At 60.6% G+C, this 56576-nt stretch carries 53 protein-coding genes and 4 pseudogenes (2 of these 57 cut by a window edge); 27 read left to right on the top strand and 30 right to left on the bottom strand.

Annotated elements, in window-relative coordinates; translation table 11 throughout:
- Positions 1–86, top strand: partial view of a 16S rRNA (guanine(966)-N(2))-methyltransferase RsmD gene (rsmD, locus tag WDN46_09095; protein MEJ0093577.1) — the end only. The gene continues 502 nt to the left of window position 1, outside the view; 86 of the gene's 588 nt are visible here — the last part of the coding sequence; the start codon falls outside the window, past its left edge; it ends in the stop codon at positions 84–86.
- A gap of 135 nt (positions 87–221) precedes the next feature.
- Here rsmD and purD read toward each other — a convergent pair whose 3' ends face one another.
- A complete protein-coding gene (purD, locus tag WDN46_09090; protein ID MEJ0093576.1) occupies positions 222–1514 on the bottom strand; it encodes a phosphoribosylamine--glycine ligase in 1293 nt (430 codons plus the stop codon).
- Positions 1515–1674: 160 nt separating this feature from the next.
- Here purD and WDN46_09085 point away from each other — a divergent pair, with 160 nt between their 5' ends.
- Positions 1675–2703 carry a lysozyme inhibitor LprI family protein gene (locus WDN46_09085; GenBank protein MEJ0093575.1) on the top strand — a complete coding sequence of 343 codons (1029 nt, stop codon included), beginning with the start codon at positions 1675–1677 and terminating at the stop codon, positions 2701–2703.
- Here the strand turns inward: WDN46_09085 and mutL are convergent.
- The 11 genes from mutL to yajC form a co-directional block, all read right to left on the bottom strand.
- Positions 2686–4524: a DNA mismatch repair endonuclease MutL gene (gene mutL / locus WDN46_09080; GenBank protein ID MEJ0093574.1), complete on the bottom strand. Its 1839-nt coding sequence runs from the start codon at positions 4522–4524 to the stop codon at positions 2686–2688. The two genes, WDN46_09085 and mutL, sit on opposite strands and share 18 nt — an antisense overlap.
- A gap of 258 nt (positions 4525–4782) precedes the next feature.
- Positions 4783–6063, bottom strand: coding sequence for a pitrilysin family protein (locus tag WDN46_09075; protein ID MEJ0093573.1), 1281 nt, complete (start codon positions 6061–6063; stop codon positions 4783–4785).
- A gap of 107 nt (positions 6064–6170) precedes the next feature.
- Positions 6171–7541, bottom strand: coding sequence for a pitrilysin family protein (locus WDN46_09070; GenBank protein MEJ0093572.1), 1371 nt, complete (start codon positions 7539–7541; stop codon positions 6171–6173).
- A 183-nt stretch (positions 7542–7724) separates the two neighbouring features.
- The gene (locus WDN46_09065; protein MEJ0093571.1) at positions 7725–8441 is read right to left on the bottom strand and encodes a hypothetical protein; all 717 of its coding nucleotides are present in this window, start codon (positions 8439–8441) and stop codon (positions 7725–7727) included.
- Between the two features lie 108 nt (positions 8442–8549).
- Complete coding sequence (gene lspA / locus WDN46_09060) at positions 8550–9047, bottom strand: signal peptidase II (GenBank protein MEJ0093570.1); 498 nt, start codon at positions 9045–9047, stop codon at positions 8550–8552.
- The gene (gene ileS / locus WDN46_09055) at positions 9044–12046 is read right to left on the bottom strand and encodes an isoleucine--tRNA ligase (GenBank protein ID MEJ0093569.1); all 3003 of its coding nucleotides are present in this window, start codon (positions 12044–12046) and stop codon (positions 9044–9046) included. The genes lspA and ileS overlap by 4 nt, the downstream gene beginning before the upstream one ends.
- Before the next feature lie 204 nt (positions 12047–12250).
- Positions 12251–13117 carry a phytoene/squalene synthase family protein gene (locus WDN46_09050; protein MEJ0093568.1) on the bottom strand — a complete coding sequence of 289 codons (867 nt, stop codon included), beginning with the start codon at positions 13115–13117 and terminating at the stop codon, positions 12251–12253.
- On the bottom strand, positions 13117–13503 hold the full coding sequence (locus WDN46_09045) for an Mth938-like domain-containing protein (GenBank protein ID MEJ0093567.1): 387 nt from the start codon (positions 13501–13503) through the stop codon (positions 13117–13119). The genes WDN46_09050 and WDN46_09045 overlap by 1 nt, the downstream gene beginning before the upstream one ends.
- A gap of 26 nt (positions 13504–13529) precedes the next feature.
- Positions 13530–14477 carry a protein translocase subunit SecF gene (secF, locus tag WDN46_09040; protein MEJ0093566.1) on the bottom strand — a complete coding sequence of 316 codons (948 nt, stop codon included), beginning with the start codon at positions 14475–14477 and terminating at the stop codon, positions 13530–13532.
- Positions 14478–14603: 126 nt separating this feature from the next.
- Entirely contained in the window at positions 14604–16202 is a 1599-nt protein-coding gene (secD, locus tag WDN46_09035) for a protein translocase subunit SecD (protein MEJ0093565.1), read from the bottom strand.
- 51 nt (positions 16203–16253) lie between these two features.
- Positions 16254–16592 carry a preprotein translocase subunit YajC gene (yajC, locus tag WDN46_09030; GenBank protein ID MEJ0093564.1) on the bottom strand — a complete coding sequence of 113 codons (339 nt, stop codon included), beginning with the start codon at positions 16590–16592 and terminating at the stop codon, positions 16254–16256.
- A 256-nt stretch (positions 16593–16848) separates the two neighbouring features.
- On the opposite strand from yajC, the gene WDN46_09025 reads away from it, so the two are divergent.
- A complete protein-coding gene (locus WDN46_09025; protein MEJ0093563.1) occupies positions 16849–17085 on the top strand; it encodes a hypothetical protein in 237 nt (78 codons plus the stop codon).
- Between the two features lie 216 nt (positions 17086–17301).
- A complete protein-coding gene (locus WDN46_09020; protein MEJ0093562.1) occupies positions 17302–18207 on the top strand; it encodes an ATP-binding protein in 906 nt (301 codons plus the stop codon).
- Between the two features lie 10 nt (positions 18208–18217).
- Here the strand turns inward: WDN46_09020 and dusA are convergent, their stop codons facing one another.
- Positions 18218–19219: a tRNA dihydrouridine(20/20a) synthase DusA gene (dusA, locus tag WDN46_09015; protein ID MEJ0093561.1), complete on the bottom strand. Its 1002-nt coding sequence runs from the start codon at positions 19217–19219 to the stop codon at positions 18218–18220.
- 526 nt (positions 19220–19745) lie between these two features.
- Between dusA and msuE the strand changes: the two genes are divergently transcribed.
- Together msuE and sfnG are read left to right on the top strand one after the other, a co-directional pair.
- Positions 19746–20321: an FMN reductase gene (msuE, locus tag WDN46_09010; GenBank protein MEJ0093560.1), complete on the top strand. Its 576-nt coding sequence runs from the start codon at positions 19746–19748 to the stop codon at positions 20319–20321.
- Between the two features lie 34 nt (positions 20322–20355).
- Positions 20356–21258: pseudogene (gene sfnG / locus WDN46_09005) on the top strand (dimethyl sulfone monooxygenase SfnG).
- Between the two features lie 10 nt (positions 21259–21268).
- Here the strand turns inward: sfnG and WDN46_09000 are convergent.
- A complete protein-coding gene (locus WDN46_09000) occupies positions 21269–21892 on the bottom strand; it encodes an IS5 family transposase (protein ID MEJ0093559.1) in 624 nt (207 codons plus the stop codon).
- Positions 21859–21996 (bottom strand): annotated as a pseudogene (locus WDN46_08995) (transposase). The gene WDN46_09000 and the pseudogene WDN46_08995 overlap by 34 nt, the downstream one beginning before the upstream one ends.
- A gap of 13 nt (positions 21997–22009) precedes the next feature.
- Between WDN46_08995 and WDN46_08990 the strand changes: the two are divergent.
- The 7 genes and pseudogenes from WDN46_08990 (at position 22010) to WDN46_08960 (ending at position 28768) form a co-directional block, all read left to right on the top strand.
- Positions 22010–22303: pseudogene (locus WDN46_08990) on the top strand (hypothetical protein).
- A gap of 64 nt (positions 22304–22367) precedes the next feature.
- On the top strand, positions 22368–23291 hold the full coding sequence (locus WDN46_08985; GenBank protein ID MEJ0093558.1) for an ABC transporter ATP-binding protein: 924 nt from the start codon (positions 22368–22370) through the stop codon (positions 23289–23291).
- Entirely contained in the window at positions 23291–24187 is an 897-nt protein-coding gene (locus WDN46_08980; GenBank protein ID MEJ0093557.1) for a branched-chain amino acid ABC transporter permease, read from the top strand. Before WDN46_08985 ends, WDN46_08980 begins: the two co-directional genes overlap by 1 nt.
- 3 nt (positions 24188–24190) lie before the next feature.
- Entirely contained in the window at positions 24191–25228 is a 1038-nt protein-coding gene (locus WDN46_08975; GenBank protein ID MEJ0093556.1) for a branched-chain amino acid ABC transporter permease, read from the top strand.
- Positions 25229–25273: 45 nt separating this feature from the next.
- On the top strand, positions 25274–26638 hold the full coding sequence (locus WDN46_08970) for an ABC transporter substrate-binding protein (protein MEJ0093555.1): 1365 nt from the start codon (positions 25274–25276) through the stop codon (positions 26636–26638).
- 61 nt (positions 26639–26699) lie between these two features.
- Positions 26700–27482 (top strand): ABC transporter ATP-binding protein, encoded by a 783-nt coding sequence (locus tag WDN46_08965; protein ID MEJ0093554.1) that lies wholly within the window; start codon positions 26700–26702, stop codon positions 27480–27482.
- 26 nt (positions 27483–27508) lie between these two features.
- Positions 27509–28768, top strand: coding sequence for an SfnB family sulfur acquisition oxidoreductase (locus WDN46_08960; GenBank protein ID MEJ0093553.1), 1260 nt, complete (start codon positions 27509–27511; stop codon positions 28766–28768).
- A gap of 230 nt (positions 28769–28998) precedes the next feature.
- On the opposite strand, the gene WDN46_08955 is transcribed toward WDN46_08960, so the two are convergent.
- From WDN46_08955 to WDN46_08945, 3 genes are all read right to left on the bottom strand, one after another.
- Positions 28999–29898 carry an NAD(P)-dependent oxidoreductase gene (locus WDN46_08955; protein ID MEJ0093552.1) on the bottom strand — a complete coding sequence of 300 codons (900 nt, stop codon included), beginning with the start codon at positions 29896–29898 and terminating at the stop codon, positions 28999–29001.
- Positions 29899–30019: 121 nt separating this feature from the next.
- Positions 30020–30808 carry a 2-oxo-tetronate isomerase gene (gene otnI, locus WDN46_08950; GenBank protein ID MEJ0093551.1) on the bottom strand — a complete coding sequence of 263 codons (789 nt, stop codon included), beginning with the start codon at positions 30806–30808 and terminating at the stop codon, positions 30020–30022.
- 118 nt (positions 30809–30926) lie between these two features.
- Entirely contained in the window at positions 30927–31820 is an 894-nt protein-coding gene (locus WDN46_08945; GenBank protein ID MEJ0093550.1) for an NAD(P)-dependent oxidoreductase, read from the bottom strand.
- A gap of 623 nt (positions 31821–32443) precedes the next feature.
- On the opposite strand from WDN46_08945, the gene WDN46_08940 reads away from it, so the two are divergent.
- Positions 32444–33004, top strand: coding sequence for a LacI family DNA-binding transcriptional regulator (locus WDN46_08940; protein MEJ0093549.1), 561 nt, complete (start codon positions 32444–32446; stop codon positions 33002–33004).
- A gap of 209 nt (positions 33005–33213) precedes the next feature.
- On the opposite strand, the gene WDN46_08935 is transcribed toward WDN46_08940, so the two are convergent.
- Positions 33214–33429, bottom strand: coding sequence for a hypothetical protein (locus WDN46_08935; GenBank protein ID MEJ0093548.1), 216 nt, complete (start codon positions 33427–33429; stop codon positions 33214–33216).
- 214 nt (positions 33430–33643) lie between these two features.
- Here WDN46_08935 and WDN46_08930 point away from each other — a divergent pair, with 214 nt between their 5' ends.
- Complete coding sequence (locus WDN46_08930; protein MEJ0093547.1) at positions 33644–34558, top strand: LysR family transcriptional regulator; 915 nt, start codon at positions 33644–33646, stop codon at positions 34556–34558.
- A gap of 89 nt (positions 34559–34647) precedes the next feature.
- Here WDN46_08930 and fae read toward each other — a convergent pair whose 3' ends face one another.
- The 3 genes from fae to WDN46_08915 all read right to left on the bottom strand — a co-directional run bounded on the left by fae (position 34648) and on the right by WDN46_08915 (position 39976).
- Complete coding sequence (fae, locus tag WDN46_08925; protein ID MEJ0093546.1) at positions 34648–35187, bottom strand: formaldehyde-activating enzyme; 540 nt, start codon at positions 35185–35187, stop codon at positions 34648–34650.
- A 61-nt stretch (positions 35188–35248) separates the two neighbouring features.
- Positions 35249–38734 carry an AAA family ATPase gene (locus WDN46_08920; protein ID MEJ0093545.1) on the bottom strand — a complete coding sequence of 1162 codons (3486 nt, stop codon included), beginning with the start codon at positions 38732–38734 and terminating at the stop codon, positions 35249–35251.
- A 3-nt stretch (positions 38735–38737) separates the two neighbouring features.
- Entirely contained in the window at positions 38738–39976 is a 1239-nt protein-coding gene (locus tag WDN46_08915; GenBank protein ID MEJ0093544.1) for a DNA repair exonuclease, read from the bottom strand.
- A gap of 226 nt (positions 39977–40202) precedes the next feature.
- Here WDN46_08915 and WDN46_08910 point away from each other — a divergent pair.
- The 5 genes and pseudogenes from WDN46_08910 to WDN46_08890 all read left to right on the top strand — a co-directional run bounded on the left by WDN46_08910 (position 40203) and on the right by WDN46_08890 (position 44346).
- A pseudogene (locus WDN46_08910) lies at positions 40203–40522 on the top strand (plasmid stabilization protein).
- A gap of 100 nt (positions 40523–40622) precedes the next feature.
- Entirely contained in the window at positions 40623–42428 is a 1806-nt protein-coding gene (locus WDN46_08905) for a PQQ-dependent dehydrogenase, methanol/ethanol family (protein MEJ0093543.1), read from the top strand.
- Between the two features lie 154 nt (positions 42429–42582).
- Positions 42583–42792 (top strand): DUF1192 domain-containing protein, encoded by a 210-nt coding sequence (locus WDN46_08900; GenBank protein MEJ0093542.1) that lies wholly within the window; start codon positions 42583–42585, stop codon positions 42790–42792.
- Between the two features lie 56 nt (positions 42793–42848).
- On the top strand, positions 42849–43838 hold the full coding sequence (locus tag WDN46_08895; GenBank protein MEJ0093541.1) for a zinc-dependent alcohol dehydrogenase family protein: 990 nt from the start codon (positions 42849–42851) through the stop codon (positions 43836–43838).
- Positions 43839–44133: 295 nt separating this feature from the next.
- Complete coding sequence (locus tag WDN46_08890; protein ID MEJ0093540.1) at positions 44134–44346, top strand: hypothetical protein; 213 nt, start codon at positions 44134–44136, stop codon at positions 44344–44346.
- A 144-nt stretch (positions 44347–44490) separates the two neighbouring features.
- On the opposite strand, the gene WDN46_08885 is transcribed toward WDN46_08890, so the two are convergent.
- The 3 genes from WDN46_08885 to WDN46_08875 all read right to left on the bottom strand — a co-directional run bounded on the left by WDN46_08885 (position 44491) and on the right by WDN46_08875 (position 47173).
- Positions 44491–44637: a DUF2474 domain-containing protein gene (locus WDN46_08885; GenBank protein MEJ0093539.1), complete on the bottom strand. Its 147-nt coding sequence runs from the start codon at positions 44635–44637 to the stop codon at positions 44491–44493.
- Positions 44634–45641: a cytochrome d ubiquinol oxidase subunit II gene (gene cydB, locus WDN46_08880; GenBank protein ID MEJ0093538.1), complete on the bottom strand. Its 1008-nt coding sequence runs from the start codon at positions 45639–45641 to the stop codon at positions 44634–44636. The genes WDN46_08885 and cydB overlap by 4 nt, the downstream gene beginning before the upstream one ends.
- A gap of 119 nt (positions 45642–45760) precedes the next feature.
- Entirely contained in the window at positions 45761–47173 is a 1413-nt protein-coding gene (locus WDN46_08875) for a cytochrome ubiquinol oxidase subunit I (GenBank protein ID MEJ0093537.1), read from the bottom strand.
- 365 nt (positions 47174–47538) lie between these two features.
- Here WDN46_08875 and rpmI point away from each other — a divergent pair, with 365 nt between their 5' ends.
- Positions 47539–47739 carry a 50S ribosomal protein L35 gene (rpmI, locus tag WDN46_08870; protein MEJ0093536.1) on the top strand — a complete coding sequence of 67 codons (201 nt, stop codon included), beginning with the start codon at positions 47539–47541 and terminating at the stop codon, positions 47737–47739.
- 67 nt (positions 47740–47806) lie between these two features.
- Positions 47807–48172: a 50S ribosomal protein L20 gene (rplT, locus tag WDN46_08865; GenBank protein ID MEJ0093535.1), complete on the top strand. Its 366-nt coding sequence runs from the start codon at positions 47807–47809 to the stop codon at positions 48170–48172.
- Positions 48173–48307: 135 nt separating this feature from the next.
- Here rplT and WDN46_08860 read toward each other — a convergent pair whose 3' ends face one another.
- Both WDN46_08860 and pheT read right to left on the bottom strand, forming a co-directional pair.
- Entirely contained in the window at positions 48308–48733 is a 426-nt protein-coding gene (locus tag WDN46_08860) for a hypothetical protein (GenBank protein ID MEJ0093534.1), read from the bottom strand.
- A 4-nt stretch (positions 48734–48737) separates the two neighbouring features.
- A complete protein-coding gene (pheT, locus tag WDN46_08855) occupies positions 48738–51170 on the bottom strand; it encodes a phenylalanine--tRNA ligase subunit beta (protein MEJ0093533.1) in 2433 nt (810 codons plus the stop codon).
- 283 nt (positions 51171–51453) lie between these two features.
- On the opposite strand from pheT, the gene WDN46_08850 reads away from it, so the two are divergent.
- The 4 genes from WDN46_08850 (at position 51454) to WDN46_08835 (ending at position 54006) form a co-directional block, all read left to right on the top strand.
- Complete coding sequence (locus WDN46_08850) at positions 51454–51864, top strand: hypothetical protein (protein ID MEJ0093532.1); 411 nt, start codon at positions 51454–51456, stop codon at positions 51862–51864.
- 136 nt (positions 51865–52000) lie between these two features.
- Positions 52001–52423: a TerB family tellurite resistance protein gene (locus tag WDN46_08845; GenBank protein ID MEJ0093531.1), complete on the top strand. Its 423-nt coding sequence runs from the start codon at positions 52001–52003 to the stop codon at positions 52421–52423.
- Positions 52420–53235, top strand: coding sequence for an SDR family oxidoreductase (locus WDN46_08840; protein MEJ0093530.1), 816 nt, complete (start codon positions 52420–52422; stop codon positions 53233–53235). The genes WDN46_08845 and WDN46_08840 overlap by 4 nt, the downstream gene beginning before the upstream one ends.
- A gap of 45 nt (positions 53236–53280) precedes the next feature.
- On the top strand, positions 53281–54006 hold the full coding sequence (locus WDN46_08835) for a glutamine amidotransferase (GenBank protein MEJ0093529.1): 726 nt from the start codon (positions 53281–53283) through the stop codon (positions 54004–54006).
- A 7-nt stretch (positions 54007–54013) separates the two neighbouring features.
- Here WDN46_08835 and WDN46_08830 read toward each other — a convergent pair whose 3' ends face one another.
- From WDN46_08830 to dapF, 3 genes are all read right to left on the bottom strand, one after another.
- Positions 54014–54976, bottom strand: coding sequence for a site-specific tyrosine recombinase XerD (locus tag WDN46_08830; GenBank protein ID MEJ0093528.1), 963 nt, complete (start codon positions 54974–54976; stop codon positions 54014–54016).
- 8 nt (positions 54977–54984) lie between these two features.
- Positions 54985–55128 (bottom strand): histidine kinase, encoded by a 144-nt coding sequence (locus WDN46_08825; GenBank protein ID MEJ0093527.1) that lies wholly within the window; start codon positions 55126–55128, stop codon positions 54985–54987.
- A 165-nt stretch (positions 55129–55293) separates the two neighbouring features.
- A complete protein-coding gene (dapF, locus tag WDN46_08820) occupies positions 55294–56166 on the bottom strand; it encodes a diaminopimelate epimerase (protein MEJ0093526.1) in 873 nt (290 codons plus the stop codon).
- A 179-nt stretch (positions 56167–56345) separates the two neighbouring features.
- Between dapF and WDN46_08815 the strand changes: the two genes are divergently transcribed.
- Positions 56346–56576 carry the 5' portion of a GyrI-like domain-containing protein gene (locus WDN46_08815; GenBank protein MEJ0093525.1) on the top strand. Its footprint extends 453 nt past the window's final position, so the window shows 231 of its 684 coding nt (coding positions 1–231); its start codon is at positions 56346–56348; its stop codon lies off the right edge, out of view.

Genomic DNA, 56576 nt, shown 5'->3' with positions numbered 1-56576 from the left:
GCGAGACGCGTCGCTTCGGCGATACGCAGATCTTGTTCGTCGACGCGACGGGCTCGGATTCAATCGGGGCGGCGGCGCCTTGTTGATCACATGGATCACGCCGTTGGATTGCATGCGTCGGCGATCGTCGATTATTGTCCGGTTGTTTCGCAGCATGATTCTCCCTGAGAAGCCAAAGCTTTTGTGATCATGCTCTGACGCGCCGGCGTCCTGCCGGCATGTCAGTCTTTACGAGAGCCCTCGGAGAATAGTTTCAAAGCCCGCCAACCAATATCGCGGCGGCAAAATCCACCCGGCCAATCGATGGCGTCGACCGCCGCATAAGCGCGGGCCTGCGCCTCGGCTATGTTCTCGCCGAGCGCCGTCACATTAAGCACTCGGCCACCATCCGCGATGAGGCGCGCTCCGTCGATTTTTGTCCCCGCGTGAGTGATGATCACGAAAGGCATCCCTTCGGCCCGCCCGAGGCCTTTGATTTCGCTGCCCTTGATCGGCGCCTCGGGATAGCCTTTGGCGGCGAGCACGACGCTGAGCGCTGCTTGCCGCGAGAGGCGCGCGGCGCGTTGCGGCAGGCGGCCTTCAACGGCGGCGAGCATCAGCGCCAGCAAGTCCTCATCAAGACGCGGCAGCATGACTTGCGCCTCGGGGTCGCCAAAGCGCACATTATATTCAATGAGCTTTGGGCCATCTTTTCCGATCATCAGCCCGGCGAACAGCACGCCCTTGAACGGCGTCCCCATCGCCGCCATGCCTTTCAAGGTTGGCTCGACGATCTCGCGCATGACCCGGGCGCTCATCGCTTCATCCATGATCGGCGCCGGCGAATACGCGCCCATCCCTCCCGTATTGGGTCCCTGCTCGCCGTCGCCGACGCGCTTATGATCCTGAGCCGAAGCAAAGAGCAGCGCATGTTCGCCATCGCAAAGGGCGAAGAACGATGCCTCTTCCCCATCGAGAAACTCTTCGATGACGATGGTCTCTCCAGCTGCGCCAAAGGCGCCGGAGAACATCGTATCGATCGCGGCCTCAGCCTCAGCGACGCTCATCGCCACGATGACGCCTTTGCCGGACGCCAATCCATCCGCCTTGACGACGATCGGCGCGCCTTTTTCGCGCACATAGGCTTTCGCTGATGCGGCGTCTTCAAACCGCGCATAGGCGGCCGTCGGAATATTAAAGCGAGCGCAAAAATCCTTGGAGAATCCCTTCGATCCCTCGAGCTGCGCCGCCGCTTTGCTCGGCCCAAAGGATTTGATTCCTGAAACGGCGAGATCATCGACAAGCCCGGCGACAAGCGGCGCCTCGGGGCCGACCACAACAAGATCGATTTTCTCCGCCGCGCAAAAATCCGCGATCGCCGAATGATCGGCAAGATCAAGCGCCGCGAGGCGCGCGAGGCCGATCATGCCGGGATTGCCCGGCGCGACGAAAAGCTGATTCAGCTGCGGGCTTTTGACGAGCGCCAGAGCAATGGCGTGTTCGCGCCCGCCCGAACCCAGAAGAAGAACATTCATGCCGCGCCGCAATTCCTTATCCGCGCCAGCGCCGGAATGAGCCGGACGCAGCCTCCTTATCATTTCAAGCGCCGCCAATTTCAAGTTTTGTCAGCGCTGGCCAAGATTTCGGGTCTATTCCACGCTATCTTCATGCGATTCGTCGAGCGAGGCCGCCCCAATGCACATAAGGTTTGAGTTTGCCGCCGCCTTCATAGCAGGCGCGCTCGCCACGTTTCCGGCCGTGGCGCTCGATTGCGCAGCAGCCAAAACAGCCGAAGAGAAAGCAATCTGCGCCGATCCGGCGGCGAGCGCCGCAGATGAGGCCATGACCAAAGCCTATAATGCGCTGGCGCTTTCGTTTTCGCCGACCGAGAAAGCCACGCTTGTGACGTCGCAGAGACGATGGCTGAAACGCCGCGGCTATATTTGCGGGAGCCGAGAGGGAGATGGCGCCATCGCCTCATGCATCGCCAAGGAGGCGCAGGAGAGGCGCGCCTTTCTGCAAGGCGAACCGCAGAGCGGGCCGGGAACGGGGCAAAGGCTCGTTCCCGTGCTGGTCCAGCATGTCGGCAAGCCGAACGAATATGACATCGACGTCAATGCGGTCAAATTCGCAGATCCGAATCTTCCCGGCGAAAAGCTATTCAACGCCAAGGTCGACGATCTTTTGAAGGAGGTTCCCGCCAGCAAGCAAAGCGACATCCAGCGGAACATGGTCTATTCCTACCAACTCGATGTGACGGCGCCATTCGTCTCGCCGAAATTCGCCTCGGCCCACGTCGAACTTTATGATTTTTCCGGCGGCGCGCACGGCAATTCGAGCACGTCGAACTTTGCGATCGACATGGAGACCGGAAAAGAGCTGCATTTTTCAGATCTGTTCGAGCCGGGCGCGCAAGAAAAATTCGTCGCTTCGTGCCTCGATCAAATCAAGCAGCAGAAGCATGAGAAAATACCGGATGCGCCGTTCGACGTCATAAGCGCCGAGGACCAGAAGAAGAAGATCGAAAACAGCGTTAGCGATCTGACGCGATGGACGATCTCGGCAAACGCCGCGGAAGTGACGTTCGACCCCTATGCGCTCGGCGCCTATGTCGAAGGATCTTATCAATGCGATTTCCCGGCGGAGATGCTGCGGCCTTTGTTGAAGTTCGACTATCTGCCGGGCGCGCCTGAAGCGGGGCCAGCCTCACCTGCGGCCAAATAGCCTTTCGACGTCGGAGAGCTTTAATTCGACATAGGTCGGACGGCCGTGATTGCACTGGCCGGAGCCGGGCGTTCGCTCCATTTCGCGGAGCAGCGCATTCATTTCCTCCGTGCGCAGATGACGGCCGGCGCGCACCGAATGATGGCAGGCCATTGTCGCGAGCACATGGTCAAGCCGCTTTTCCAGCGAGGCGACGCTGGAGTCATCCTCGCTGAGCGCGGCGGCGAGATCGCGCACAAGGCGCGTCGCATCGGCGCTTTTGAGCAAAGCCGGCATTTCGCTGACTGCGATCGCTCCAGGCCCGAAAGGCTCGATGACGAGGCCAAATTCGGCGAGCAGCGAGGCCGCGTCCTTGACGCGCTCAACCTCGCTCTGCGCCATTTCGACAATCACCGGGACAAGCAGCGCCTGACGCTCGATGGCTTTATCGGCGCGCGCAGCCTTCAGGCGCTCGTAAACGAGACGTTCATGCGCGGCATGCTGATCGACGATGACGATGCCATCGACAGTCTGCGCGACAATATAGGTTTCGTGAATTTGCGCCCGTGCAGCCCCAAGCGGCGCTTCGCTGTTTTCTCGCGAGGGCGGTTCTTCATGCGCGCGCGCATCGAAGGAGACGCCGCCGGCGAGCGTATCGAACGCCGGCGGCGCTGACTCGGCGAAACCGCTGTGAGACATCGATGGAGCGGCGGGCGATTGACGCCAATCCCAGTTCGCCTGCGGCGGAGCGCGATATGTCGGATAGGAGGCGGAGGCGGAGAAAGGCGCGACGCGACGCGCCAGCGCATCAAGCGTCGCCGCGCCATTGGCGGGGGTAGCGCGGTGCATCGCCGCCTGCAAAGTCTGTTTCAACGCGCCGATGATGAGGCCGCGGACGAGGCCGCCATCGCGAAACCGCACTTCGGCTTTGGCCGGATGGACATTAACGTCAACCTGATGCGGGTCGCAGGTCAGAAACAGCGCCAGCGCCGGATGACGGCCGGAAGGCACAAAATCCATATAAGCGGCGCGGACCGCGCCAACCAGAAGCTTGTCGCGCACGGGGCGCCCATTGACGAAGAGATATTGCGCGGAGGCGTTGGCGCGATGCCAGGTCGGCAGTCCGGCGAAGCCTTCGAGCCCGAAACCTTCGCGCTCGGCTTCGACCTGCAGCGCATTGGGGCGAAACTCGGGGCCGACAATGGCCGACAGGCGCGTCAACAGGCCATCCTCCCCATTGCCGCAAGCCGCAAGGTCGAAGCCTGCGGCATCCGCGCCGGCAAAGCTGAAGCGCACGCCCGGATGGGCCATGGCCAGCCTCTCGACGACATCGGCGGCGGCGCGCGCCTCGGCGCGATCGCTTTTCAGAAATTTGAGCCGCGCCGGCGTCGCCGCGAAGAGATCGCGCACTTCTATGCGCGTGCCTTGCGGCTGGGCGGCCGGCGCGACGGGCCTCTTCAGCCCCTGATCCACGCGAATTCTGGCGCCTTCTCGCGCGCCCGCCGGCCGCGAAAAAATCTCGAGCGTGGCGATCGAGCCAATCGAAGGCAGCGCTTCGCCGCGAAAGCCCAAGGTCGCGATGGCCGAGAGATCGCCATCGGGAAGTTTCGATGTCGCATGGCGCTCGACGGCGAGATCGAGATCTTCCGCCGACATGCCGGAGCCATTATCGATGACGCGGATCAATTTCCGGCCGCCCGCCTCGATCGCGATATCGATGCGCGTCGCCCCGGCGTCGAGCGCATTTTCGACCAGCTCCTTCAAAGCGGAAGCCGGCCGCTCGACAACCTCGCCGGCCGCAATGCGATCGACAAGCACAGGATCAAGACGGCGAATCGGCATGGCGCTCTTGCTTTCACTACCCCTCATCTCGAGCAGGCTTTGAGGCGGCCGTCTCGAGGCATGAGTGACTATTCTGCTGCGGGATACGCACCTAGCGATGAATTGTGGAGTACAGCGCGCAGCTTGCGTCAATCGCCAAACCGCACAACTCACTTGTTTCGTCGCAGAGTCTAACCCGCGCCAGCCGGAATTAGGTTGCGCGCCAGCGAGAGCGCTCGCGGATCTGCGGAGGAGATTTCGCGCCCGAAGGCGTCCGCCTCACATCCCTTCCGGACGGCCGGCGACCGCGACCAGCAGCTTGGCGTCCCCGAACACGCGCTTGGCGGCGCGTTTGGCGTCCTCCAAGGTCACCGCCGCGATCAATCTATTGCGCTCGTCAAGATAGTCGACGCCGAATCCTTCGAGTTGCAGATGGGCGAGCTGGCTCGCGATCTTCGTCGAGGTGTCAAAGCGCAGCGCATAAGAGCCGATCAGATAGTTCTTGGCCTTGCTCAGCTCCTCCTCGGTCGGCCCGAGGTTTGCGAGGCTCGCGATTTCGGCCTCGATCACCCCCATCGATTCGGCGGCGCGTTCGTTTTTGGTCGAGGTGCCTCCCATCAGCACGGCGGCGTGATCGTAAGTCACGAGCTGCGAATAGACCGAATAGGCAAGGCCCCGTTTCTCCCGCACTTCGCGGAAGAGTCGTGCCGAGAACACCCCGCCGCCGAGAATATGATTGACGACGGTTCCCGCGATGAAATCGGGGTCCTTGCGCGGTAGCCCCTGCCGCCCGAAACGGATCGTCGATTGCGGCACGTCGATGTCGACGACAAAGCGCTCTCCCTCGCCGGAAAACGCAACATCGGCGACTACAGCGAGACTGGATTTTTCGGGCAGAGCGCCGAATGCGTCATCAAGATGCTGCGCGAGCGTCGCGGCGTCGATGGCGCCGACGACGGCGATCCTCAGCGCATCGCGCGCGAAGACGGCTCTGCGCATCTCGATGAGATCGGCTCTCGTCAATGCGGGCAGGCTCGAAAGATCGCCGCGCACGGGCCGGCCATAGGGGTGATCCGGGAATGACTTGGCGCGAAAGGTGCGGCTCGCGACGTAATCTGGTTCGTTCGCCTCGCGCTTGAGGCTTGCCACGATCTGGCTCACCACCCGCTCGAACGGCTCGGCGTCGAGCCGCGCCTCCTGCACCGCGAACCGGAGCAGGGAGAACGCCCGGGCGGTATTGCGCGACAGCGTCTGCAGCCGGCCGCTCAAAACATCGCGATCGGCGGAAAAAGACAGTTCGATTGCGTCTTCATCGAGCGCCCGATGAAAACCCTCGGAATCATAGGACCCGGCCCCTTCGTCGAGCAGACCGGCGAGGAGGGTCGCAACCCCCGGCTTGCCGACAGGGTCCTGCGAGGCACCGCCCTTGAAAGCGAATTCGACGGCGACGAGAGGCACCGCGTAATCCTCGACGAGCCAGGCCTCGATGCCGCCTTTCGTGAGGACTTTTTGCACGGACGCGGCGCGGGATAGGCTTTCTGTGCTTGCAAGTGCGGTCATTTTTTTCGCATCCAAAAGGCCGCGTCGCGGAAATCTCCGTGACGGAATAAAACGCTAGCTTTCAATCGACGCATCATCGATGCGAGAAGTCAGGGACTTTTCGGAAATCATGCGGTCGTCTCGACAATCTCGCTCTCGCCGTTCGCGGCGGGCAGAAGGAAGCCGGTCACGCTGCGTCTTTTGTCGAGCCAGAGCGCCGCCTTCTTCACATCCTCAAGGGTCACCGCCTCGATTCGCGCCGGCCACTCCGCAACATCCGCGAGTTTCAACCCCGTGGCGAGCGAGGCGCCATACCAACGCGCCAAGGTCGCCTGATTATCCTGCGCATAAATCGCATCGGCGACGAGCCGCGTTTTGGCCCGCAGAAAATCAGCTTCATCGACGCCATTGGCGACGACGCCGGCGATGACCGCGTCGATCGCGGCGTCGAGACGCTCAAGCGAGACGCCAGGGGCCGGCACCGCAAAGACATAAAAGCGCGTGTCATCGACCGCCGTGCCTTGATAATGCGCGCCCGCCGCAACTGCGATTTTGTCGTTCATGACGAGAGACTTGAACAACAGGCTCGTCTGTCCTCCGCCCAAAAGATGGCCGAGCACGTCGAGGGCCTCGCCCTCGCCCGGAGCGGCGGTGCGATAGGACGGCACAAGGAAGACGCTCTGATGCGAGGGCTGCTCGACCTTCTCGTCCGCCAGCGTCACCAAGCGATGCGCACGAGGCTGCGGTTCGCGCGGACGCACCCTCTTCGGCGGCTCGCCGCGCGCTGCTATCGGGCCGTAGGTCTTTTGCGCCAAAGCTATGACATCGGTCGCCTCGACATCGCCGGCAACGACCAGGATCGCGTTTTCAGGCGTATAGAAGCGATCATAATAGGCGAGCGCGTCCGCCCGATCGAGGCCCTCGATCTCGTGGCTCCAGCCGATGATCGGTTTGCCGTAAGGATGCTGCGTGTAGAGCGCCGCCTGAACAGCCTCATTCAATAAATCCGAGGGGTCGGAATCGGTGCGCATCCGCCGCTCTTCGAGAACGACATCGCGTTCGGGGGCTACAATCTCGTCCGTCAAGACCAGATTCTTCATCCGGTCGGCCTCATATTCCATGCAGACGGCGAGGTGATCCTTGGCGGCGCGCTGGAAATAAGCGGTGTAATCGTTCGAGGTGAAGGCATTCTCCTGGCCGCCGAAATCGGCGACCAGTTCGGAGAATTGTCCTTGCGGGTGCGTTTTGGTGCCCTTGAACATCAAATGCTCAAGAAAATGCGCGATGCCGGACTTGCCCAATGGATCATCGGCCGACCCGTTGCGATACCATACCATATGGGTCACCACCGGAGCGCGATGGTCGGGGATCACGACTATGTCGAGGCCATTGTCCAGTTTGGCTTCGGTGATGGCTGGACCGCCCGGCTTGGCGGGCGCGAGTGCGGAAGGGGTCAGGGATGCGGCGATAGGCGCCGCCACGGGTTGACCAAAAGACATCCAATCCACCGCTTTCCATAAGGATTCGTCCGAATACAGGACAGAACGTAGAAAGGGTGCGAGTTTTTCGCAAGGTCAAGCCGAGGTTTTGGCGCGTCGCGCTCCGCCTGCACGGCTTCCCGCGCGAGCGCGGCTGCTCCCGCCGCGCTCACGGTAAAATTAATTATCGGCTGATGTTTTATGCTACTGCGACCGCACAGAGGCTCCCGCATCCGCGGCGGCAGGCTGTTCCTTAGGCGGATCTATTTTAGGCGGATCTATTTTCGCGGTGGTTGCGGCCGTTGGCTTCCGATACCCGCCCGGCGGCTCGGTCAAATAAGTGCGGCGCGGCTCCTCGGTCGGCAAAGGCGCGTCGGCCTCCTTCTTGCCGACGAAAGGAATCCCATCGACCGCCTTTTGGAACATTTTCACAGGCGCAGAAAGACAAATCGGGGTCCCAACGCCGCCTTGACAATCGTCGGGGGTCTCGGATGGAAGATCGGTGCGGCTGCTGGCCTGCAACTCCGCCGGAGAAAGTTCGGCGCGAGCTTGCGGCGTCAACTGCGGCGCGGGGGTCAGTTTGGCGGCGGCGGCGTGGCGGCGTTCGGAGGCGTCCGGGTCATTCGGCCACGACGCGTCATGCGTCACTTCTTTCGGCTTTGGAAGTTCAAGATGCGGCGGTACGACAATCGGCGCCCTGGCGCGATAATCGATCTGGTCCTTGTCCTTGTCGAATTGCACGCCGACGAAGCCGAGGACCGAATTCAGCGGATTGCCGTCTTCCTGCGAGGCCTGAGCCCTCGCCGGCGAAGCGCCGATCATGCCGGAAATAAGCAAGACCGCGAGGAAATGGAAAGCGCCAACGGCCATAATTGCGTTGCGGGCGCGGAGCTTAACCCAGTCGAAGATCATCACGTTCATCCTCAAACCATCCTCTGTGCGCCGCCGCAGGGCGGACGCGGCATTCCGTCGAACGCCATTCTTAGGCGCGTTAAGGGCATTTTAGCGGCAAAGGTGGAAAAAAAGTCTTTATTGTCCACGAACGCTGCCCCGCTCGGCCTTCCCGCTCAAAAAGACGGAATCGTAAAGCAGCAGCCCGACACCGGCGACAATCGCGACATCGGCCAGATTGAAGACATACCAGGAGAATGAGCCGACGTGGAAATGATAAAAATCAGCGACAAAGCCATATGACATGCGGTCATAGGCATTGCCGAGCGCGCCCCCGACGATAAGGCCGAGAGCCATGGCGACGAACCTCGTTCTCGCGCGCCATAGCCAGACGCCAAGGAAAATCGTCGCAGCGAGGGTTATAGCCAACAAGCCGAACCGCTCCAGACCGCTTTGCGCCCTGAAAAGCGAATAGGAAATGCCGGGGTTCTTAGCGTAAATCACATCGAAAAAGGGCGTCAGCGCGACCGGCTGCCGCGCTTCGATGCCATAATTGAAAATCAGCCAAAGCTTGTTCGCCTGATCCGCGGCAAGCGTGATGACCGCGGCAAGGGCGCCGATAGCGCGCGGCGTCACTGCCACAGGCCTAAAGCTTTCAGTTCGCGCAAGGCGTTTGCGTCGCGCGGCGTAACGTCGGGAAACTCAGGATCGCTGCCAACCAGCGTCGAAATCTTCCACGACCGCGCGCATTTTCGTCCCTCCGCAAGGCGCGGGACCACGGCGACGCCTGGAACATCGTCGAGCCGGAACGCCTCCGCCGGTCCCTCGCCCGCGCGGATCGCGATGTCCGATGTTATGCAGATTTCGGCGAAATCGACGTCATCGAGCAGCGCGCGCAAAGGTTCATCGGCGATGAAGACTTCCGGCGCCGCCTCGAGCGAAGAGCCGATCCCCTTCTGCGCCCGCTCGATCTCTAGCGCACCCGTGACGACGGCGCGGATGCGGCGGATTTTCTCCCATTTGGCGGCCAGCTCGCCATCCCGCCAGCAAGCCGAAACCTTGGGAAAGCTTTCAAGATGAACCGAGATAGCGCCCGGATAATGCGACAGCCAAGCTTCCTCGGAGGTGAAGACCAGGATTGGCGAAAGCCAGAGCGTGACGCAACGGAAAATCCATTCGATCGCCTCCAGCGCGGCGCGGCGTTTCTCGCTCGATGGCGGCTCGCAATAGAGCGTATCCTTGCGGATATCGAAATAGAACGCCGAAAGATCCGTGTTGAGGAAGCCGGATAGGCGCGCGACGATGCGCTTATAGTCGAAGTCCGCGTAGGCTTGCTCGATTTCGACATGCAATTCCGCGAGGCGATGAAGCATCAGCTTCTCGAGTTCGCCCATGCCCAAGTGCCCGACGTTCTGGTTCGGATCGTAATGGGCGAGCGAACCCAGCATCCAACGGATCGTATTGCGCAGCTTCCGGTAGGTTTCGACGAAGGTTTTCAGAATTTCGGGGCCGATGCGCAGATCATCGGAATAATCCGAAGCGGCGACCCAAAGGCGGAGAATATCGGCGCCGGCGTCCTTGATGATGGTCTGCGGCGCGGTGACGTTGCCGAGGGATTTCGACATTTTCTGGCCCTTCTCGTCGAGAACGAAGCCATGAGTCAGAACGAGGTCGAAGGGCGCCCGGCCGCGCGTGCCGCAGGATTCGAGCAGCGAGGAATGGAACCAGCCGCGATGCTGATCCGAGCCTTCAAGATACATGATCTCGTCATTGCCGCCGTCCCGTTTGCGATGGATGCCGGAAAGGCCCGGGAAACGCTTGGAATCATCCAGCGTGAAGGCGTGGGTCGAGCCTGAATCGAACCAGACATCCAGAACGTCGTCGACTTTTTCGTAATTTTCCGGCTGGTAGTCCGGCCCCAGAAAGCGCGCCGCGGCGCCCTCCATAAACCAGGCGTCGGCGCCCTCCAGCTCAAAGGCGTCGGCGATGCGCTGGTTGACCCTGGCGTCCTTGAGGATCTGCCCGCTGTCCTTGTCGACGAAGATGGCGATCGGCACGCCCCAGGCGCGCTGGCGCGAGACCACCCAATCGGGCCGGTTGGCGATCATGCCGGTGATGCGGTTTTCCCCCGTCGCCGGATGCCATTTGGTAACAGCGATCTCGCGCAGGGCGATCTCGCGTAGGCTGGCGTTGCCCGCCCCGCCCTGCCGAATCGGCTTGTCGAGCGCGATGAACCATTGCGGCGTGTTGCGGAAGATGAGGGGCTTTTTCGAGCGCCAGGAATGCGGATATTGGTGTTTCAGCCTTCCGCGCGCGACGAGATTGCCGGCCTCGATCAGCGCCTTGATGACCGCCTCATTGGCGTCGCCTTTGTTGCCTTTGTCGTCGATGACGCGGCGGCCTTCGAAACCAGGGGCGTCTTTCGTCAGGAAACCATCGGCGTCGACGGTATAAGGAATGCGCGTCTCGATTCCGCGCGCCGCAAGTTCGCGGCCATGCGCCATCCAGATGTCGAAGTCATCGCGGCCATGTCCGGGGGCGGTATGGACGAAGCCCGTGCCGGTGTCGGCGGTGACATGATCGCCATTGAAAAGCGGAATATCGAATTCATAACCAGCGACGACTCCCGCTAATGGATGGCGCGCGGTGATTCCGCGCAATTCTTCCGCAGGCGCTTCCCGAAGCCGCTCGAACGCCTCCGCCCTGGCGGCCTTGAAGACGCTCTCGGCGAGGGCGTCGGCCAACAGATAGGTCGCGCCGACCTTGGCCCAATTATCCTCCGGGGCGGCGGTTACGCGATAGAGGCCATAGGCGATCTTTGACGAATAGCTGATCGCGCGATTTGCCGGGATGGTCCAAGGCGTCGTCGTCCAGATGACGATGCGGGCGGCCGCCAGTTTGTCATCGTCCGAGACCACCGGAAACGCCACATAAACCGTGTCGCTGACGTGGTCTTCGTATTCGACCTCCGCCTCAGCGAGCGCGGTCTTTTCGACGACGCTCCACATCACCGGTTTCGAGCCGCGATAGAGCGTCCCGTTCTCGGCGAATTTCATGATCTCGCGGGCGATCTGGGCTTCGGCGGGATAGGTCATCGTCAGATAAGGATGATCCCAATCGCCGCCGACGCCGAGGCGCTTGAATTCCTCGCGCTGGATATCGACCCAATGCGCGGCAAAGGCGCGGCACTCGCGGCGAAACTCGACGACCGGCACCTCGTCCTTGTTCCGACCCTTGGCACGATAATTTTCCTCGATCTTCCATTCGATCGGCAGGCCGTGGCAATCCCAGCCCGGCACATAATTCGAGTCTTTCCCGAGCATCTGCTGCGAGCGGGTGACGAGATCCTTCAAAATCTTGTTCAGCGCATGGCCGATGTGAATATTGCCATTGGCGTAGGGCGGACCATCATGCAGAATGAACTTTGGCCTGCCCCGCGCCGCGCCGCGCAGGAGGTCGTAGAGCCCGATCTCGCGCCAATAGGCAAGCAGCTCCGGCTCCTTCTTCGGCAACCCCCCGCGCATCGGAAACTCCGTCTGCGGCAGATAAAGGCTTTTGGAATAGTCGGGGCGATGGCCCTCTTCGCCCGCGGGCGGCTTTTGCGCCGCATCAGCCTTCGATTTCTGGTCTTGCATGATTGGATTGGCCTGTTCGATCGTGGCGCGGCTCTGCCGCGAAAATGGGCGAAACATCCCGGCTCTGGCGCCAGAACCATTGCTCAGGCGCGAGCCGGGCCCATAATTCGAAGCGGGCGAAGTTGAGAGATCGGCGACATGCAGGCGTTCTAGCAACGAAATTGCTGCGGATAAAGGATTTCCGCTCCCGCTGAGCCAGTCTTGCTAAGCCCACCGCTTGGCGGCGCGCCAAAGGATCCATTGCCGGCGCCATTGCGGCAGGGCGACAGCCGTCTCGAATGGATTATAGCCCGGCTTCTCCATTTCGCGCAGATAAGGCTCGCAAAGGCTGACCGGCAGGAAAGCGCCCCGGCATCGCTCGGGCAGGCCCTCAATTCGCGTGAGGAACGCCTCAAGATGACGCCGGGCAAGATTGCGCAGATCGGCCAGCGCTGCGGAGATTGCCGGCGAGGGACGCCCGGCCGTAATATCGCCAGGCTCAAGCCCGTGCCTTCGCAGGATCCCAAGTGGAACATAGACCTGCCCGCGCGCGCTATGCCAGGGGAAGGCGCGAAGCAGCCCCGTCAGCGCATAGGCTATTCCGGCGTGTTCGGCGGCCCCTGCGACAGCGGCTGTTTCCTCTCCCATAAGGATCAGCGGACTAAGCCGGAACAGGCTGGAGGAGGTCGCTTTGGCATAGGCATCGAGCGCCTCAATGCTCTCCATGACGTCGTCGTAGAGATCGAACTGCCGCGCGTCGATCAATTCGATCAGCGGCGATTTCGGCAGGCTAAAGCGCCGGATCGCATCGAGCAGCGCGCCCGCGACCGGATTGGCCCCGACATCGCCGGCGTCCAGGCCCTGAAGCGCATCTCGCCACCATTGAAACCGGATTTCTCCGAGCATGGGCTCGGAGACGATCTCGCGCACGCGGGCGATTTCCAAGCTGAAAGCGTAGAGAGCCTGAACATGCGGCCGCTTTGCTTCGGGAAGAAAAAGGCTGGCCAGCCAGCGATCAGGATCGTCCCGCCGCAGCAGCGTTTCACAATAGGCGTAATCCGGCTGCTTGCCGTCGCGGCGCGGCTCGCTCATCAAGGCACGGCCAGAAGCGCAGCCGCGACGCGCCGCTTCTCGCCGAGCAGGATGGAATAAGTTCGCGCCGCAGCGCCCGTTTGCATCGGCTCGGCTCTGATTCCAGCGGCGCGCAGGCGCTGACGCAGCGCGGCCTCGAGCGGAACAAGCTCCAATCCGGTGCCGACCAAGAGATGTTCAATGAGGCCGCGCGGTTCAGCGAAAACCGCGGCGAGGGAGGCTATGTCGATATCGGCGGGAGTGAGCGCGCCCCAGGCGTGGATGCCGGACGGCAGAGCCAGGATCGAGCCCCGATGCGACATGCCTCCGAACCGGAAGCCGCCAGCTCCATAGCCCTCGATCGCGTGCGCGCCGGGCAAGAATCCGGCATATTTTTGTTGGCTCATGCTGATCCCGCGGGAATGAGGATCGTCTAGGCCGAAGTTTTGGCCAGCTTGCCTGCGGGAGTTGGCTCCGATCCGACGGTGTCGCTGCGCAGCCCCAGATAGATCAGCATTGGCGAGCAGATGAAGATGGAGGAATAGGTGGCGACGAAAATTCCCCAGATCATCGCGATCGAGAATGAGCGAATCACTTGGCCGCCAAAAATCACCAGCGCGAACAACGCCAGGAACACCGTGGTCGCAGTCATGATCGTGCGCGGCAAGACGGCGTTGACGGAGACGTCGATCAATTCATCCGTCGGCATTTTGCGGTATTTCCGCATCATTTCGCGGATGCGGTCGAGCACCACGACTGTCTCATTCAACGAATAACCGACGATGGTCAGAATGGCCGCGATCGACGTGGTGTTGAATTCGAGCCGGGTTACGGCAAAAAAGCCGACGGTCAACAAAAGATCATGCATCGTCGCGATGATGGCGCCCACCGCGAACTGCCATTCGAAGCGGAACCAGAGGTAGCACAACACGGCGATGATGGAGGTGACGACGCCGAGCGTGCCGGATTGCACAAGCTCGCCCGAAACGCGCGGACCGACGACTTCGGTGCGCCGGATCTCATAGCCATCGCCGATCGCAGCCTTGACGCGGGCGACCGCCGCCTCCTGCGCCCCGGCGTCGCCTTTCTGGACGCCAAAGCGCAAAGTGACGTCAGATGGCGCGCCAAACCCCTGCACCTCGACATCGCCGACATTCATTTGTTCCGCGGTGGCGCGCAATTTTGCGATATCGGCGGCGCCGGCCTTGGCGCGCAGTTCAATCAAAGTGCCGCCGGAAAAATCGATGCCGAAATTCATTCCGAGGGTGAGAAACAGCACGACCGAAATGATCGAGAGCGCCGCCGAGAACGGATAGCTCACGCGCCGGAAGCGCATGAACGGAAATTTGGTGTTCTCTGGCGCAAGGCGCAGCAGTTTCATCGCACAGACCCTATGCCAATGCCGGAGCGGCTCCAGCCATTTTATTTAGAGCATGATCCGAGAGGACCATGCGTTGCAACAATGTCATGAGCAGCATCGTCAGATTCAATCTGAAACGATTATGCTCTAGATCGGCAGCCTCACCGGCCGCCGGTAGCGATACCAGAGCGTGATCATCATGCGCGTCATTGTCACCGCTGTCACGATGGTCGTCAAAATGCCGAGCGCCAGCGAGACCGCGAAGCCGCGCACCGGACCGGAGCCAAGGAAATACAGGATCGCTGCGGCGACGAACATGGTGACGTTGGAATCGACGATGGTTGCGAAGGCGCGGTTGAATCCGGCGTCAAGCGCCGAGACGATCGAGCGCCCCATATGCGCTTCCTCGCGGATGCGCTCATAGATCAGCACATTCGAGTCCACCGCCATGCCTATGGTGAGGACAATGCCGGCGATGCCCGGCAAGGTCAGCGTCGCGCCGAGCAGCACGAGGCCGGCGAAGATAAAGGCGATATGGACCAAAAGCGCGATATTCGCGAAAACGCCGAACACGCCGTAAGTGATGAGCATATAACAGGCGACCAGCCCCGCGCCGACATAGGCCGCGCGTTTGCCGGCATCGATCGAATCCTGCCCAAGACCCGGCCCGACCGTGCGCTCCTCGACGATCGTGAGCTTGGCCGGCAGCGCGCCAGCGCGCAGCAAAATGGCGAGATTATTGGCGGATTCGACGGTAAAATGGCCGGAAATTTGGCCTGAGCCGCCAGTGATCGGCCCGAGGATGCGTGGGGCCGAAATCACTTTTCCGTCGAGCACGATGGCGAAGGGCCGTCCGACGTTCTCCGAAGTGACCTCGCCGAACCTTTGGCCGCCGCGAATATTGAAGCGGAAATTGACGATCGGCTCCTGCGTGCGGCTGTCAAAGCCCGGCTGCGCATCGGTCAAATCCTCGCCCTGCACCATGACGCGCTTCTCGACCGGCAATTTGCTGCCAGGTCTGTCGACCTCTTCGAGAGATTCGGTGTCGGATGTATCCGCGGCGGAATCGGCGACGAGGCGAAATTCGAGCTTGGCCGTCGTGCCTAGAATATCCTTGAGCTTGCCGGTATCCTGCAGCCCCGGCATCTCGACGAGAATGCGATCGTCGCCTTGACGCTGAATATTGGGCTCGGTCGTGCCGAGCGCGTCGACGCGGCGGCGCAAAACCTCGATTGATTGCTCGACGGCCCGGCGAACCTTGGCTTTGATTCCCGCCTCCGTCACCGTGAACTGAACGAGGCCGCTGTCGTTTTCGCTGACGTCAAAGACGGGCGGTCCGGAATTGCTGGAGAGGCCGGCGCTCGCCGGCAGAGCCAGTTGCCTGAGTTGCGGCATGACCCGCGCGCGCTCCGCCGGATCCGGAATGCGCAATTGCACTCCGCGCGGCAAGACGCCGATGCCGCCGGTGATCGAGACTTTTTCGTCGCGGAGAACGCGTCGAACGCTGTCGCGCAGATTTTCGATGAGGGTTTTCACCACCGACGAACCGTCGACCTCAAGCAAGACATGCGAGCCGCCTTGCAAATCGAGACCGAGCACGATGGCGCGCGCGGGAACCCACTTCGGCAAATGCGAAATCAACGCCTCGCGGCTATTGGGGCCAAGCAGGCTTGGCACGATGACGAGGACGGCGAAAACCGTCATGGCCAGGATGGAAACGATCTTCCAAGTCGCGAACCGCAGCATGGCGTTGCTAATTATCCGAAGTTGGGGCCAGCCGGCCGGCTCGCGATGGGGTTAGGCTTGGTCCTTGACCGGCTCGCCCTTGGCGCGCACGTCGGAGACCATTGAGCGGATCACGCGCACCCTGACGTTGGGCGCAATTTCGAGTTCGAGTTCAGCATCATCGACCACTTTGGTCACCTTGCCGATCAGGCCGCCGGTGGTGACCACAGTGTCGCCGCGGCGCAAGTTCTTGATGAGATCGGCATGTTCCTTGGCCCGTTTTTGCTGTGGCCTCATGATCAGAAAATACATGATGACGAGGATCAGCGCGAAAGGCGCCAGTTGCACGATCAAGTCGGTCGGTCCACCCCCGGCGCCACCGACGGCTTGGGCGAAAGCAGGTGTGAACAAATTCCCTTCTCCTCAAATTGCGCCGTGCAAGCGCCTGTAAGCGCGGGCGGAATATAACGAGTGGCCGCCTGAAAGCAATGGCGCTGGTTCGCGCTAAAAATGCGGCATGAGGCGGCGCCTATAGAATGTGCAATCAATAGCCCATTAAGCTGCGTTTTGACGCACCTTCCCCCCTGGCGCAACGGATTATATTGCCTAATTAGTAACCGAACGAGCTGGGTAAACCCAGCCGTCATTGGGACCAGGAGTTATTAAAATGAAGATTCTCACATTGTCATTTGCGGCGGCGGTCGTCGCAGCATCCGTAGGCATCGCTGAAGCGCAGCAGGTTCGGTCAAACCATTTCGACGGAAGCGCCGCATCGCAGTTTGATGTCACAACGGGTCGTTCGATTGGCGTTCAAAACCAGAACGATCGTAACGGCGCAACCGGAGCCGAGACCTCAGGCTACCAGCCGCTCCCGCCCGCGCGTGGGCCGTTCCAGGTCTATTGAGATCGTCTCTATTGGAGATTGCCGAATTTAGGGGCTTGAACAAGCGCCGAAGATAGCAGCAGCGAGAGAAGCGAATTCTCGAATCGGAAGGGGTGGGACGATGGTCCCGCCCCTTTCTGCATCTTGGGGCGGTGGACAGAGCATTCCCCCCGCGCGAAAAATGCTCTAAAGCGGCGCAGTTTCCGGATCTGAAGCGCCTCCTGGAGCGAACCACCGATGAGCAGCAGCATTGAAAAAACTACAGCTTACGCTGCGGTTCCCCGCTCCGCCGAGGCGTTGGAGCGAATTGCGGCGGCGCTCGAAAAGCTGATTCCGGCAGAGCCTGCGCCGCTTGATTTCGACGCCGCCGACGCTTTCATTTTCTCGGCGACCGCGCCGCAGCTGCAACCGGTCGAGCGCGTCAATCGCGTCGAGATGGGATTGCTGCGCGGCATTGACCGGTTGCGCGACATACTGACCGACAATACCGAGCGCTTCGCCAAAGGGTTCCCCGCTAATAACGCACTGCTCTGGGGCGCTCGCGGCATGGGCAAATCATCGCTGGTCAAGGCGGCGCATGCCGACATCAATGCGCGGTTCGCCGCCAAGGACGGATTCAAGCGGCTGAAACTGGTCGAAATCCATCGCGAGGACATCGACAGTCTGCCCGATCTAATGGCGCTCGTGCGCGACGCTCCCTACCGCTTTCTCGTCTTCTGCGACGATCTGTCCTTCGATGCGGCGGACACCAATTACAAATCGCTGAAAGCCGCGCTTGAAGGCGGCATCGAAGGCCGCCCCGCCAACGTTCTATTCTACGCAACCTCCAACCGCCGCCACATCCTTTCGCGCGAAATGGTCGAGAACGAGCGCGGCACCGCGATCAACCCTGGCGATTCCGTCGAAGAAAAAGTCTCCTTGTCGGACCGATTCGGGCTTTGGCTCGGCTTCCACGCCTGCTCGCAGGATGATTATCTCGCGATGGTGTTTGGCTATGCCGAGCATTTCGGTTTGGGGCAGGACCGCGCCGCGATCGAGCGCGAGGCGCTGGAATGGTCAATAACGCGCGGCGCGCGGTCTGGCCGCACAGCGTGGCAATATATCCAGGATCTCGCCGGCAGACTCGGCAAAACAACGGGCTAAAGCGTAAGTTTCAGGCCGCCTCTTCCATGCTGTCCCGCGCCGGATCGACATGCGCCAAGGCCGCGCGAAGAACGCCGACATGCGCGCCCGGCTTGACCCCTTCCGTTGAGAGGTTGCGGCGCCACGCCCGCGCCCCGCGCCGTCCATTGAACAGTCCGAGCAGATGGCGCGTCATGGCGTGCAGCGGGATTCCTTCGGCGAGCCGCGCCTCGACATAGGGAATAAAGGCCTCGATCGCCTGCGCCGGATCGGCCACAGGCGCGTCCTCGTCGAAGAAAACCGGGTCGACGTCCAAAAGAAGCGCCGGATTCTGATAGGCCGCGCGGCCTATCATCACCCCGTCCACATAGGCGAGTTGGGCGCGCATCTGATCGAGCGTCTCGAGGCCGCCGTTGATCGCGATGGGGATGTCGGGAAAGCGCTGCTTCAGGGCGTGGACCAGCCCGTAATCCAGCGGCGGAATGTGGCGATTGTCCTTGGCCGAAAGACCTTTCAGCCACGCCTTGCGCGCATGGACAAAAAGCGCATCGGCCCCGGCCGCGATTATGGTTTCGGCAAGCTGTCCAAGCGCCAGAACGGGGTCCTGATCATCGACGCCGATGCGGCACTTCACCGTGACCGGAATGGCGACCTGCGCCTTCATGGCGGCGACGCATTCGCCGACGAGTTCCGGTTCGCGCATCAGGCAGGCGCCAAAAGCGCCATTTTGCACCCGCTCGGACGGGCATCCGACATTGAGATTGATTTCATCATAGCCAAATTCCGCGCAGATTTTTGCCGCCGCGCCTAAATGCGACGGATCGGAGCCGCCAAGCTGGACCGCAACGGGATGTTCGGCCACGTCGAAGCCAAGCAGGCGATCGCGGTCTCCGTGCAGCACCGCCCCCGTCGTCAGCATCTCGGTATAAAGCCGAGCGCGGCGCGACAGAAGGCGATGGAAGAACCGGCAATGCCGATCGGTCCAATCCATCATCGGCGCCACGCTAAATCTATGTGCCTGGTATTTATTCATTGTCTGCAACATCAAATTCTTAGATTGTTGAGGCGGCCGATTTTATGCCTCATATCGGTCCTTCTCGACCCGATTTCAGTTCCGCGTGCGCAGAGATGCACACGAAGCTTCCCTCTGGCTCCTGGCGCGTCCAAATTCGGCGCGAGGGGCGTCGTCAGCGAGACATTCCAGCGCCGCGAAACGCTCGGCGCGCGGCTTTCGGCGCTGACGTCAACCGGGCCGATCGCGGCGCGGCTCCGACCAGTCCCGCATCGCCAAGATCAAGACCTTCGACGCCACTCCGGCCCAAGGCCGCAACGCTTGATCTTCTGAAGCGAGAACTCGGAAAATGCAAGATTTTCGCTTTCACCCACGATCGATTGGTCAAATTCGGCCGTGATCGCTCCGATCAGGGCCTGGCTCCGTCACTGGCTTTGTGACCCTTTCGCGTGACCGGCGGGGAGATAAAACAACGCGACGGAATGCCGAATCTTTAGTTGACAAATTCTATCGATTATAGATGCTACACCCGACGAAAGGAGCAACCATGTCCGCGCTCAAAATTGTCGGAATATCAGGAAGTGTGAGACGGCCATCTCGCACCACCGCCCTGGTCAAGAACATCTTGGACGGCCTGGACGACGATGGCGCTGTGCATCTGCTCGAGCTTGTAGATGAAGCCCCGCATCTGTTCTCCGCATTGACGGGCGCGACGCTGTCAGGCCGCGCCGCCGCGGTTGTCGAGCTGGTGCAGAGCGCGGATCTTCTCGTCGTCGGCTCTCCTGTCTACCGCGCTTCCTATACCGGCGCCCTGAAGCACTTGTTCGATCTCGTTGATTACCGCGCCCTACAGGGCGCGCCGGTGGTTCTCGCAGCAACCGGCGGCACGCCTTTACATGGCCTCATGATCGAACACCAACTTCGCCCGCTGTTCGGGTTCTTCGGCGCGCGCACGATTCCAACCGCCGTCTACGCACTCGATACGGATTTCGACGACTACGAGCTCACCAACGAGCAGGTTCGGGCTCGAGTCGATCGCGCCGTCGCCGAAGCCCGACAACAACTTGAGCTTCCAAATCTTGTCGCGCGATCGGTCCCCGTCGGCTTCCCTGTTAACGCCTGAGCGCCCTCGACGTTCTCAAATCCAGGAAAACCCAATGCCGCCTCTCCAGCAATCTCCCCAGCGTGAGCCGTTGAAGTTTGCTTACTGGGTGCCCAACGTCTCCGGTGGCCTCGTTATCAGCAACATCGAGCAGCGCACGAGTTGGGACATCGACTACAATCGCAAACTTGCCCAGATCGCCGAGCGGAACGGCTTCGACTATGCGCTGAGCCAGATCCGCTTCACGGCTGGGTACGGGGCGGATAACCAGCACGAGCCCGTCACGTTCAGCCAAGCCCTGATCGCTTCGACCGAGCGTTTGAAGTTGATCGTCGCCCTCTTGCCTGGCCCCTGGAATCCGGCTGTCGCCGCCAAGCAGATTGCGACGATCAACAATATCTATGGCGGACGCGTCGCGGTCAACGTGGTTAGCGGTTGGTTCCGCAGCGAGTTTACCGCGATCGGCGAACACTGGCTGGACCATGATGAACGCTATCGCCGCTCCGAGGAGTTCATCCGCGCCTTGCGCGGGATCTGGACGCAGGAAAATTTCACGTTCCGCGGCGATTTCTATCGCTTCACCGATTACATTCTCAAGCCTAAGCCCATCGATCCCCAGCCGGAAATCTTCCAAGGCGGATCATCACGCGCGGCGCGCGACATGGCGGCGCGTGTTTCCGACTGGTATTTTACCAACGGCAATACTCCCGCCGAAATTAGAAAGCAGGTTGATGACCTGCGCGCCAAGGCAGCTGCAAACGGTCATTCCGTGCGCGTAGGCGTCAATGCATTCGCCATCGCAAGGAAGACGGAAGAGGAAGCCAAGGCAGTTCTGACCGAGATCATCGCCAAGGCCAATCCCGACGCGGTCCATGGCTTTGCTCACGAGGTGAAGAACGCCGGGAAGGCATCGCCGGAGGGCGAGGGAAACTGGGCGAAATCCTCCTTCGAGGACCTAGGCTCAGGACTCATTGATTGAGATAGAAGAGGACGGCGGCTGCGATGCAGATGGCGGAGAAGAAGGTGTGGGCGCATCGATCATAGCGGGTTGCGATGCGCCGCCAGTCCTTGAGCTTGGCGAACATGTTCTCGATTTTGTGACGCTGGCGGTAGAGCGTCTTGTCATAGGCAATGGGAAGCTTGCGGCTTCTGGTTGGCGGGATGCAGGGCTCGACGCCCCTGGCCTTCAGCGCGGCGCGGAACCAGTTGCTGTCGTAGCCCCTGTCGGCGATCAACATTGAAGCGGGCGGTAAAGCCTTGAGCATCAGCCGCGCGCCCTTGTGGTCGCTCATCTGGCCCTCCGAGAGCAACATGACGAGGGGCTTGCCGGCGCCGTCGCAAACGACGTGGAGCTTCGAGTTCAGTCCGCCTTTCGTGCGCCCGATACGGCGGGGAAGAGCCCCTTTTTGAGCAGGCTCGCCGCTGTGCGATGCGCCTTCAGATGCGTGGCGTCGATCATGATGCGCTCGGGCTTTGGACCTTCGCCAGCGAGCGCGGCGAATATGCGGTCGAAGACGCCGAGCCGGCTCCAGCGGATGAAGCGATTGTAAAGCGTCTTGTGCGGCCCGTAATCCTTGGGCGCATCTTTCCATTGCAGGCCGTTGCGGATCACATAGACGATTCCGCTGACCACCCGACGGTCGTCAACCCGCGGAACGCCATGCGACAGAGGAAAATGCGGCGCAAGCCGCGCCATCTGCCGCTCGCCCAACAAAAACAAATCACTCATCCCAGCCTCCCCATGCGGAGACCAGGAATCACATCTCAGGCAAATTTAATAGGTCCTGAGCCTAGTCCAATATAATGACGGCTTCCGCTCAAACCTAATCGGGACGCCTGATCAAATCGCCGAGCGGGTTATCGCTCTCAAGGATGCAGGCGCCGACCTAATTCTTCTGGGCTTTCTGCATTTCCAGGAAGAGGTCGAATATTTCGGCCAGCGCATCATCCCGCTTATCCGCGCCTTGGAAACCGAACGATCGCTATCGGTGGCGGCGGAATAGTTCATAGGCCTGCAACGGCCGGCCAGGTTTTCTGCCTCCTCCCTGCAAGCAAGCGGAACAATCAATGGGTGCAATGTCGCGCGCGGCCTTGCCGGCTTCGGTCGAGTTCGAGCCGGAATATGTGATCCCCGACGATGAGCCGCATACTGCTGCCTCGCCGACGCTCGCCCGGCCGTCCCCGCCTGCTCTGGCCGTTGAGCGGATCGGGTTAGCATTCGGAGGCGTCACGGCTTTGTCCCAGGTGGATCTGGCCGTTCATCCGGGTGAGATTTTCGCCATCATAGGCCCCAATGGCGCAGGAAAGAGCTCGCTGATCAATGTCATCAGCGGCATCTACCGACCGGACACCGGCCTCATTCGCCTGGGGGATCAAGTTTTCGCGGCTGTGCCGACAGACCGGCTGGCGCGCCTAGGCGTCGCGAGAACGTTCCAAAATCTTGCTCTGTTCAAGGGACTTAGCGCGATCGACAACATCGTGGCGGGTCGCGTCGCCGCCGGCCGAGCCGGGCTGCTGGAGCAGATTTTAGGTCTGAGCCGGGCCCGGCGCGAACGAGATGACGGCCGCCATCGCGCAGAAAGCCTGCTCGATTTTCTCGATCTGGGCAGCATCCGCGATCGCCTCGTCGGCACGCTGCCTTATGGCGTGCAGAAGCGCGTCGAATTGGCTCGGGCTCTGGTGGCGCAGCCCAGCCTTCTGTTGCTGGACGAACCCATGGCCGGCATGACCGCCGGCGAAAAGAGTGAAATGGCGCATTTCGTGCGAGCGGCTCGCAATGAGTTCGGCACCACGGTCGTACTGATCGAGCACGATATCGGCATTGTCATGGCCTTGTCGGACCGCATCGCGGTCCTGGACTATGGCCGCGTAATCGCCGAGGGCGCGCCCTCGGAGATCCAGAGCAATCAGTCTGTCATCGACGCCTATCTTGGCGTCGCCCACGAGGATGATGGCGGCGATTTTCGCGACGATGTCGGGGAGCGCAGCTGATGGACGGGTTCGACTACCAATTCTTTATCGAAGTCCTCGTCGGCGGATTGCTATCTGGCGTGATGTATTCGCTGGTCGCGATTGGCTTCGTGCTGATCTACAAGACGTCGGGCGTGCTCAACTTCGCACAGGGCGCAATGCTGCTCTTCGCAGCGCTTACATTTGTAAGTCTCGTCGAGCGAGGCCTTCCAAGCGTCCTGGCGTTTGCTGTGACCTTTGGCATTATGGTCATACTCGCGATTACCATTGAGCGGACCGTTCTGCGCCCGCTGGTAAACAAGCCGCCAATGACGTTGTTCATGGCGACGCTCGGTCTTTCCTACATGATCGAGGGCGCTGCGCAGCTGATATGGGGAACGCAAGTTCACGGTCTCGATCTTGGCATAGACGACACCCCCTTTGAGGTTTACGGCGTCCTGATCTCGACATTCGACCTCTTCGCCGCGGGCGTCGCCGGCATCATGGTCGTGCTGTTGACGGCTTTTTTCCGCTTTACGCATGTCGGCCTCACCTTTCGCGCAGTTGCCGATGACCAGTTCGCTGCTTATGCAACCGGCCTTCGCCTGCCGCGCATATGGGCGATCGTCTGGAGCGCCGCCGGTCTCGTTGCGCTTGTTGCAGGCTTGTTATGGGGCGCGCGTCTGGGCGTGCAATTCTCCCTGTCCCTTATCGTGCTCAAAGCATTGCCGGTCTTAGTGCTCGGAGGATTTGACTCGATCCTGGGCGCGATCGTGGCGGGATTATTAATCGGCTCTCTCGAAAAACTCGCCGAGGTCTATATCGGTCCATACTTCGGCGGCGGCATCGAGGGGTGGTTCGCCTACGTCATCGCCCTCGCGTTCCTGCTGGTTCGGCCAGCCGGGCTGTTCGGGCAGAAGATCGTGGAAAGGGCCTGACCCATGTCCACGCTCGCCGTTCAATCTCCACTCGACCAGACCCGCAAGCTGCCGGGTTGGCTTGCGCCTTTGTTCTTGCTCATTATCGCCTATGTCGTATTGCCGCTGCTGGGAACAGATTATCTGTTCGACGCGCTATTGACGCCGTTCCTCGCTCTTTCGCTGGCTGCGCTCGGCCTGAACTTACTTACGGGATATGCCGGCCAATTGTCGCTCGGCTCCGCGGCCTTCATGGCGGTGGGAGCGTTCGCCGCCTATAATTTTAACCTCCGCGTTCCAGGCATGCCGCTACTCGGCAGCATTGTGCTTGCCGGGGCGACCGCCGCAGCGATCGGAATCATGTTCGGTTTGCCGAGCCTGCGATTGCGCGGCTTCTACCTCGCCGTCGCGACGCTTGCGGCGCAGTTCTTCGTCGAATGGGCGCTGAACAAATTCAGCTGGTTCTCCAACTACAACCCGTCTGGCGTCATCGACGCGCCGCCCCTCGCCATGATGGGATTGACCTTCAACGGTCCCATAGGGCGCTACCTCTTCGCACTGACCGTCGTCGTGAGCCTTACCACGTTCGTCTACCGGCTCGTGAACACGCAGACGGGCCATAATTTCATCGCGGTCCGCGACAACGAGATGGCGGCCCGGACGATTGGCGTGCCGGTACTTCGCACCAAACTCATCGCCTTTGGCCTATCGTCCTTCATCATAGGGGTCGCCGGCGTACTCTGGGCCTTTGCCTATCTGCGGACCGTCGAGCCGGCTGGCTTCAACCTCGATCGGTCGTTCCAGATCCTCTTCATCATCATCATTGGCGGGCTCGCCACCATCCAGGGCGCGTTCTTCGGCGCCGCCCTGATCGTTGTGTTCCCTCTGGTTCTGTCGCGGCTTGGCGGCTTCGTCTTTGGCGGCAGCTTCGACACGGGCGTCCTCGACATGAGCCAGCACGTCGCCCTAGGCGCGCTCATCATTGCCTTCCTCATCGCCGAACCCGATGGGCTCGCGGCTCTCTGTCGACGCTTGGTGAAACGGCCCTTTTCCAGAATCTAACTGAAAAAGGCGACTTAGTTTTTAATCAACCCCCGGAGTGCATCCATGCGATCCCTAGTTTCCTCTCTTATGCCGCGCCTGAGGCGCACAGCGCTCGCGGTCGGTCTTGCGTCGGCCATTGGGGCCCCGTTCGCTTTGTCCTCCGCTCAGGCGGGCGAGCAATATTTTCCGCTGCAGAGTTATCGCGTCGGTCCGTATGCCGCAGGCGGCACTGGCTTCTTCGGCGGTTTCATCGACTACCTCAACCTCATCAATATCCGCGACGGCGGCGTGGGCGGTGTAAAACTGACTTGGGACGAGTGCGAAACTCAATATGAGGTGGAGCGCGGCGTCGAGTGCTATGAACGCCAGAAGAGCCATCCGGCAACTGCTGCTTGGAATCCGCTCTCAGTAGGCATCGCCTATGCCATGATCGACCGCATCACGGCCGACCGGACGCCGTTGATCACCATCAACCACGGCCGGACAGACTCTACGGACGGGCGGGTCTTTCCCTACGTCTTCCCTCTTTTGCTCAATCCCTACAGCGAGACTTCGGGGATCATTAATTATATCGGCGGCAAGCTCGGCGGTGTGGAGAACCTGAAGGGAAAGAAGATCGTGGTGCTCTACCATGGCTCGCCCTATGGTAAAGAGACCATTCCGATCTACGAACTCCTGGCCAAGAAATACGGCTTTGATCTGCAGCAGATCGAAGTGCCCCATCCAGGCAACGAGCAGCAGTCGCAATGGCTAACGATTCGCCGCTACAAGCCTGACTACGTCGTGCTGCGTGGTTGGGGCGTGATGAACCCGGTAGCCCTTAAAACGGCGCAGAAAGTCGGCTTCCCGGCGGACCATATTATCGGCAATGTCTGGTCGAATTCCGAGGAAGACGTGATTCCGGCCGGCGATGCCGCCAAGGGCTACACCGCCATTACCACGCAGGCCTCGGGCAGCACCTATCCTGTGGTCCAAGAGATTGTGAAGACGGTCTACGAGGCCGGCAAGGGCAATCTCGATGACAAGAAGCGCATCGGCAGCGTCTACCACAACCTTGGCATCGTAAACGGCATCCTCAACGTTGAGGCGATCCGCATCGCCCAGGAAAAGTTCGGTCACCGCACCTTGACCGGCGATGAGGTGCGCTGGGGCTTCGAGCATCTCCAGCTCGATCCGGCCCGCGTCGAGGCGCTGGGCGCCAAGGACCTGTTCCATTCCATTAACGTGACTTGGCAGAACCATGAGGGAGAGGGCTACGTGACCTTCCAGCAATGGGATGGCGCCAAGTGGAATGTCGTATCCGACTGGATCGCGCCAGATTGGGCCCTTCTTCGCCCGATCATTGAGAAGTCGGCCGCCGCCTACGCGGCCGAGCACAAAATCGCGCCCCGGTCAGCCGCCGATGCTGACAAGCTAGGCTCGAAGTGACGCAGGTAGCCCCCCTCTTTTCGTATTCGGGAAGTTGGGGGCAACCCAGGAGTAGACTTGCATGACCAGCGCACAAGCCCTTCTCGCTATCAATGATATTGCCGCGGTCTACAGCCATGCGATCGTGGCCCTACGCGGCGTCACGCTGGACCTGCGCAACGGCGAGATCCTTGCGCTGCTCGGCGCCAACGGCGCCGGGAAGTCGACCACCCTGAAGGCGGTGTCGAATCTGCTTCCGGCGGAGCGCGGCAAGATTACGAACGGGTCGATCCTCTTCGACGGACAGGATGTCTCGAGCCTCAGTCCCCCTAAACTCGTCCGGCTCGGTCTGGTCCAGGTTCTCGAAGGCAGGCACTGCTTCCGCGCCCTGAGCATCGAGGAAAATCTCGTCACCGGCGGGTTGGGCCGCGGGTCGACCCGCTCGGAGATCGCGCAGGATCTTGAGCGGGTCTATGCGATCTTTCCTCATCTGAAGCGGAAACGCCGGACGGCCGCCGGTCTGACCTCCGGCGGCGAGCAGCAGATGGCCGCGATTGGAAGAGCGCTAATGGCGCGGCCTCGACTATTGATCCTCGATGAGCCGTCGATGGGGCTCGCGCCCCTGGTCGTGCAGGATATTTTCCGTCGGTTGAAAGCACTGAATCGTACGGAGGGGCTCTCAATTCTGCTGGCTGAGCAGAACTCGACTATCGCGCTGCGCTACGCCGATCGCGCCGTCGTCATCGAGGCGGGCGTCAGCGTGCTCGCCGGCGCCGCTACAGACCTTCGCGCCCGCGATGACATCAAAGCGTTCTATCTCGGTCAAGCCATAACGCCGGACGGATCTCCGGCGCGCGCCGCCTAAGTTACTTCTTTCAACAGGAGCAATCCATGACAACTGCCTTCAAACACGCCGATATCGATCGGGCTTCGCAACCTGTCGCCGTTTCCGCCGTTCCGCGGCCTAAGGAGCCGGCTCACGTCATCACCAGCGACGCGGAGGCAATCGCTACCGCGCAGGATCTCGCAGGGCGCTTCGCCGAAGGCGCCTCGGAGCGCGACCGCCAACGCATCTGGCCCGTGGCGGAGCTCGATGCCTATTCGCAAAGCGGCCTGTGGTCGCTCAACGTGCCCAAGGCGTTTGGCGGACCCGAATTATCATACGTAACGATAGACAAGGTGATCCAAATCATTTCAGCGGCGGACCCCTCGATCGGCCAAATCACACAGAACCATATTGGCATCGTCGCCGCCATCCGCACCAACTCCGATGAGGCGCAGCAGCGGCTGTTCTTCGCCGAGGCCCTTAAGGGCACGCGTTTTGGAAACGCCTTCTCCGAATTCGGTTCGAAGCGTGCCGCCGATTTCGAGACCAAACTCACTGATGCCGGCGACCATGTGTTGGTCAATGGCAAGAAATTCTATTCCAGCGGGGCGCTGCTGGCTCACCTGGTGACTATCGTCGCGCTCGATGACGAGGGACGCGCTTGGTATGCCATTGCCGATCGCAATGCGCCGGGACTGAGCGTGATCGACGACTGGTCCAGCTTCGGCCAGCGGACGACGCTGAGCGGCACGGTTTTGATCGACAATGTCAAGGTGCCCAAGACCCATCTCGTGCCCGGCTATAAGGGCTTTGAGCGCCCGACCGCCGATGGCGCCATTTTTCAGATCATCCAGGCAGCGATCGATACCGGCATCGCCGAAGCCGCGATCAAGGATACGGTCGCCTTCGTTCGAGGCGGCGCTCGCGCCTGGATCGACAGCGGCCTGGACCACGCCTGGCAGGATCCGTACACGATCCAGGCTATTGGCGACCTGACCCTGCGCCTGCATGCGGCTGAAGCGCTCCTCGAAAAGGCTGGCGTCGCTGTCGACCGCGCAGTTGAGAACGCAACTGCCGAAACCGTCGCCAAGGCGCAGATCGCTGTCGCCGAGGCCAAGGTCCTTTCGACTGATATAGCTATTACGGCTACCAACAAGTTATTCGAACTCGCCGGCACCCGCTCGACGCTCGGCGTGCACAACCTGGACCGACACTGGCGCAACGCCCGAACCCATACGCTTCACGATCCGGTGCGCTGGAAATATGCGATCCTGGGCAATTACGCGCTCAACGGCGTAAATCCGCCGCTCCACGCATGGAGTTGATTGGATCTCTAACGAAATCTTGAGATCGGCAGGGGCTCTAGATTCGCGTCAGTCATTGCACCGCTGTCGATACGACCCGAGGACGCTCACGGCGAAAGCGCGTGCGCGGCCTCGTTGGGGCCCGGATTTAGAGCAAGCTTCGATAAGATTGCATCATATTCAGCGGCCTTCGAACAGGGCGACAACGCCATCCTAGACTGTCACTCCGACGAGCCGCGCCCCTGCGCAAGTTATTTATCCGTGAGCTTCACGCCATTTTGAGCGGCGACGATGTCGGACAACACGGGCACGTAATCATCGCCATGGCCGCTCGCGACCGCGGCCGCAAAGCTGTTGCGCACCGCAGCGCCGACCGGATTTACGACATTGGCCGCCTGGGCGAAGGACGCAAGGTAATTCGTATCTTTCAGCGCATTCTGTAGCGTGAACTTGTGGGCGTCGCGGTCGCGCTTGAGCACATAGGTGAAAAACGTGTCGTAGAATGGGCAGTGCATGCGTCCGCCCCGGATGACCTTATCGAAGACCTGCGGCGTCAGGCCGGGTTTGGCGCCCAGCGCCAAGGCCTCGGAATAAAGCGCCGCATAGCCGAGCGATATGAAGTTGTTCAATAGCTTCATCGTGTGGCCGGTCCCCGTTGGCCCCGTGTGGACGATCTTGCCAGCGAAACAATCGATGACGGGGCGAACCCGTTCGACCACCGCGTCCTCGCCGCCGACCATGACGTCGAGGGTTCCCTCCCAGGCGTCCTTGGGCGTGCGGCTGAGCGGTGCGTCGATCAAGGTGATGTTCTTTGACGCGAGTTCCGCCGCCAGCCTTATCGTGACGGCAGGTTCGGATGTCGAGCAGTCGACGATCACGAGCGCTTTGCCCGCGGAGGAGAGACCATTTGGTCCATTGATGGCGGCCTCCACCTCGCGCGATCCGGTCACGCAGAGGAACACAATATCGCTGCGCTCGGCCAGATCGCGGCCCGAGATCGCCTCGGCGGCGCCCCGCCGCTTCAGATCCTCTACGCTCTCGCGTTTGCGATGGCCGAGCACGGTGAGGGGGAAGCCTTTTTCCACGATGTTCTTGGCCATCCCGTGACCCATGAGGCCGACGCCGATGAAGCCAATTCTTGCCTTGCTCACGATGATGTTTACTCCACAAAAGGACGTCAGCGCGCCTCGATTGCGCGCGCGAAGAAATCGGGGGCGCCGAAGTTGCCCGATTTCAAAACGATCCGAAGGCCAAGATGATGCATGATGCTCATCACAGATCCCCGCCTACCCTGCGGCGATAGGGAGCAAACCATCCAAACCCATCTTCGGTGCGTCCGCGCGGCCTGTATTCGCAGCCGACATAACCGCCGTAACCGAGACGATCCAGCTCCGCCCAAAGAAACGGGTAATTCAGCTCCTCGTCATCCGGCTCGTGGCGGGATGGCACGCTCGCAATCTGCACATGGCCGATGAGCGGCATCAATGCTTGCATGCGCTTCGTCACATCGCCGTGAATGATTTGGCAATGATAGAGATCGAACTGCAGTTTTACGTTTCGCAGGGCAAGATCGCGGATCAGATCCGCCGCGAGATCGAAACTGGATAAATAATAGCCTGGATTGTCGCGAAGGTTCAGCGGCTCCAGCAAGAGATCGACCCCGCGATCGACCAGGCGATCCGCGCACCAGCAAATCGCATCGCGATAGGCCGCATCCGCCGCTGCGCTCGCCGGCGCGATCCCAGCCATCAGATGCACGCGCCTTGCGCCCGTCGCCTCGACGTAAGGCAAGGCGCGCTCAAGACCCTCGCGAAGTTCTTTGACCCGCTCGGGAAAGACCGCAAGCCCGCGCTCGCCAGCCGACCAATCGCCTGCGGGCAAGTTGAACAAGGCTTGCGTGAGCCCGTTTCGGCGCAACCGCTCCCCGACATGCTCGGGTGGGTGATCGTAAGGGAACAAAAACTCGACATGCTCGAACCCTGCTTCTGCGGCGGCGTCGAAACGGTCGAGAAATGGATGTTCGGTGAACATCATTGTGAGGTTGGCCGCAAACTGTGGCATGATCGGCCGCTATTCCTCCGCGCTTTTCGCCAACCACGGCATGCATGAATGCACCTAGCCAGCCATTGAAAAGCCCGTCGTTGTGACGGACTTCCTTCTTTGACGACGGCGGCGATTGTTACTTGGCGGGAACGTAGCTCCGCCAATTGTGCTCCTCGCGGAAGCCCAGCACCTCTTTGGCCTTCTTGTTCGACATCAGGCTTTCGAACTCGCCAAGATTCCCGCGCACCGGCACCTTCGGGTAGTAGCGCTTCAGCAGTTCGGCCGTGGGCAGATTGGACGAAGTATGGTCGTTGATCGCGTTGAAGATCTGGAACCCCAAACCATCCTTTTCGATGCCGAGACGGATGATCTGCCCGAGATCGCGAGCGTCAATATAGGTCCAGGCGATGCGCTTGCGGAAATCCGGCTTGGCGAAGAAGCTCGGGAACAGGGCATATTCGCTCGGCTCCACCACATTGCCGATGCGGATCGCATAAATGTCGGCGCCCGTGCGGCCAGCAAAGGCTTGCGCGGTCTTCTCATTGCAAATCTTTGAAAGCGCATAGCTGTCGCGCGGATCTACGGGATAGCCTTCGTCGAGAGGAAAATATTCCGGATCGCGGTGGCCATAGTTGAACACGATCCCGTAGGTCGTCTCCGACGACGCGATGATGATCTTGCGGATGCCGAGTTTGGTCGCCGCTTCAATGACGTTGTAGGTCCCCATCGTATTGACGCGGAAAACTTCGCTGTCGGCCGTGAGCATTATACGCGGAACCGCAGCGAAGTGCACCACGGCGTCGAGCGGCTGCGGGCTCAAGTCCTGATCGAATTCGTGCAGACCCATATAACTCGACAGGGCGTTGAACACCTGTCCTTCATCGGTGATGTCGGTGATCAGCGTACGGACCTTCGGATTATCGAGCGGCTTGGTATCGACGTTGAGCACCTGGTAGCCATGCTCAACCAGATGCTGAACCACATGGCGGCCAGCCTTGCCGCTGCCGCCGGTGAACATTACGCGCTTCATATATAGACCTCATACAGGAACGGCATCCGCTTAAAATCCAGGTTGCCCCAGGACGCGTCAAGCGGATCAAAACGGTAGCTTCTCAAAGTCTTGAGCAATCGGCTGATGGCGGCGATGTCTTGGCAAGGCGGACCGCGGGCATGAAGCGCGCGATCCGGTCATCGTCGAACCCAATCAGAACTTGTATTGATCGATGTTGTCGGCGCCGACCATCTCGGCGACGATCGCGCCCTCGTAAACCGAAAGGATGCGGTCGCAAAGCGGCAGCGCCATTCTCGCCGAGGAGCGTCATGACGCGAGAAGGCCAAAGCGTCAGACCGACTCCGCGCAGCGCCTCGACAGGGCCAAAATTCTTCATGATATGAGAGGCCTGATAGAGCCCCGGCTCATCAGCGCGGCAGACGTGTTAGGTGCTGCAGACAATAATGTACCCTCCGGCGCGGCTCTCTTGAGGAAGCCTGTCACGCGCTACGCTACTGCAATTTAAATGGTAGCGCAATCATGATTTAGCCTGATGCTGCCATCAATGCGTTGCGTCTCGAAATCGCTCTTGGCTGCGCGTTGCGACTGATATGAACCACACTCTTGTGGCGTCCAACGCGCCGCCGCATTAGGCTCGCTCCATGAAGCACGCTCCCCGCTCCGCGAGATCCGTCGGACAAGTCGCCATCGCCGTGACCCTGAAGCACGTCGCCGAGCGAGCTGCCGTTTCTCCAATCACGGTTTCCCGCGCGCTCAATAAACCCGACACAGTGTCGAAGGCCTTGCGGGCGCGGATCGAACAGGCGGTAGAAGATCTAGGTTATGTGCAAAACCGCGTCGCCGGAGCGCTCGCCTCGGCCGAATCTCGGGTTATTCCCGTGATCGTCCCGTCGCTCTCCAACGCGGTTTTTGTCGAGACCATCCAAGGCATTCAGGATGTGATTCAACCCGCAGGATATCAATTGCTGCTGGGCAATACCGAATATGACTTAAACCAGGAATACTCCTGGATCTCCACGTTTCTCGGCTGGTCGCCGCCGGGATTGATCGTCGCCGGCACGCGTCATCTCGCGCGGACCTCCGACTTGCTCAAACGTTGGGGCAAGCCCGTGGCCGAGATCATGGAATATGACTCGCATTCGATCGATATCAATGTCGGTCTGTCTCACTCCGATGCCGGAGAGGCCATGGCGATCATCTGATCGAGCGGGGCTACAAGGAGATCGGTTTCGTCGGCTGCCGCATCAAGTCCGACTATCGCGCTTGGCAACGCTTCAAAGGGCTCGATCGAAGCCTCGCCGCGGCGGGCTTAACCCGACGGCCGCCGTTCATTCTGGATGCGCCGACAAGCGCCGCGCTCGGAGGCGAGACCCTCGTCCATCTCCTGGCGGAGAAACCCGAGCTTGACGCATTATTCTTCGCCAATGATGACCTCGCGGTCGGCGCCCTGCTGCGGGCTCAACGCGATGGCGTCAAGATTCCCGAGCGCGTGGCGATCGCCGGCTTTAATGGCCTCGGGCTTGCCGAATTGGTCACGCCGGGATTGACCACCATCGCTTCGCCTCGCCGCGAAATCGGCCAGATCGCCGCAGAGAAGCTTTAGCGCGCATTCGCGGCGAGACGTCATCCCTGAAGCGCGTCAATGTCGGTTTCAAGCTCATCGCGCGAGAAAGCACCTGAGCGTCGACCCTCGCGATCGCTCGCCGGCTGATCCAACACTCGCGGACGCGCGGATGCCCGGCGCGATCATTTGCTGTGAAAGTTGCAAACTTGAAGAATTTGGGCAAATAGAGCAAATCTGCGCGTCATTTTCCCGACGGACGCAACACTAGAGGACCGAAATGGATCGATGGACTGAGGTTGAGCTGTTTGTTCAGGCTGCGGAATTAGGCAGCTTGACGCGAGCTGCGGAAGCCCTTGGAATATCGAACTCTGCGGCCAGCCGGTATCTTCTGGCGCTTGAATCACGCTTGAACGTAAGGCTCGTGCAACGGACGACCCGTCGACTCTGCCTGACAGAGCTGGGCGAGCAATTCTATGCGCGCAGCAAGGATATTCTCTCAGAGATGAAGGAGGCGGAGGCGGCTGTCAGCGAGCATGCGCTCAATCCGACGGGCACGCTTCGCATAAGCGCCTCCCTATCGTTCTGCCTCAAATATCTTTTGCCGCTGATCCCGGAATTCACCCGACGCTACCCCGATGTCACGGTCGATGTCGCAGCGTCCAACCGCTCCTATGATTTGATCGAGAACGGCGTTGATATGGCGATCCGCACGCGGCGCATCGAAACGGACTCCTCGACCACAATCCGCCGCTTGGCGGAGACGCGTCGATTGCTCGCCGCCTCGCCTCAATATCTTGCGAAGCACGGGACGCCGATGACGCCGGACGATCTCAGGCGTCATAAGCTCCTGCTCTATACCTTGGCGGACAAACCGAACGAATTCCATTTCCGCAAAGGAGATGAAAGCATCATCGTCCCCGTGCAGGGTCTTCTTTACGCCAATGACGGGCAGATCATTCAGGCCGCAGGCCGGGATGGCCTTGGGATCTTGGCGCAGCCCGCGTATATCATCCACGACGATCTCGCCGCCGGCCGACTCGTGCGGGTTCTGGATGATTGGGATCTTCCCAGATTGACGATGAACATCGTCTTTCCGACACGGACGCACATGCCTATTAAGGTACGGCTCTTCATCGCATTTCTCGTCGAGCAATTTCGCAAGCACGACTATGAGACGCTGTGGATGTCGTAATCTTTGATGCGGCGTGCGGCCTCAGAACAGCAGCCGACGCGCCTGAGGGAGTTCGTCGCCGACCCGACAGGGTCGACAACGACTAATGGTTAGGCGTCAATCACGCCTTCAAGAGCGTAGTGCTTGACGGCCTTCCGATTGGCGATCAATTGGTCGACCGTCGGCTCGCCCTTCATCGCACGTGAGATGGCGAGTTTCGTCGCCTCATAATTGGTGCGATAGAGATCGCGCTTGTCGAGGTTTTTATTGTTCGCGCAACGCCGATCCAGCCAGACCATGATGATCATGCAAAGCTCATCCGCGTCCTTCTTCGGCAGAATGCCTTCTTTGAGGCAATCGACGATTGCGTCGCCTGTGGCCGCCTGGACGACGCCGCCGAGCAATTCGACATAATCGCTGGAGTTTACGGTCACTTTGGTGGTCATCATGGTCGCCGGACGCACCATCTGATTGAGGTCGCGGATGACGAACATGCGCGGATGACCGGCGACCTGCCCCGCCATCGCGGCGAAGGCGTGGCCCACGGGACCCTTGACGTTACCAATCATTACCTCCGGCATGGCGTCAGTGAATTGCCCTTCGGCGGCAAGGACCGTCGCCTCGCCAGTGCACAGCCAAATCTCGCTCATGTTTCGTTCCTATAGTTTGAGGGTGTGGTCGAATAGCATTGTCGCGGGAAAGGCGGAAGGGCTAACCAGCCGAGAGATCGATTATGGCGGCGCGCTGCGCCGCAACCAACGGCGTCGCGGCGTCGATGACGTGGCGGTGGTGGGTGAAGACCAGCACCTGCGTCGTCCGCCCAAGTTCGGCCAGCAAGCCAAGGGCGGCGAGGCCCCGGTCGTCATCGAAATGGACCAGAAGATCATCGGCGATAAATGGGAGGGGCTCCGCCGCTTGGCAATATTGTTCGATGCTGGCGATGCGGAAAGAAAGATACAATTGGTCGCGGACGCCGTCGCTCATCATGGCGACGGGAACCTGTTCTCCATCCGTTCGGCGCCCGACGACGACAGGCAGCCCTTTGCCATCGATGTCCGTTTCAACGCCCGCGAAGGCGCCGGCCGTCGAAGCCGCAAAGAGCGCTCCAGCGCGTAGGATCAAAGGGTCCTTTCGCCGCTCGCGAAGCCTGTCCATCGCGGCTCTCAGCAAGTCCTCGGCAAGAGCGATCTCGACATAACGCTCCAGCACGCCGTGGATCTCAGCAATCGCGCGCTCTCTCTCGGCCGCGAGGGCATTGAGGCCCTCGTAGGCGGATAAGGCATCAAGCTCTCGTTTGCGATCCTGTTGCGCGACGAGCGCAGCCTCGAACTCTTTGGCGAGTTCCGCTGACTCGCTTTCAAGCCGCAGCGCGGCAGCTTTGATTTCATCGAGATCACGCCCCCCCCATTCCGCGCGCAACGCTTCAATGGAAAGGTCGTCGCCGCCTGTGACGATCGCCTCGGCGAGTGTTTTGAGCCGGTTCGCCATGGCGTTCCGCTGCTCACATCGCTCCGCAAATTGGGCAAGCATCCTGGGCTCGCAGGAGGCCTCGCGGCAAAGCGCATCTACTTCCGCGCGGATGCTCTCAGCGAGGCGCTTCTTTTCGCCTCGCTCGGCAATGAGTTCATTCAGCTGCGGCATCAAGCTGCCGCGTGCGATCTCGATCTTGCGCGCGGCGTCAAGACGCTCGACCAGCATCTTCGCCGCAGCGACTGCATCCAGCGGCAAAGGGAATTCCAGCGATGGCGCGATGCCCCGCACCGCAGCAAGGAGCGCGGCCTCGTCATCGTCCATACGCCTCAAGCGGTGACGCACGATCCGAACGGCGCTGAGAAGCCCAGCTGCGGCGGCCCATTGCGTGGCGACCTCATTGACGCGCTCGGGCGGGAGCGGCGGATTAAGGCCAAGCGCGCGAACCGCCGGATCCCATATCGCCCGCCACTTCGCCTCGACTTTTTGGAGGGCGACCTGAGAGTCCTCGATGGCGCTCAGTTTGAGCTGGACGCCGCGCAACGCGTTTTCATCCTGCCTGAAATCCGCATAGGCATCGTCATGGGCCTTGATGCTCTTACTCGCGGCGGCCGTGCGCGCGCTCAAAGGCGACGTCGCAGGCAGTTTCAGTTTTGCCTCCGCCTGCGACAAAGCTTCGAGCCGCGGCGCGATATCGGCCTTCTGCGCTTCGACGCCTTCAACCTGCGCTCGCCAATCAGCATATCGCGCGAGAGCAGCGACGCACTCGTCTGACAAGAGCTTCAGCCGGCCGAGATTCTCCGCGCGTTTTACGGCCTCAGGCCAAGCCGCGCTCCAAGCTGCGCTAGCCGCCGCCAGTTGCCCATCGAGCGCCAGCCCCTGTTGAGCCAGCGCCGCAAGCGTGGAAACGGCGCTTGTGTGTTCGCGCTGCGCCAGATCAAGCGCGGCGATCCGATCAGCCTCGTCCGATTTCCTATCGGCGAGAGCGTCGGCCAATTTTCCGCGCTCCTCTTGCAGCCCCACATCGGACAGCCGACCTTGCTCGGAACGTGCGGCCACCGCTGCGCCGCCAGAACTCAGATAGCGCGCCTTGATCTCATTCCATATGCGGTCGCGTTCTTCGCGCGCGGCTTCTATCATAGCTGTCGAAGGCACATCGCGGCCGGCTAGGAGGCGTTGTATATCTGAAGCGGCTTTGTCGCGCTTTTCTGTCGCCGTCGCGATCTTGTCGAGCACCGCCGCCTTTTCGACTTCGATCACCTCTTGTCGGCGAATCTGAGATTGAATCACGTCGGCGTCAGGACAGCGCCACGCCATCAATTCGTCGATCGCGCTGAAACCATTCCGAGCAAGCCTGGCGTCGATCTCCGCTTTGAGCTGGGCTGCCTGACGCTCTTTGGATTCCGCCAAAGCGGTCAACGCGGCAAGATTAGCGAAGTCCGCCGCACTGACGCCGAAGGGTTCATGCTCGCCCGCCGCCCGGCGTGCATTCTGGCGTTCGGCGATCGCCTCAAGCGTCTTGGTTTCCCGCGCGCACTCCGCGATGAGGCTGGCGATCTTGCCGCGATGCTCAAGGGCTTGCGCAGCTAGTCGCTGCGCCGTCTCGATCGCCTCCGGCGCAGGCGCGGCCGCTTCCAATTCCGCATCGCTCGCGAGGCCCACGGTATGGCGCACGGTTTTGAGTTCATCGCTCAATTTGGCGAGCTCGACCTCGCGGTTCGAGCGGTCATCGCGGGCTTTGCCGACGTGAATGGCTTTTTCGCCAACATCGCGAATGGCGGTTTCCGCGTCAAGCAGAGTCATCGGCAGCGCGAGCGCAGCGATCTTGGCCTGCAAGATATTGCATCGCGCTTCAGCCTCGCGCAGATCGTTTTCTCCCCGCTTCAAAGCCTCAAGGGCTGTCTTACAGGAAATTGGAAAATCGCCACGCAAGACCGGCAGGTCTGCGAAGACGGAGAGTTCCTCTTTGACGCGGTCAAATTCACGGATCGTGGGAACGACGCGGGCAAGACGGCCGTAACGCAGTGTCTCTTGGGTCAACCCTGAAAGCCGAGTTCTATGCTCGGTCACAGCATCTTCCGCAGCATTGAGAGTCTGCCGGGCTTTGACATATTCCTCCCGCGTCATCACGCCTTTCTTGAAAGCTGCATCGGCCGCCGCAAACGTGTCGAGCCCGATGTAAAACAGGCGATCGGCTTTGCGCCGCGTGTCAAACAGACTCGATGCCTTGTCTTTGAGCTCATCGACCATTTCGACGAGCGACCGCAGGCCGCCGCCTGCCTCGAGAATCAATCGGCCAATGTTGCCGTCGGCGGCCAAGAGATGCTGGCCGCCGGTGCGGAGCGTTTCATGATTGAGACCGAACAACGATGCGAACCTCTCGCGCCCGGTGGATCCGAGGAAGCGCGTGAACACAGCCTCGTCGACGGCCTGACCGACCTCATCCGTCAGCGTGCGCGTGCGGCCTTTGCGCCTCGTCGTCGAAAGGCGCGTTCCATCCGCGAGAACGAGCGTCGCCGACAGCCGGATGCTGGCATAGCCAAAGACGTGACCGCGGGTGGTCTGGTCTGGAATGCCGTAGAGAAAATCGGAAATGGCCTCGAGGCTGGTGCTCTTTCCGGCCTCATTGGGACCGTAGATGAGCACAAGCCCTGGCGTCGCGGCAAAATTTAGCGTGCGGCTATCGCTTCGGCCGTATTTTTCGAGCGTGAGCGATTCGAAGCGCATCGGCTAACGCTGCCCCTTGCGCAACAACGCCAGCGCGAAGTTCCGCGCCCGCTCTGCCCCTTCGGCCTCGAGCTGCGCCAGGAGCGCATCGACCTGGGCATTCATCGGCAATTTCGCGCGGATCTCGCCGAGCCGATCCGCCAGCCGATCCTGCAGCCAGCGGCTATCAGCGAGCTCATTGATGGTGCGATGCAGATCGCCTGCGATTGTTGGATCGAGGCTGGCGCTTTCGCCCGGCGGCGAGGTTTTGACCGCCAATTTCTCCAACCAGATATCGCTCGCTGCACCGGCCAGCAGGGTTTCGGTCTCCTCGCGAAGCTCGGCCGCCCCCGTCACGAGATCGGCATGAAGCGCGGTCGCTCCCGTCAGCGTCAGGCGGAGCGCCAGCGCGCGGCCGTCAGCGGCGGCATAGGCGCCATCAATCAGCGATCTGATCGCGGCGAGAAGCTCGTGACGATCGTTGAAGGCGGAACAATCCAGCTCCTCCGCGGCCCAGCGAATCACATCGAGCGCGCGATGTTCGAGCGCAACGATGGCTCCCTCCTCGACGGTGACGAGCGTCGCTCCTTTTGCGCCGGTCTCGCGGATGCTCCGCCCCTGGAGATTGCCGGAAAAAACAATATAGGGCGAAGTCGAGAGTTCTTCGCGGGCGTGGATGTGGCCCAGCGCCCAATATTGATAGCCGTGGTTCGTCAGTTGCTCGACAGTGCAAGGCGCATAATTTGCGTGGCCGTCGCGGCCAGCGCCGGCGGTATGCAGCAGTCCGATATTGAAGCGGCCGGCAACGGGCCTTGGGTACGCAAGGGCGATATTGTCGAGCACATCGCGTTGCGGAAAGCTTTGTCCGTGGACGGCGGTTTCGATTTCGTCGACCAGCACGGTGTCCGGCCGTTTCGACGAAAGCAGGGTTACGTTATCGGAGAGTTCGAGGCGTGCGGCGAAGCGATTTTCGGCGTCGTGATTGCCGGCGATCATGATCACGCGAACGCCGCGCTCCCGTAAACGCCGCATGCGATCGACGAAGAATTGGCCGGTGCGATAATCGCGCCACTGGCCATCGAACACATCGCCGGCGATGACAATGAGGCGGCATTCCTCTTCAATGGCGAGCGCGATGAGATTGTCGAACGCGCGCCGGGAGGCGTCATCGACGCGCGCGGCGAAATTTTCCGATTGCTTGGCAAGGCCAAGCAATGGACTGTCCAGATGGAGATCGGCTGCATGAATGAAACGGAAGCGCAAACGAGATCACCCGAGAAATCATATCCGCGCCTGTCCCCTATGCGAACCGCCAAGCTCAGGGCGCCGCGCTTTGGATCAAAGCTGCTGAAGCGCCACCATATACGGCTTGAGGTTGATTCGGAAACCTTCGCGCGCCCGGAACGGAAAGCGCGACGTAGCGTTTGCGCCAATTTACGATGGCGCGAAAACCTTCGCCGCACCATGCATTGAGCTGTGGAGAACTGATATGCCACAAGGCGACAAGTCGAAATACACCGACAAACAGGAACGCAAGGCGGAGCACATCGCCGGGAGCTACGAGGAGAAGGGCGTCTCGACCAAACAGGCCGAACGCCGGGCCTGGGCCAGGTGAACAAGGACGATGGCGGCGGCAAGAGAGTCGGTGGCTCGGGACGAGGCAAGGAAACCGGTCACCCGGCGGCGCATAAGGGCGGAGAAATAGGGGGCAGAGCGTCCGCCAATCGGCCTGCTGCGGAGCGGTCGGCCTCGGCCAAAAAAGCCGCCGCCACGCGAAAGCAAAAGGCCGAACATCGGCCGCATTCTTGAGAGCCAAAGTCCCGGCCTTCGAATGGCCGGTTTATCCCGAAGCGGCCATTTTCTTACGCGAGAACTTCCAAATCCTCGCAATTGAAATGGTTCGCCCTGAATGAATAAGAAATGGACCGCCCGCGCGGTCGACTTTGTTTGCGCGTGCCTGGTCGGCGTTTCGGGCGGGCATGCCCAAACCGCGACGGCGCGGATCGGCGCGGATAAAAACTGGACGCAACCCGCGGGCGATTACGCCAATGCGCGTTACTCGACGCTGAAGCAGATCAATTCGGAAAACGTCAAAAATCTCACGCCCGTCTGGACGTTTTCAACTGGCGTTCTGCGCGGCCACGAGGGCGCGCCGCTGGTCGTCGGCGACATCATGTATATGCACACGCCTTTCCCCAATATCGTCTATGCGCTCGATCTCAGTCACGACGGCGAAATTCTGTGGAAATACGAGCCTCGCCAGGATGAGAACGTCATCGCCGTGATGTGCTGCGATACAGTCAGCCGCGGCGTCGCCTATGGCGAGGGCAAGATCTTCTTGTATCAGGCCGATGCGACCTTGGTCGCGCTCGACGCTATAACCGGAGCAAAAATTTGGTCGGTGAGGAACGGCGACCCGGCGGCGGGCGCGACTGGGACATCAGCGCCTTTTGTCGTCAAGGATAAAGTGCTCGTCGGCATATCCGGCGGCGAATTCGGCGTGCGCGGTTATCTCACCGCTTATGACATCAAGACCGGGGGGCAAGTCTGGCGCGCCTATTCGATCGGGCCTGATTCCGATGCGCTCATCGATCCGGTCAAGACGACCGCGCTTGGCGAGCCGGTCGGCGCGGAGTCGAGCCTTGCGAGCTGGCAGGGCGATCAGTGGAAGATCGGCGGCGGCGCGCCCTGGGGTTCGATTTCCTACGACCCCGAACTGAATCTCATCTATTACGGGTCCGGCAATCCGTCGACATGGAACCCCAGGCAGCGGCCGGGCGACAACAAATGGGCGATGACGATTTTTGCGCGCGACGTCGATACCGGCATGGCGCGCTGGGTCTATCAGATGATACCGCACGATGAATGGGACTATGACGGCGTCAACGAGATGATCCTGGTCGATGAGACGATCGATGGCGGCATGCGGAAAACGCTGACGCACTTCGATCGCAACGGCTTTGCCTACAAGCTCGATCGCGCCGACGGCGAGTTGCTCTCCGCGGAGAAATACGAGCCCTCGGTCAATTGGGCGACTAATATCGATATGAACAAAAGCTCAAAGACCTATGGCCGGCCTCTGGTCGTTGACGCCTATTCGCCCGATCACAATGGCGAAGAGGCGACGACGCAAGGCATTTGCCCAAGCACCGTCGGGGCCAAGAATGCAAATCCTGCCGCCTATTCTCCGCTTACCGCGCTTTTCTATGCGCCTGTGACTCATATCTGCATGGATTACGAACCGTTCAAAATAACCTATGCCGCGGGCCAGCCTTATACCGGGGCGGACACGTCGGTCTATCCGCCAAAGGGCGAGACCGCGATGGGCGGCCTGATCGCGTGGGATGCAAAGGCTGGCAAGATCGTCTGGTCGGACGCCGAACCTTTCGCCGTCGCTTCGGGCGTTCTCGCAACCGCGGGCGGAGTCGTCTTTTACGGGACGTTAGAGGGTTATCTGAAAGCCGTGGATGCGAGGTCCGGCAAGGAGCTCTACAAATTCAAAACGCCGTCCAGCATTATCGGCAACATCATGACCTATGAGTACGATGGCAGGCAATTTGTAGCGGTGCTTTCCGGCGTCGGAGGCTGGTCCGGCGTCGGCTTGACCGCCGGCCTCAGCCATTCCGGAGAGGGCGCCAATTCGCCGGAAGTCTATGCGGCCCTCGCCAACTACACAGCGCTCGGCGGACAGCTCACGGTCTTCGCATTGCGATAAGGATGCTAAAGCAGGCTCTCCGCCGCGCGCGCCGTCTTCGAATGACATAGTTTCGCCAGCCGCCGGAAAAGGGCTGGACGATTTCGGACTGGCCCTGCGAACGGGGAACGCTGGGTGGAGCGTTCGGGCTTTTTCAGGCAGACGAGGTGAAGCCATGGCTATCGACGATGGAAATATCTTTGGCGCGGCGCCACGCCGCCGGGCCGCATCTTTTCATGAGATCGGACAGGCCCTGGACGATCTTTCCGTTGATCAGCTCGATGAGCGCATTGCCCTCTTGCAAGCCGAAATCGGCCGCTTGGAAGAGGCGCGAAAGGCCAAGCGCGCCTCTTTGGAGGCCGCCGCAGCCTTCTTCAAAAAGTGACCTGCCGCTAATCGAAACATCCGATATTTCTAGACCCCAACAATGAGGAATTCATTATGTCCCGCGTCGTCCGTTTCCACGCAACAGGCTCCCCCGACGTGCTTCGAATCGAGGATGTCGCCATTGCGCCTCCAAGAAAAGACGAAGTGCGCATCCGCGAGAAGGCGATAGGATTAAACCGCGCTGAGTCCATGTTCCGTTCGGGGCAATATATTGAGGATCCAAAGCTTCCTGCCGGCCTTGGCTATGAGGCCGCAGGCGAAATCGAATCCATTGGCGAGGGCGTCGAGGGCTTCGCGATTGGCGATGCCGTGAGCGTCGCGCCGGCGTTTTCGCTGAACGCCTATGGCCTCTATGGCGAGCTCGTCCTCGCGCCGGCTTTTGCCGTGATAAAACATCCTAAAAGCCTGTCATTCGCCGAGGCGGCTGCGACGTGGATGATGTATCTTACGGCCTATGGCGCTTTGATCGAGACGGCAAAGCTCTTCGCCGGCGATACGATATTGATTCCAGCCGCCTCGAGCAGCGTCGGCATCGCCGCAATTCAACTCGCCAATATGGTGGGGGCCATACCCGTCGCCTTGACTCGGAGCGCCGCCAAGAAGGCGAAACTGCTGGAGCTAGGGGCCGCGGACGTCATCGTGACCACTGAGCAGGACATCGTCGCGGAAACCCTACGCATTACGAACGGGCGCGGGGCGCGGGTGGTCTTTGATCCTGTCGGCGGCCCGACTTTGGCCAAACTGACTCCGAGCATGACCATGCACGGCATTTTGGTGCTTTATGGCGCGCTCAACGCGGAATCGACGCCGCTTCCGGTCTTAGACCTTCTGGCCAATCGTCTGACCATCCAGGCTTATGTGCTGTTGGATACAACTCGCGATCCAGCGCGGTTCGAAGCCAGCAAGAAATTCGTGGTCCACGGTCTCGCCACGGGCGCGCTAAAGCCTGTCATCGCGAAAACCTTCCCGCTTGATCAGATCGTCGAAGCGCACCGCTATCTGGAGTCCAACCAGCAGATCGGCAAAGTCGTCGTCACGGTCTGACCGCCGGAGATTTGCATCCGCTTTCTTAGCGATTTGCGGGCTGCAAATCCCTTCCATAAGGTTCTGTGCGTCGATTACACTACGCCTCTCGATATGCTGGCGGAATTATGCGAGGATCAATCGACGCCCGCGTCGAACCATGCATGGGTTCTATAGTCGACGCACAATAGAGCGCGGTAGGTTAATGAACTTGACCGAGGAAGCGGCGCGCCGCGCAGGCTTCCTCTTTCGGGGCCAGCCGTCAGAGGGGCTCTGACGGTCGAGATTGCAACAAGACTTTAAAAGGAAACGTCTGATGGCCGATATCGCACCGATACACGCCCTTCGGGATCGCCTTGAGAAATCCCGCTTGCAGGCGATCGAAGAACTGGCTGAGAAAGGCGGAGCGCCTTCCGCCGACGCTCTTCGCAACATCGCGCTTTTGCAAATTGTTCTGACCGCCGTCGAGGATGAAATCGAGGCTCACGAGGTCAGAATCGGCGGCGGCGCAGAAACGCCTTTGAGGTAAAAATTAAATCAAGGGCGGCTGCTTTCAGAGTCGCTGGCGGCTTGGTCGCTTCAGCTCGAAGCGATCAGGCTTTTTTGTTGGCTTTTGCGCAGTATTAATACGAATAGATCCAATAATACGAATAGGTTCCTGGCGGCCTTCGAGTCAGGTAGTCAAACCTGCCATGGACATGATCACGCGGATCGCCAACGCCACAAGGCCAAGCGCCGCCACGCTTAAAGTCCAGATCAGAACGAGCCAACCGATGCGGCTGAGCCAGGGCTTTCGATTGGTGGAAACCCCTTCGGTCAATGGTAGCCTTCTCCAGCCCTCACCTTGCCGCGAAACACGTAGTAGGACCACGCGGTGTAGGAAAGGATGAATGGGATGACGAATAGCGCTCCTACGAGGGTGAATCCCATGCTTTGCGGCGGAGCCGCAGCGTCCCGGAACGAGATGCTCGGCGGGATGATGTGAGGCCACATGCTAATGGCGAGGCCGCTATAGCCAAGAAACAGCAGCGCCAGAGCAAGCAGGAAAGGGCCGCCGTGGGTTTCCCGCTTTAAGAGATGCAGGATCATTAAGGCGGTCGCCAGCACGAGGACAGGAACCGGCAAGAAAAACAGGATGTCCGGCAGCTTGAACCAGCGCGCCGCAACTGCGCTATGCGCGATCGGCGTCCATATGCTGACAGCTGCGATTACGGCGAGCAGGAGCAGCGTGATTGGCCGCGCCAATGCGATCATCCGCTGCTGCAGCCTGCCTTCGGTTTTCATGATGAGCCAGGTGCTGCCAAGCAAAGCGTAGGAGACGACGAGACCAAAGCCGGTAAACAGGCTGAACGGGGTCAGCCAGTCGAAGGCGCCGCCCATATAGGACGGCCCGGTCACCTTGAATCCATTGATGAAAGCGCCAAGGCAGACGCCCTGGGAGAAAGCCGCGATGTAAGAGCCCCATGCAAATGCGTGGTCCCAGAACCATGTGTGCGCCGCGTCCGCCTTAAAGCGGAACTCGAAGGCGACGCCGCGCCAAATGAGGCCCGCGAGCATGAAGATGATCGGCAGATAGAGCGCGCTGAGCAGCACCGAATAGGCGAGCGGAAAGGCCGCGAGCAGCCCCGCGCCGCCCAACACCAGCCAAGTCTCGTTGCCGTCCCAAACCGGCGCGACCGTGTTGACCATTGTATCCCGGTCGCCTCTTTCGGAAACGAAGGGAAACAGAATGCCGATGCCGAGATCGAAGCCGTCCATGATCACGTACATCATCAAGCCGAAGGCGATAATGATCACCCATAGGACTGGAAGATCGATACCCATCTGCGTCAGATCTCCTTGGAGCTTGATTGCTTCGGCTTGAGTCGTTTGCGGTCTTCGTCTCGTCGCTTCAAAGTCCGCCGCTCCCGTCCGAAGATCGAGCGGCGTTTCGAGATCATGCCCTAGCTTATCGCCGGACCAATTTCATCAGGCGCGGCCGAGAACGGGCGCGCCGGCCGCTGGATGTTTGGCCCATGGGCGTCATCTTCGGCGCTGACATGATCGGGACCTTTGGCGACGAGTTTCAGCATGTATATCACGCCGGTTCCGAAGACGATGAAATACATCACGATGAAGAGGCCGAGCGTCGCGGTGAGCTCGAGCGCCGAATGATGCGCGACGGCGTCCTCGGTGCGCATGACGCCGTAAACCACCCAGGGTTGACGCCCCATTTCCGTCGTCACCCATCCCGCGATGATCGCAATCAGGCCCGCCGGTCCCATGAGGACGGCGAAGCGCAGAAAGAACCTCGAGTCATACAAGGCGCGGCGCCAGCGCTGAACGAAACTCCACAGCCCAAGCAGAACCATGAGCATTCCGAGCCCGACCATGAGGCGGAAAGTCCAGAACACCACCGTGGAGTTGGGCCTGTCTTCTGGCGGAAACTCCTTAAGGCCTGGAACTTGTCCGTTCCAGGAATGGGTGAGAATGAGGCTGCCAAGATCGGGGACCTGAACCGCAAAGCGGGTCGTCTCCGTCTTCATATCGGGCCAGCCGAACAGGATAAGCGGGACGTTCTCGCCGGGCTTATTCTCCCAATGGCCCTCGATCGCCGCAATTTTCGCTGGCTGGAACTCCAGCGTGTTGAGGCCATGCTGGTCGCCGAGTTCGACCTGTATCGGCGCGACGATGAGAATCATCCACATGGCCATGGATAGCATCGTCCGCACGCGAATGGTGTCGCGCCCCTTCAAAAGATGCCACGCTCCGGAAGCTCCCACAAAAAGCGCCGTGGCGAGGAAAGACGCGACGGTCATATGCGCCAGCCGGTATGGGAACGAGGGGTTTAGAATGACCTTGAGCCAGTCAACCGGAACGACGCGACCATCGAGGATCTCGAAGCCTTGCGGCGTCTGCATCCAGCTGTTCGAGGCCAAAATCCAGATGGTCGAGACCAAAGTGCCGAGCGCGACCATCGCGGTGGCGAAGAAATGAAGACCGGGCCCGACCTTGTTCCAGCCGAACAGCGCAACGCCGAGGAAGCCAGCTTCAAGGAAGAAAGCCGTCAGCACCTCGTAGGTCAGCAGAGGGCCGGTGACGCCGCCGGCGAAGCTGGAAAAATAGCTCCAGTTAGTGCCGAACTGGTAGGCCATGACCACCCCAGATACGACGCCCATGGCGAAGTTTACGGCAAAAATCTTCGACCAGAAATGATAGAGATCGCGATAAACCGTTTCCTTCTTCCAGAGCCAAAGCCCCTCCAAAACGACGAGATAGCTCGCCAGTCCGATGGAGATCGCCGGAAAAATAATGTGAAAAGATATGGTGAAGCCAAACTGGACCCGCGCAAGATCGAGGGCGCTCAAACCAAGCATTGCGAATCTCTTTCGTTCAATCCCGCCAGCGCTGGTCGCCGAAGTAAAGCTTCGTTGTTAGAGCCTAGGCTTCGCTCGCCGCAGAATCTAGCCGAATTTTTCGTTTGTAGCGACCGGTACGCCGAAAATTTTCGCTCCCGGCCTGGGCGATCTAGGTCGGTCCGCGCGGCGGCGGCCTATTTGTCAGGTTTTGCGATCAGGCCATTGCTTTTCGTCGCGCTTTCTTTATAAACGCGGGCTTCGAACCGACCGGCTGTAGGGCTGCCGTGGCGGTTCGTTCGCTCGTTCGGAAACGAACGAGAGTGGGCCTTAAGGTTCCACTCGATTAACAATTGCGGGCCAGCCGCCCGACGGAGACGAGCAAAATGCCCAAACTGAAGACCAAATCAGGCGTCAAGAAGCGCTTCAAGATCACCGGCACCGGCAAGGTCTTGTATGCGCAGGCCGGCAAACGCCACGGCATGATCAAACGCACCAATAAGCAAATCCGGAATTTGCGCGGCACCAATGTTCTGTTCAAGAGCGACGGCGACAATATCATCAAGTACTTTATGATGTACGGCTGAAGACTTGTTTGAGCCTTGTCCAGTTTTGTCTTTGTTCAGTTCAATTTAGCTAATCCGGAGATTTGCCATGGCACGCGTTAAACGCGGCGTCACGTCGCACGCCAAGCATAAGAAGACACTCACAGCGGCGAAAGGCTTTTATGGCCGCCGCAAGAACACGATCCGCGCCGCCAAGGCGGCTGTCGATCGCTCGATGCAATGGGCGACGAAGGACCGCCGAGTCAGGAAGCGGGTGTTCCGCTCCTTGTGGATCCAGCGCCTGAATGCGGCCGTGCGCGAACTGGGCATCACCTATTCGCGCTTCATTGATGGCCTGGCCAGGGCCGGGATCGAAATCGATCGCAAAGTATTGTCGGAACTCGCCATCAAAGAGCCGGAAGCCTTCAAGGCGATCGTCGAAAAGGCTAAGAGCGCGCTGCCCGCCTCGGCCTGAGGCGCGATCCTTCAAGTCGAAGTAACCATGCTGTGAGAGCGGACTTCGGTCCGATGCTTCGAGCATCAGACAAGCAAAAAGGCGCTAAGGAGCGCCTTTTTCGTATTCCGATGACGGGCGCCGCGAGAGTTTCGCTCAGCGTACTTTTGTGTGGCCCGAAATCACGCTGAAGGCGAGCGTTTTGCCGTGGGCATGCCTCTCCTGCGCGCTGCTGCTGCGCTTATGGGAATGATAGTGGTAATGGTAATGCCGCGACCCGCGGCTCACGGAATGGCGGCCATGCGAGGAATGCCGCTCTTTTTGCGCAACTGAAGCCTCGGGACTGGCCGTCTCGACCACATCGGCTCCGGATCCATCGCCGTCGCCATCGCCTCCAAAATCTTTCGCGGTGGCGGCGCCGTGCGTATGAGCAACCGGGCCAAAAATGGCCAGGCATTGATTATAGGCATCGGCGGCCTGGATTTTTTCGCAATCATTGATTGTGCTCGGCGCGGCCATAGTGGCTGCCGGCAACGCGAAACCAAGGATCGCCGCAAGGGTTATCGTGGAGAGAGATCGCAAATCCTTATCCTCTTAAGATCGCGCCGGTTTTCTTCGTCACTTCGGCAATGATTTTGGCGGCGGCGGCGTCGATCTCGGCCTCGGTCAAGGTTTTGTCGCGCGGCTGCAAAGTCACAGAGATAGCCACCGATTTCTTGCCCTCGGGGATCCCCGACCCTTCATAGACATCGAAAACATCGGCGTCCGTCGCAAGCAGACGCTCTCCGGCAAGCGCGGCCTTCACAATGTCGCCAGCGAGGACGGAGCGATCGACGACAAAGGCGAAATCGCGTTGCAAAGGCATGAATTCCGAAAGTTCGAGCTTGGATTTAGCTTTTGTCGGCTTGGATTTTGTCACTGGTATGTCATTTAGAACAAGTTCGAAGCCAATCATCGGCCCTTCGGCGCCAAGCATCTCCAGCGCGCGGGGATGAATTTCGCCAAACGAGCCGATTTTATTTTTCGGCCCGAACTGCAAAGTCGCCGAACGGCCAGGATGCAGCCAGTTCGGACCGCCCGGTATGATCTGCACGCCGCCGGAGGGAACGCCCAGCGCTGAAAGCAGGGCGAGGACATCTGCTTTTGCGTCGAAAACATCGGCCTTCGCCGGCGCGGCCAACCAATGCCGCCCGGCTCCCGCCGCCTTAGCGGAGCCCTGACGGATGGCGGCTGCGGCGATCCTCTGATCGGCCTCCCCATCGCCCAGGAAAATCTGGCCGACCTCGAACAGCGCGACATCGCCGTGGCCGCGATCGGCATTGCGTTGCGCCGCCGCAATCAACCCCGGCAGCAGGCTCGGCCGCATGTCGGAGAGATCGGACGCGATTGGATTGGCGAGGGCGAGAGCCGGCGCCCCTCCCCCGAATGCAACTGCGCGGGCGTGCGACACAAAGGACCACGTTACCGCTTCAACAAGGCCGACGGCGGCCAAAGCGCGCTTGGCGGTTTTGACGCGCTTTTGCAGTGGCGTCAGCACCGGTAGTGGAACATCCGCGGACTCGCGGAGAAATGGGCGCGAGACCACTCGATCGAGCCCGGCGATGCGCACGATTTCTTCGACAAGATCGGCTGCGCCTTCGATATCTGGGCGCCATGAGGGCGCCTTGACCACGATGCGGTCGCTATTGCCGGGCGAATAGGCGAGATCAAAGCCAAGATGTTCCAGAATCCCGGTCATCTCGGAGGATTCCAGCTCCAGGCCCGTGAGCCGGGAGACATCGCTGAAGAAAAAGACGGTGCGTTTGTCGGGATGGGGAATTTTTCCGGCCAGCAGCTTTTGCGAGGGCTCCCCGCCGCAAAGCTCAAGAACGAGGGATGTGGCGAGGTCAAGGCCCGGCAGGCAAAAGGTCGGATCGACTCCTCGCTCGAAGCGGTAGCGGGCGTCCGAGTTAAGGCCAAGCTTGCGGCCGGTCCGCGCGATGTTGACAGGGTCCCATAGAGCTGATTCGAGCAACACATCCGTCGTCGCCTCGTCGCAGCCCGAAGCCTCCCCGCCCATGATTCCGGCCAGCGATTCGACGCCGTGATCATCGGCGATGACGACCATCTCGCCATCCAGCGCATAAGCTCGTCCGTCGAGCGCGGCCAAAGTCTCGCCGGTTTTCGCGCGGCGGATGGTTAGATCGCCGCGCACTTTGTTTGCGTCGAACGCGTGCAGCGGCCGCGCTCGGTCGAAGGCGAGAAAATTGGTGATGTCGACGAGCGCATTAATGGGCCGCAAGCCGATCGCCTTCAGCCGTTTTTGCAGCCATTCCGGGCTCGGCCCGTTACGAACGTCGCGCACCAGACGCAGCGCGAAAGCCGGCGCAAGATGCACGTCATGGGCGGAAAAATCGAGACGGGCTGCCACTGGACATGGAAAGAAACCCTCGATCGGGGCGACGGCGCGATTTATGAATTTGCCGAGCCCAGCGGCGGCAAGATCGCGGGCGATGCCCTCGACGCCCATGGCGTCCGGGCGATTCGGCAACAGATTGATCTCGATGACAGGATCGGCGAGGCCGGCCCATGCCGCGAAACGGGCACCGACAGGCGCGTCGCTGGCGAGATCAAAGATGCCATCGTGGTCCTCGGACAAGCCGAGTTCGGCGCCCGAACAGAGCATGCCGTTCGATTCGACGCCGCGAATGACGCCCTTTCCCAGCGTGATCTTTTTCGCGGGAATAAACGCGCCGGGCGGCGCAAACACAGTTTTAAGGCCGGCCCGCGCATTGGGCGCGCCGCAGACAACCTGCACAAGACCCTCGCCGCCGATGTCGACGCGGCAGACCCGCAGCCTGTCGGCGTTGGGATGCGGGTTCGCCTCGATCACCTGAGCGATGACAAAATCTTGAAGCGTCACCGCAGGATCATCGACATGCTCGACCTCAAGGCCGATCTTCGTCAGCGTCGCGACGATCTCGTCCAGCGTTGCATCGGTCTCGATATGGTCCTTGAGCCAGGAAAGCGTGAATTTCATCATAGTCCCAGAGGGCGATCGTCACCGCGAGCGCGCCGGGGAGCGCCGCGCAACGATGACCCGGTTGCTTGTGTCCAACGTTTCTTTAATTTCTGTAGTGGCTTTCTGCGCCGAGGGGAAATCCCCTTATCGCGCGAAAGTCAATTCTGGCTGCTCCTAAAACAGCAAAGCTTTGACCCTTGCGGCCAAGCCGTTTTCTGGGCAAAGGTTGAGACGCCTTCGCATTGCGAAATATGGCTTGCTTCGCACAAGTCGCGCAACCGGAATTAAAGGAACGCAAGGAATGAGCCGCAACAGGAAGACAGCGGGAGCGCGCGACGCGGTGCGCGCAATGGCCGGGGTTTTGTCCGTCATCGCGGCTCTCGGCCTTTCCGCGCCGGGTCATGCCGCCGACTACCCTGACCGCGCTCCGGTAGGCGGCGAAGATCCGTTTGAAGGCGTTGCTTGCTCGATCGGGTTGCCGATATGGGAGCCGCAAGGCGTGACCGCCGAAACTTTGCCCTGGCGCTCCGTCTATTACGGGCATTTTTCGGGCGGGCGCCCATATAGGGGTCCAGATGGCCGCGTGCTCGTCGATTGGCGGGATGAGCATGTCTGCTTTCCGTCGAGAGCCAAATGCCGGGCCTGGATCAGCCATCTGCGTTACGTCTACGATCGGCCGGAAGGCTATTGGGCCTGTGTTTTTCTGCGCTAGAATTAGGCTCGCAATCGCCCCATCCTGGGCGCGGCGCCGCCCCGGAGGCTTTGATGTTTGATGCGTTGAAGAGCTTCATCGCCGAACTTAGCGGAGCCAATGCCGCCGAGAAGAGAACGATTACCGCCTCGCCGCCGTGGCTCTGCTGATTCACGTCGCGAGCGCCGACGGCCAAGCGGATGATCTGGAGCGGCGCAGGCTAAAGGCGATCATAGAGGAGCGCTTTGGGCTAGATGATGCCGCAACCGCGCAATTGATCGCGAAAGCCGAGCAAAGCGATCGCGACGCCGTTGATTTTTACCAATTTACCAGCGTTTTAAAACGCACTCTCGATGAAGATGGCCGGCTCAAAGTCATCGAGATGATGTGGGACATCGCCTTCGCCGATGGGGTCATCGACGAATTGGAGGATAATACGGTCTGGCGCGTCGCCGAATTGCTCGGCGTTTCGAATCGCGACCGGATTTTGCTGCGTCAGCGCGTAATCGGCGCAACCACCGAGCCAGAGCCGGTGACGGAGGGCCCTTGGTCCACTCCGGCCGCCAGGGGGAAAGCATGAGCGACGACATCCGCCAGAGCTATCGCCGCGTTGCGTTGATCACCGGCGCGTCCGGCGGAATCGGCGCGGATCTCGCCCGCGTTTTCGCCCGGCATGGTCACGACCTCGCTTTGGCGGCGCGCAGCGGCGACAAGCTTGAGGCGCTCGCCAATGAAATTGCGGCGTCGGGGCGCCCGCGCCCCTTGGTGCTTGTCTGCGATCTGGAGCAACAAGGCGCCGCGGCGGCGATCGCAGCCGGGCTCGAGGCGGCGCAAGCTACGCCCGAAATTCTTGTCAACAACGCCGGATTTGGCCTTGCGGGCGATGTGGCTGACCTTGAATCTACGGAGCAATTGGGGATCGTGGACCTGAATGTCCGCGCCCTCGTTGAAATTACCTTGCGTTTTCTCCCACAGATTCGCGCGGCTCGCGGGAAAATCCTGAACGTCGCTTCGGTCGCGGCCTATTTTCCGGGCGGTCCGGGCATGACCGTCTATTACGCTTCGAAAGCTTTTGTTCTCTCGTTTTCGCTTGGGCTCTCGCGGGAATTGCGCTCGGATGGCGTCACCGTCACTGCTTTATGCCCGGGCGTTACCCCCACCGGGTTTCAGGCTCGAGCTAAATTTGGCGCGGGCATGAATCTCGATCGCATGCCGGCGACGTCCTCAATGGAAGTCGCCGAGGCAGGCTACGCAGGACTAATGGCGGGAAAACGCGAGATTATACCGGGTTTGTTCAATAAAATTGGTATGGCGGTCTTGGCCTTTATGCCAAAAGACGTGATCCTGATGTTGATTTCGCGGATGCAGCAAAAACGCCATGATTCTGTTTAATGCTGCTGTTTCGCCTGGGTTGGATGTACGTCAAACAAGTTAGCGATGCCAACGAGCGTTGAATCATCAGGCAGGGTTCTCGTCGTCCTGCACCAACATAACTCGACGCCGGGGCGGCTTGGTCGGCTTTTGCGCGCTAACGGCTATGAGCTTGACATCCGCCGGCCGTCCTTAGGTGATTCGCTGCCGAAAACCCTTGATGGCCATGTCGGCTCCATCATCTTCGGCGGCTCGATGAGCGCCAACGACCAGGACGATTGGATTCGGCGCGAAATCGACTGGATCGGGGTTCCGCTGAAGGAAGAGAAGCCGTTTCTTGGCATTTGCCTCGGCGCGCAAATGCTAGCGCGTCATCTTGGCCACCGCGTGCGCCCGCATCCGCAGGGCCGCGTCGAGGTTGGCTATTACCCTATCGATCCGACCGAACACGGCCATAAGATCTGCGATTGCCGGTTCCCTTCCCGGGTCTATCAATGGCATCGCGAGGGCTTCGACCTGCCGAACGGGGCCACCCTTCTCGCAAAGGGCAAGGATTTCGAGGCGCAGGCCATCCGTTACGGCGCGAACGCCTTCGGCTTCCAATTCCATCCAGAAGTTACTTTCACCATGATGTGCCGCTGGTCCGCCCGGAAGAGCGAGCGCCTGCCGTTTCCTGGCGCGCGTCCGTTCCACCGCCATTTTGGCGGCTGGTTCCGGCACGATGCGGCCATTGCGCGCTGGTCCGGAGCCTTTTTGCGCAGCTGGCTCCGCGGCGGCCAGACGGCTCCGTAGCGGCGGATCACCTCGATGATGAGGCCTCATCGTCGCCGAGCGGATGCAGGTCGCGCACCATGGCTTTCATCCTCTCATCGAGCACGTGGGTATAGATTTGCGTCGTTGAAATATCGGCGTGGCCCAGCAATTCCTGTACGACGCGCAGATCGGCGCCATTCTGCAAAAGATGGCTGGCGAAGGCATGGCGCAGCACATGCGGACTAATTCGCACTGAGGCGATGCCGGCCGCCACCGCGCAAATCTTCAGGTCACGGGCGAAAGCCTGCCGGGTCAGATGACCGCTTTCGCTGTCGGCCGGAAACAACCAGGGGGCGGCGGCGGCGCCAGGCTGCTTTCGTTCGAGAAAGACGCGATAGGCGAGGATTGCCTGACGCGCGGCGGTCGATATCGGGGCCAGCCGGTCGCGGCCTCCCTTGCCGCGAACCTGGATGAGCGGCTCTTTGCCGCGCGCCACGCTTTTGGGGAGCGCCACGAGTTCGGAGACGCGCAGTCCCGTCGCGTAAAGGAGTTCGAGCAGACCGGCGGTGCGCAGCGCGCGCAGCCGCTCGCCGCCCGGACGGGCGGAATCGTCGAGACCCTCCTTCGAGACCGCCAATAAATGATCGACTTCGCCGATCGAGAGGATTTTTGGCAGCGGGCGCCCCCGGCGCGGCCCTTCGAGAATGGCGGCGGGATCGTCGGCGCGCCTTCCTTCCGCGACGAGAAAGCGATGGAACTGGCGCATCGATGAGAGTTTGCGGGCGCTCGAGGCCGCTCTCAAGCCGCGCTTTTCCAAATGCGAAAGATAAGCCCGGATGTCGTCGCTGGTCGCCTCCAGCGGCGTCTTGTCGACATCGGCTAAACGGGCGGCATAGTCGGAAAGATCGCGGCGGTTGGCTTCCAGGGTGTTTTTCGCCGCGCCCCGCTCGGCGGCGATCATCTCGAGGAAACTCTCGATCAGACGCGCGGAGCCGTGCTTGGCCGCCATGAACTCACCTATTTGTTCAGCCGCGCCGGCGGAATCGTTTGGCTGATTTCGCGCGGCTCGGGCTTCACGAACGTCACCAGTGCGACCATTCCCGCGAAACCGATGCCGGCTAAAATGGCGACAACCAACAGGAAACGAATCAGGCTGGGCAAGCGATCCTCCGAAAGCAGCTTGCCTTATCGGTCCAACGTTGCGCTTGAGGCAAGCAGGATCTCGTCCCAAGGGTCCAACTTTTCAGATCAGATCATGCGGCCAGGCAAACATACGGCGGCGCCAGGGAAACCGCGCCAGAAAGCGCCCGAGCATCGGGTGGACGGTTACGCGGCGATGTCCGCGAACAAAACCGGGTCGAGACGAGTTTCGAATTCAAGTTCAACGGGGCCGGTCATGATGACCATGTCGTCGCTCGCGCGCCATTCGATCGCGAGATCGCCGCCGGGCAATGTCACGGTTGCATGACGGCCGGTGAGATTTTTCCGCGCCGCCGCGACAAGCGCAGCGCAAGCGGCCGAACCGCAGGCGCGGGTGAGGCCAGCGCCGCGCTCCCAGACTTTCAGCTCGATGTGATCGCGCGAAACGATATGCGCGAGCGAAATATTGGCGCGGTCGGGGAAAATCGGATCATGTTCGAGCGCCGGACCGATAGCTGCGAGATCATAGGCCTCGATATCGTCGACCCAGAATATTGCATGGGGATTGCCCATGCTGACCACAGACGGCTGCTGCAGAATGGGCGCATCAGGCGGACCGAACGCCAGATCGATCGCGCGAGTATCCGCAACGGCTGCGGCCAAGGGAATCTCGTCCCAACCGAGGCGTGGGGTCTCCATATCGACGGAAAAGCTCCACTCACCCGTGCGGCGGCATTCGAGCTGTGCGGACGCGGTCTCCAGAATGAGCCTTTCGCGCGAGGTTCCGCGCATAAGAGTCCAAGCGACGCAGCGCGTTCCATTGCCGCAGGCCCCCGCTTGTGAGCCGTCAGCATTGAAGATGGTCATGAAAGCCTCGGCGCCGGCCGTGCGCGGCTCCTCTAGCACCATGAGTTGATCAAAAGCCAGACCCTGGCCGCGTGCGATCGCCCGCGCCTCCGGCCCGCTGACTTTGAGGCCAGCGCCGCGCAGATCTAAAACCACGATCTCGTTGCCGAGGCCGTTCATCTTGGATACTGGTCTGTTGGCGAGAGGGTTCATTGAGCGCGTCATGTTTCCCTGGATCTACTTTCATATAGGAAAAATAATTCGCCACGACCATTGCTTTGACGAAGCTTAGCGTTCTTTATCCGGCTAGCCCGCTTGGATTTGCCGATCTAGCCGTGCAAGCGAGGCTAAAAAAGGGTCGTACACGCTGACGTGATGATTTGGAGCGGCATATGAGAATCGGCAAAATCAAAAGATTGACTAACTGGGCGCTAGCTTTTGGCCTGCTTTTGGTGGCGGCGAGCATCGCTATGCCAGCTTTTGCGCAAGCGCCCTCGGCCGCAACGCCAGTCGAGGAGGCCGCTCCGGCCTCTCCCAATGATAATTCCGCCCCTGGATCTTCGATTCCAGAGTCCGACCAGCAGAAAGCGGCGCCTGGCGTGCCAAGCGACGCCACCGTGGAA

The organism is Methylocella sp. (assembly GCA_037200525.1).
Taxonomy (GTDB): Bacteria; Pseudomonadota; Alphaproteobacteria; order Rhizobiales; family Beijerinckiaceae; genus Methylocapsa.
This window is presented reverse-complemented; position numbering and strand designations above follow the sequence as displayed.

Bases quoted from the DNA above. Each gene is read 5' to 3' on its own strand.
- dapF (MEJ0093526.1), bottom strand. From the start codon at position 56,166: ATGAACCCTCTCGCCAACAGACCAGTATCCAAGATGAACGGCCTCGGC.
- WDN46_08980 (MEJ0093557.1), top strand. From the start codon at position 23,291: ATGGACGGGTTCGACTACCAATTCTTTATCGAAGTCCTCGTCGGCGGA.
- fae (MEJ0093546.1), bottom strand. From the start codon at position 35,187: ATGAGCGAGATTTGGCTGTGCACTGGCGAGGCGACGGTCCTTGCCGCC.
- WDN46_09045 (MEJ0093567.1), bottom strand. From the start codon at position 13,503: ATGAGCCAACAAAAATATGCCGGATTCTTGCCCGGCGCGCACGCGATC.
- WDN46_09025 (MEJ0093563.1), top strand. From the start codon at position 16,849: ATGAAGATTCTCACATTGTCATTTGCGGCGGCGGTCGTCGCAGCATCC.
- cydB (MEJ0093538.1), bottom strand. From the start codon at position 45,641: ATGGGTATCGATCTTCCAGTCCTATGGGTGATCATTATCGCCTTCGGC.
- WDN46_08895 (MEJ0093541.1), top strand. From the start codon at position 42,849: ATGTCCCGCGTCGTCCGTTTCCACGCAACAGGCTCCCCCGACGTGCTT.
- WDN46_09070 (MEJ0093572.1), bottom strand. From the start codon at position 7,541: ATGTCTTTTGGTCAACCCGTGGCGGCGCCTATCGCCGCATCCCTGACC.
- WDN46_09065 (MEJ0093571.1), bottom strand. From the start codon at position 8,441: ATGAACGTGATGATCTTCGACTGGGTTAAGCTCCGCGCCCGCAACGCA.
- WDN46_08965 (MEJ0093554.1), top strand. From the start codon at position 26,700: ATGACCAGCGCACAAGCCCTTCTCGCTATCAATGATATTGCCGCGGTC.
- secD (MEJ0093565.1), bottom strand. From the start codon at position 16,202: ATGCTGCGGTTCGCGACTTGGAAGATCGTTTCCATCCTGGCCATGACG.
- msuE (MEJ0093560.1), top strand. From the start codon at position 19,746: ATGTCCGCGCTCAAAATTGTCGGAATATCAGGAAGTGTGAGACGGCCA.
- otnI (MEJ0093551.1), bottom strand. From the start codon at position 30,808: ATGCCACAGTTTGCGGCCAACCTCACAATGATGTTCACCGAACATCCA.
- secF (MEJ0093566.1), bottom strand. From the start codon at position 14,477: ATGAAACTGCTGCGCCTTGCGCCAGAGAACACCAAATTTCCGTTCATG.
- WDN46_09050 (MEJ0093568.1), bottom strand. From the start codon at position 13,117: ATGAGCGAGCCGCGCCGCGACGGCAAGCAGCCGGATTACGCCTATTGT.
- WDN46_08945 (MEJ0093550.1), bottom strand. From the start codon at position 31,820: ATGAAGCGCGTAATGTTCACCGGCGGCAGCGGCAAGGCTGGCCGCCAT.
- WDN46_08890 (MEJ0093540.1), top strand. From the start codon at position 44,134: ATGGCCGATATCGCACCGATACACGCCCTTCGGGATCGCCTTGAGAAA.
- rpmI (MEJ0093536.1), top strand. From the start codon at position 47,539: ATGCCCAAACTGAAGACCAAATCAGGCGTCAAGAAGCGCTTCAAGATC.
- WDN46_09020 (MEJ0093562.1), top strand. From the start codon at position 17,302: ATGAGCAGCAGCATTGAAAAAACTACAGCTTACGCTGCGGTTCCCCGC.
- WDN46_09075 (MEJ0093573.1), bottom strand. From the start codon at position 6,063: ATGACCGCACTTGCAAGCACAGAAAGCCTATCCCGCGCCGCGTCCGTG.
- dusA (MEJ0093561.1), bottom strand. From the start codon at position 19,219: ATGAATAAATACCAGGCACATAGATTTAGCGTGGCGCCGATGATGGAT.
- purD (MEJ0093576.1), bottom strand. From the start codon at position 1,514: ATGAATGTTCTTCTTCTGGGTTCGGGCGGGCGCGAACACGCCATTGCT.
- WDN46_08960 (MEJ0093553.1), top strand. From the start codon at position 27,509: ATGACAACTGCCTTCAAACACGCCGATATCGATCGGGCTTCGCAACCT.
- WDN46_08970 (MEJ0093555.1), top strand. From the start codon at position 25,274: ATGCGATCCCTAGTTTCCTCTCTTATGCCGCGCCTGAGGCGCACAGCG.
- WDN46_08935 (MEJ0093548.1), bottom strand. From the start codon at position 33,429: ATGACGTCTCGCCGCGAATGCGCGCTAAAGCTTCTCTGCGGCGATCTG.
- ileS (MEJ0093569.1), bottom strand. From the start codon at position 12,046: ATGCAAGACCAGAAATCGAAGGCTGATGCGGCGCAAAAGCCGCCCGCG.
- rplT (MEJ0093535.1), top strand. From the start codon at position 47,807: ATGGCACGCGTTAAACGCGGCGTCACGTCGCACGCCAAGCATAAGAAG.
- WDN46_08985 (MEJ0093558.1), top strand. From the start codon at position 22,368: ATGGGTGCAATGTCGCGCGCGGCCTTGCCGGCTTCGGTCGAGTTCGAG.
- WDN46_09000 (MEJ0093559.1), bottom strand. From the start codon at position 21,892: ATGGAAAGATGCGCCCAAGGATTACGGGCCGCACAAGACGCTTTACAA.
- WDN46_09085 (MEJ0093575.1), top strand. From the start codon at position 1,675: ATGCACATAAGGTTTGAGTTTGCCGCCGCCTTCATAGCAGGCGCGCTC.
- pheT (MEJ0093533.1), bottom strand. From the start codon at position 51,170: ATGAAATTCACGCTTTCCTGGCTCAAGGACCATATCGAGACCGATGCA.
- WDN46_08840 (MEJ0093530.1), top strand. From the start codon at position 52,420: ATGAGCGACGACATCCGCCAGAGCTATCGCCGCGTTGCGTTGATCACC.
- WDN46_08975 (MEJ0093556.1), top strand. From the start codon at position 24,191: ATGTCCACGCTCGCCGTTCAATCTCCACTCGACCAGACCCGCAAGCTG.
- WDN46_08930 (MEJ0093547.1), top strand. From the start codon at position 33,644: ATGGATCGATGGACTGAGGTTGAGCTGTTTGTTCAGGCTGCGGAATTA.
- WDN46_08830 (MEJ0093528.1), bottom strand. From the start codon at position 54,976: ATGGCGGCCAAGCACGGCTCCGCGCGTCTGATCGAGAGTTTCCTCGAG.
- WDN46_08920 (MEJ0093545.1), bottom strand. From the start codon at position 38,734: ATGCGCTTCGAATCGCTCACGCTCGAAAAATACGGCCGAAGCGATAGC.
- WDN46_08940 (MEJ0093549.1), top strand. From the start codon at position 32,444: ATGAAGCACGCTCCCCGCTCCGCGAGATCCGTCGGACAAGTCGCCATC.
- WDN46_08900 (MEJ0093542.1), top strand. From the start codon at position 42,583: ATGGCTATCGACGATGGAAATATCTTTGGCGCGGCGCCACGCCGCCGG.
- WDN46_08850 (MEJ0093532.1), top strand. From the start codon at position 51,454: ATGAGCCGCAACAGGAAGACAGCGGGAGCGCGCGACGCGGTGCGCGCA.
- WDN46_08835 (MEJ0093529.1), top strand. From the start codon at position 53,281: ATGCCAACGAGCGTTGAATCATCAGGCAGGGTTCTCGTCGTCCTGCAC.
- WDN46_08905 (MEJ0093543.1), top strand. From the start codon at position 40,623: ATGAATAAGAAATGGACCGCCCGCGCGGTCGACTTTGTTTGCGCGTGC.
- mutL (MEJ0093574.1), bottom strand. From the start codon at position 4,524: ATGCCGATTCGCCGTCTTGATCCTGTGCTTGTCGATCGCATTGCGGCC.
- WDN46_08875 (MEJ0093537.1), bottom strand. From the start codon at position 47,173: ATGCTTGGTTTGAGCGCCCTCGATCTTGCGCGGGTCCAGTTTGGCTTC.